54 protein-coding genes and 1 tRNA gene (1 of these 55 cut by a window edge) are annotated in these 57,097 nt (G+C 58.3%); 37 read left to right on the top strand and 18 right to left on the bottom strand.

Translation table 11 applies throughout. From position 1 onward, the window contains the following. From WGC32_RS07780 to WGC32_RS07765, 4 genes are all read right to left on the bottom strand, one after another. A protein-coding gene (locus tag WGC32_RS07780) for a hypothetical protein (RefSeq protein ID WP_342681289.1) crosses the window boundary here: on the bottom strand, positions 1-367 show its 5' portion. Its footprint begins 185 nt before the window's first position; 367 of the gene's 552 nt are visible here — the first part of the coding sequence; its start codon is at positions 365-367; the stop codon falls past the left edge of the window. A 151-nt stretch (positions 368-518) separates the two neighbouring features. After that, complete coding sequence (gene srtB, locus WGC32_RS07775; protein ID WP_342681288.1) at positions 519-3,050, bottom strand: class B sortase; 2,532 nt, start codon at positions 3,048-3,050, stop codon at positions 519-521. Between the two features lie 44 nt (positions 3,051-3,094). Beyond that, positions 3,095-4,267: a tRNA uracil 4-sulfurtransferase ThiI gene (gene thiI, locus WGC32_RS07770; RefSeq protein WP_191509361.1), complete on the bottom strand. Its 1,173-nt coding sequence runs from the start codon at positions 4,265-4,267 to the stop codon at positions 3,095-3,097. Beyond that, positions 4,264-5,418 carry a cysteine desulfurase family protein gene (locus WGC32_RS07765; protein WP_342681287.1) on the bottom strand — a complete coding sequence of 385 codons (1,155 nt, stop codon included), beginning with the start codon at positions 5,416-5,418 and terminating at the stop codon, positions 4,264-4,266. The genes thiI and WGC32_RS07765 overlap by 4 nt, the downstream gene beginning before the upstream one ends. A gap of 169 nt (positions 5,419-5,587) precedes the next feature. Between WGC32_RS07765 and ypeB the strand changes: the two genes are divergently transcribed. The 3 genes from ypeB to WGC32_RS07750 all read left to right on the top strand — a co-directional run bounded on the left by ypeB (position 5,588) and on the right by WGC32_RS07750 (position 8,286). Then, positions 5,588-6,928, top strand: a complete 1,341-nt coding sequence (gene ypeB, locus WGC32_RS07760; RefSeq protein WP_342681286.1) for a germination protein YpeB — start codon at positions 5,588-5,590, stop codon at positions 6,926-6,928. A gap of 126 nt (positions 6,929-7,054) precedes the next feature. Next, positions 7,055-8,083 (top strand): SPFH domain-containing protein, encoded by a 1,029-nt coding sequence (locus WGC32_RS07755; RefSeq protein WP_342681285.1) that lies wholly within the window; start codon positions 7,055-7,057, stop codon positions 8,081-8,083. Between the two features lie 2 nt (positions 8,084-8,085). After that, a complete protein-coding gene (locus WGC32_RS07750; RefSeq protein WP_191481305.1) occupies positions 8,086-8,286 on the top strand; it encodes a PTS ascorbate transporter subunit IIC in 201 nt (66 codons plus the stop codon). A gap of 49 nt (positions 8,287-8,335) precedes the next feature. Here WGC32_RS07750 and WGC32_RS07745 read toward each other — a convergent pair whose 3' ends face one another. From WGC32_RS07745 to WGC32_RS07710, 8 genes are all read right to left on the bottom strand, one after another. Continuing rightward, positions 8,336-9,010 carry an LUD domain-containing protein gene (locus WGC32_RS07745; protein ID WP_191509365.1) on the bottom strand — a complete coding sequence of 225 codons (675 nt, stop codon included), beginning with the start codon at positions 9,008-9,010 and terminating at the stop codon, positions 8,336-8,338. 147 nt (positions 9,011-9,157) lie between these two features. Then, positions 9,158-10,066 carry an ornithine carbamoyltransferase gene (gene argF, locus WGC32_RS07740; protein WP_191509366.1) on the bottom strand — a complete coding sequence of 303 codons (909 nt, stop codon included), beginning with the start codon at positions 10,064-10,066 and terminating at the stop codon, positions 9,158-9,160. Positions 10,067-10,086: 20 nt separating this feature from the next. Then, positions 10,087-11,271 (bottom strand): aspartate aminotransferase family protein, encoded by a 1,185-nt coding sequence (locus tag WGC32_RS07735; RefSeq protein ID WP_342681284.1) that lies wholly within the window; start codon positions 11,269-11,271, stop codon positions 10,087-10,089. Positions 11,272-11,347: 76 nt separating this feature from the next. Further along, a complete protein-coding gene (gene argB, locus WGC32_RS07730; protein WP_191481466.1) occupies positions 11,348-12,205 on the bottom strand; it encodes an acetylglutamate kinase in 858 nt (285 codons plus the stop codon). Between the two features lie 75 nt (positions 12,206-12,280). Continuing rightward, positions 12,281-13,501 (bottom strand): bifunctional glutamate N-acetyltransferase/amino-acid acetyltransferase ArgJ, encoded by a 1,221-nt coding sequence (gene argJ, locus WGC32_RS07725; protein WP_462933628.1) that lies wholly within the window; start codon positions 13,499-13,501, stop codon positions 12,281-12,283. A gap of 245 nt (positions 13,502-13,746) precedes the next feature. After that, positions 13,747-14,781, bottom strand: a complete 1,035-nt coding sequence (gene argC / locus WGC32_RS07720) for an N-acetyl-gamma-glutamyl-phosphate reductase (protein ID WP_342681282.1) — start codon at positions 14,779-14,781, stop codon at positions 13,747-13,749. Between the two features lie 35 nt (positions 14,782-14,816). Then, positions 14,817-16,187 (bottom strand): argininosuccinate lyase, encoded by a 1,371-nt coding sequence (argH, locus tag WGC32_RS07715; protein ID WP_191509368.1) that lies wholly within the window; start codon positions 16,185-16,187, stop codon positions 14,817-14,819. A 99-nt stretch (positions 16,188-16,286) separates the two neighbouring features. Further along, on the bottom strand, positions 16,287-17,510 hold the full coding sequence (locus WGC32_RS07710; protein WP_191509369.1) for an argininosuccinate synthase: 1,224 nt from the start codon (positions 17,508-17,510) through the stop codon (positions 16,287-16,289). A 384-nt stretch (positions 17,511-17,894) separates the two neighbouring features. Here WGC32_RS07710 and WGC32_RS07705 point away from each other — a divergent pair, with 384 nt between their 5' ends. The 21 genes from WGC32_RS07705 (at position 17,895) to WGC32_RS07605 (ending at position 31,714) form a co-directional block, all read left to right on the top strand. After that, positions 17,895-18,800, top strand: coding sequence for an LCP family glycopolymer transferase (locus WGC32_RS07705; protein ID WP_342681281.1), 906 nt, complete (start codon positions 17,895-17,897; stop codon positions 18,798-18,800). Positions 18,801-18,935: 135 nt separating this feature from the next. Then, the gene (locus WGC32_RS07700) at positions 18,936-19,274 is read left to right on the top strand and encodes a hypothetical protein (protein ID WP_342681280.1); all 339 of its coding nucleotides are present in this window, start codon (positions 18,936-18,938) and stop codon (positions 19,272-19,274) included. A 14-nt stretch (positions 19,275-19,288) separates the two neighbouring features. After that, positions 19,289-20,542: a PBSX family phage terminase large subunit gene (locus WGC32_RS07695; protein WP_342681279.1), complete on the top strand. Its 1,254-nt coding sequence runs from the start codon at positions 19,289-19,291 to the stop codon at positions 20,540-20,542. A gap of 34 nt (positions 20,543-20,576) precedes the next feature. Then, on the top strand, positions 20,577-21,725 hold the full coding sequence (locus WGC32_RS07690; protein WP_342681278.1) for a phage portal protein: 1,149 nt from the start codon (positions 20,577-20,579) through the stop codon (positions 21,723-21,725). Between the two features lie 13 nt (positions 21,726-21,738). Continuing rightward, entirely contained in the window at positions 21,739-22,707 is a 969-nt protein-coding gene (locus WGC32_RS07685; RefSeq protein WP_342681277.1) for a hypothetical protein, read from the top strand. 12 nt (positions 22,708-22,719) lie between these two features. Further along, a complete protein-coding gene (locus WGC32_RS07680; protein ID WP_342681276.1) occupies positions 22,720-23,055 on the top strand; it encodes a hypothetical protein in 336 nt (111 codons plus the stop codon). Positions 23,056-23,088: 33 nt separating this feature from the next. Then, positions 23,089-24,105: a phage major capsid protein gene (locus WGC32_RS07675; RefSeq protein ID WP_342681275.1), complete on the top strand. Its 1,017-nt coding sequence runs from the start codon at positions 23,089-23,091 to the stop codon at positions 24,103-24,105. Positions 24,106-24,204: 99 nt separating this feature from the next. Then, positions 24,205-24,567: a hypothetical protein gene (locus tag WGC32_RS07670; protein ID WP_191509376.1), complete on the top strand. Its 363-nt coding sequence runs from the start codon at positions 24,205-24,207 to the stop codon at positions 24,565-24,567. Positions 24,568-24,576: 9 nt separating this feature from the next. Beyond that, positions 24,577-24,897, top strand: a complete 321-nt coding sequence (locus WGC32_RS07665) for a hypothetical protein (RefSeq protein ID WP_342681274.1) — start codon at positions 24,577-24,579, stop codon at positions 24,895-24,897. Next, a complete protein-coding gene (locus tag WGC32_RS07660) occupies positions 24,898-25,395 on the top strand; it encodes a hypothetical protein (protein WP_342681273.1) in 498 nt (165 codons plus the stop codon). It abuts the gene before it with no gap. After that, complete coding sequence (locus WGC32_RS07655; RefSeq protein WP_342681272.1) at positions 25,392-26,459, top strand: phage tail sheath subtilisin-like domain-containing protein; 1,068 nt, start codon at positions 25,392-25,394, stop codon at positions 26,457-26,459. The genes WGC32_RS07660 and WGC32_RS07655 overlap by 4 nt, the downstream gene beginning before the upstream one ends. Positions 26,460-26,469: 10 nt before the next feature. Then, complete coding sequence (locus WGC32_RS07650) at positions 26,470-26,850, top strand: hypothetical protein (protein WP_342681271.1); 381 nt, start codon at positions 26,470-26,472, stop codon at positions 26,848-26,850. Continuing rightward, the gene (locus tag WGC32_RS07645; RefSeq protein WP_342681270.1) at positions 26,850-27,158 is read left to right on the top strand and encodes a hypothetical protein; all 309 of its coding nucleotides are present in this window, start codon (positions 26,850-26,852) and stop codon (positions 27,156-27,158) included. The genes WGC32_RS07650 and WGC32_RS07645 overlap by 1 nt, the downstream gene beginning before the upstream one ends. Next, a complete protein-coding gene (locus tag WGC32_RS07640) occupies positions 27,145-27,456 on the top strand; it encodes a hypothetical protein (RefSeq protein WP_342681269.1) in 312 nt (103 codons plus the stop codon). Before WGC32_RS07645 ends, WGC32_RS07640 begins: the two co-directional genes overlap by 14 nt. Before the next feature lie 23 nt (positions 27,457-27,479). Then, positions 27,480-27,875, top strand: coding sequence for a hypothetical protein (locus tag WGC32_RS07635; RefSeq protein WP_342681268.1), 396 nt, complete (start codon positions 27,480-27,482; stop codon positions 27,873-27,875). After that, positions 27,872-28,873, top strand: a complete 1,002-nt coding sequence (locus tag WGC32_RS07630) for a hypothetical protein (protein WP_342681267.1) — start codon at positions 27,872-27,874, stop codon at positions 28,871-28,873. Before WGC32_RS07635 ends, WGC32_RS07630 begins: the two co-directional genes overlap by 4 nt. Next, the gene (locus tag WGC32_RS07625; protein ID WP_191481283.1) at positions 28,842-29,207 is read left to right on the top strand and encodes a hypothetical protein; all 366 of its coding nucleotides are present in this window, start codon (positions 28,842-28,844) and stop codon (positions 29,205-29,207) included. The genes WGC32_RS07630 and WGC32_RS07625 overlap by 32 nt, the downstream gene beginning before the upstream one ends. 26 nt (positions 29,208-29,233) lie before the next feature. Continuing rightward, positions 29,234-29,587: a hypothetical protein gene (locus tag WGC32_RS07620; protein WP_342681266.1), complete on the top strand. Its 354-nt coding sequence runs from the start codon at positions 29,234-29,236 to the stop codon at positions 29,585-29,587. Further along, on the top strand, positions 29,577-30,659 hold the full coding sequence (locus tag WGC32_RS07615) for a baseplate J/gp47 family protein (RefSeq protein WP_342681265.1): 1,083 nt from the start codon (positions 29,577-29,579) through the stop codon (positions 30,657-30,659). Before WGC32_RS07620 ends, WGC32_RS07615 begins: the two co-directional genes overlap by 11 nt. Further along, positions 30,656-31,225: a hypothetical protein gene (locus WGC32_RS07610; protein WP_342681264.1), complete on the top strand. Its 570-nt coding sequence runs from the start codon at positions 30,656-30,658 to the stop codon at positions 31,223-31,225. The genes WGC32_RS07615 and WGC32_RS07610 overlap by 4 nt, the downstream gene beginning before the upstream one ends. Before the next feature lie 12 nt (positions 31,226-31,237). Next, on the top strand, positions 31,238-31,714 hold the full coding sequence (locus WGC32_RS07605) for a hypothetical protein (protein ID WP_342681263.1): 477 nt from the start codon (positions 31,238-31,240) through the stop codon (positions 31,712-31,714). Positions 31,715-31,888: 174 nt separating this feature from the next. On the opposite strand, the gene WGC32_RS07600 is transcribed toward WGC32_RS07605, so the two are convergent. Next, positions 31,889-31,965, bottom strand: a tRNA-Arg gene (locus WGC32_RS07600). Between the two features lie 69 nt (positions 31,966-32,034). Beyond that, positions 32,035-33,003 carry a cysteine synthase A gene (gene cysK / locus WGC32_RS07595; RefSeq protein WP_342681262.1) on the bottom strand — a complete coding sequence of 323 codons (969 nt, stop codon included), beginning with the start codon at positions 33,001-33,003 and terminating at the stop codon, positions 32,035-32,037. 159 nt (positions 33,004-33,162) lie between these two features. Here cysK and WGC32_RS07590 point away from each other — a divergent pair, with 159 nt between their 5' ends. The 6 genes from WGC32_RS07590 to WGC32_RS07565 all read left to right on the top strand — a co-directional run bounded on the left by WGC32_RS07590 (position 33,163) and on the right by WGC32_RS07565 (position 42,033). After that, positions 33,163-33,315, top strand: coding sequence for a hypothetical protein (locus tag WGC32_RS07590; RefSeq protein WP_342681261.1), 153 nt, complete (start codon positions 33,163-33,165; stop codon positions 33,313-33,315). Beyond that, positions 33,291-34,781 (top strand): L-aspartate oxidase, encoded by a 1,491-nt coding sequence (locus WGC32_RS07585; RefSeq protein WP_342681260.1) that lies wholly within the window; start codon positions 33,291-33,293, stop codon positions 34,779-34,781. The genes WGC32_RS07590 and WGC32_RS07585 overlap by 25 nt, the downstream gene beginning before the upstream one ends. After that, positions 34,778-35,614: a carboxylating nicotinate-nucleotide diphosphorylase gene (gene nadC, locus WGC32_RS07580; protein WP_191510304.1), complete on the top strand. Its 837-nt coding sequence runs from the start codon at positions 34,778-34,780 to the stop codon at positions 35,612-35,614. The genes WGC32_RS07585 and nadC overlap by 4 nt, the downstream gene beginning before the upstream one ends. Before the next feature lie 293 nt (positions 35,615-35,907). Continuing rightward, on the top strand, positions 35,908-37,119 hold the full coding sequence (locus WGC32_RS07575; RefSeq protein WP_342681259.1) for a LuxR C-terminal-related transcriptional regulator: 1,212 nt from the start codon (positions 35,908-35,910) through the stop codon (positions 37,117-37,119). A 421-nt stretch (positions 37,120-37,540) separates the two neighbouring features. Next, positions 37,541-37,879, top strand: a complete 339-nt coding sequence (locus WGC32_RS07570; protein WP_342681258.1) for a hypothetical protein — start codon at positions 37,541-37,543, stop codon at positions 37,877-37,879. Beyond that, the gene (locus WGC32_RS07565; protein WP_342681257.1) at positions 37,876-42,033 is read left to right on the top strand and encodes a hypothetical protein; all 4,158 of its coding nucleotides are present in this window, start codon (positions 37,876-37,878) and stop codon (positions 42,031-42,033) included. The genes WGC32_RS07570 and WGC32_RS07565 overlap by 4 nt, the downstream gene beginning before the upstream one ends. Before the next feature lie 329 nt (positions 42,034-42,362). Here WGC32_RS07565 and WGC32_RS07560 read toward each other — a convergent pair whose 3' ends face one another. Next, complete coding sequence (locus WGC32_RS07560; protein ID WP_191481271.1) at positions 42,363-42,863, bottom strand: flavin reductase; 501 nt, start codon at positions 42,861-42,863, stop codon at positions 42,363-42,365. A 585-nt stretch (positions 42,864-43,448) separates the two neighbouring features. Between WGC32_RS07560 and WGC32_RS07555 the strand changes: the two genes are divergently transcribed. Then, the gene (locus tag WGC32_RS07555; RefSeq protein ID WP_462933626.1) at positions 43,449-45,713 is read left to right on the top strand and encodes a vitamin B12-dependent ribonucleotide reductase; all 2,265 of its coding nucleotides are present in this window, start codon (positions 43,449-43,451) and stop codon (positions 45,711-45,713) included. Between the two features lie 191 nt (positions 45,714-45,904). Here WGC32_RS07555 and hflX read toward each other — a convergent pair whose 3' ends face one another. Then, positions 45,905-47,143, bottom strand: a complete 1,239-nt coding sequence (gene hflX, locus WGC32_RS07550) for a GTPase HflX (RefSeq protein WP_342681256.1) — start codon at positions 47,141-47,143, stop codon at positions 45,905-45,907. A 169-nt stretch (positions 47,144-47,312) separates the two neighbouring features. Here hflX and metF point away from each other — a divergent pair, with 169 nt between their 5' ends. The 4 genes from metF (at position 47,313) to WGC32_RS07530 (ending at position 54,050) form a co-directional block, all read left to right on the top strand. Further along, positions 47,313-48,197 (top strand): methylenetetrahydrofolate reductase [NAD(P)H], encoded by an 885-nt coding sequence (gene metF, locus WGC32_RS07545; protein ID WP_342681255.1) that lies wholly within the window; start codon positions 47,313-47,315, stop codon positions 48,195-48,197. Positions 48,198-48,200: 3 nt separating this feature from the next. Next, positions 48,201-48,854 (top strand): methionine synthase, encoded by a 654-nt coding sequence (locus WGC32_RS07540; protein ID WP_342681254.1) that lies wholly within the window; start codon positions 48,201-48,203, stop codon positions 48,852-48,854. A gap of 761 nt (positions 48,855-49,615) precedes the next feature. Further along, positions 49,616-51,982, top strand: a complete 2,367-nt coding sequence (locus WGC32_RS07535) for a homocysteine S-methyltransferase family protein (RefSeq protein WP_342681253.1) — start codon at positions 49,616-49,618, stop codon at positions 51,980-51,982. 733 nt (positions 51,983-52,715) lie between these two features. Then, positions 52,716-54,050, top strand: a complete 1,335-nt coding sequence (locus WGC32_RS07530) for an MATE family efflux transporter (protein WP_342681252.1) — start codon at positions 52,716-52,718, stop codon at positions 54,048-54,050. A gap of 33 nt (positions 54,051-54,083) precedes the next feature. On the opposite strand, the gene WGC32_RS07525 is transcribed toward WGC32_RS07530, so the two are convergent. Beyond that, positions 54,084-55,388: a patatin-like phospholipase family protein gene (locus WGC32_RS07525; RefSeq protein WP_342681251.1), complete on the bottom strand. Its 1,305-nt coding sequence runs from the start codon at positions 55,386-55,388 to the stop codon at positions 54,084-54,086. A gap of 340 nt (positions 55,389-55,728) precedes the next feature. Between WGC32_RS07525 and WGC32_RS07520 the strand changes: the two genes are divergently transcribed. Both WGC32_RS07520 and WGC32_RS07515 read left to right on the top strand, forming a co-directional pair. After that, complete coding sequence (locus tag WGC32_RS07520) at positions 55,729-55,959, top strand: hypothetical protein (protein WP_191481262.1); 231 nt, start codon at positions 55,729-55,731, stop codon at positions 55,957-55,959. Further along, on the top strand, positions 55,937-56,242 hold the full coding sequence (locus WGC32_RS07515; RefSeq protein WP_342681250.1) for a sigma-70 family RNA polymerase sigma factor: 306 nt from the start codon (positions 55,937-55,939) through the stop codon (positions 56,240-56,242). The genes WGC32_RS07520 and WGC32_RS07515 overlap by 23 nt, the downstream gene beginning before the upstream one ends. 175 nt (positions 56,243-56,417) lie before the next feature. Here WGC32_RS07515 and WGC32_RS07510 read toward each other — a convergent pair whose 3' ends face one another. After that, on the bottom strand, positions 56,418-56,831 hold the full coding sequence (locus WGC32_RS07510) for a hypothetical protein (protein WP_191510464.1): 414 nt from the start codon (positions 56,829-56,831) through the stop codon (positions 56,418-56,420). Positions 56,832-57,097: the final 266 nt, after the last annotated feature.

The following is a 57,097-nucleotide window of genomic DNA, read 5'->3' as shown; positions in this document are numbered from 1 at the left end:
CCGCTTCTCCCAACTCCATCACCCGGTCCCCGGCCCGAAGGAGGCTGTTGTAACCCCACAGCCCTACACCGGTCAATGCGGCGTCTGGAAGTTCCTCCTGAAGGAGGGATCCTTTCTCCCACTCTACATCTTCCAGAGGGATCTGGCCCAGTACATCCGAAAAGGCCAGGGATCCGCCTGGGGGCGCTACATATTGGTTGATCTCATCCGACGTCAGACTGGGAAGCAAAGAAAAAACTGCGATGACCGCAGCAATAGCCGCCACAATCAAACCCAAAAGGGAGAAGAGGATGATCTTTCCCCAGGGCCGCTTTTTCGGCGGCTTGCTCTTTCCAAAGTCAATGACCGTTACGTTATGCCGCTGCATTTCATCCCCGCCTTTTACGGTGAATTGGGGCATCTTCTGCGCCGAGACGCCCTTTTCTGGATTCCTTGTTATTATATCATAGATGGAGGAAGAAAATCTTCCTATTTTGCAAAGATAAAAGGAAGCCCCGCTTTTATAAGCGGGGCTTCCTTTACCCAATGGTGGGCGGTTCCTCTGATTCAGGCAGGGACTCCGTCTCCTCTGACGATGTATCTGGGGGAGGCGTCTGAGGCGGCGTGGTCGTTGTAGTAGTTTCAGGTGGTGTCGTTGTTGTTGTGGTCGTCGTCTCAGGCGGGGGTGTTGTTGTGGTTGTAGTTGTTGTCTGAGGCGGCGGGGTAGTTGTGGTAGTTTGAGGAGGATTGGTCTGCTCCGGCGCGCGGGTGGTCTGCGGCAGGGTGGTGGTGGGAGGCGCCTCGGTGGTGCCGATGACCATATTCACAGCGCCCTCTGGCTTGGTGCCGCCGTAGAGCTCATACCACACGTCGGGGTAGAGAGGCTGGGGATTGACTGTCGCCTGGGAGACATCCACCGTGGGATCCTCTCCCTCCCGGACCCGGCGGGCTACTACCACAAAACGGGCCTCATTAAACTCGTAGGTACAGGTGGAAAGGGTCAGGAGGGTATCGCTGGTGTTCACATCCACACCGGTGTTGATAATGGTGCGCAGGCTCAGCTGGTTGAGGAACTGGGCCATATTCTCCTCACTGGTGGCGTTGATAAAGTTGTGGTAATCAAATACCGGTCCGTGCTCCGGCAGGGTGTTGGTGACAAAGATGGAGATGATCTTATACTGTCCTTCCCGGTAAACCGAGTCATAGTTGATGACAGGATGCTGCTTATAGTATTCCAGATCCCGGTAGTTGATCAGTTCTCCGAACATCTGGCCGTCCTTCATGTTGTGGCCGAAGATGATGGTGTTGGTGCTGGGGGCTTTCTGATCCACCCGCTCATCCACGAAGGGGACGCCGTGCTGGTTGCTGGCTCCGGTAAAGTCCCGGCGCAGGTAGTATTCCCCGTCGTCCTTCTCGGTCTGCATCACAGGGTAGTCCACAATGGTGCCGTCAATGGAAAGCCATCCGGCGATATCCGGATTCTGTTCATAGAGAGCCGCGAACTCCGCCAAATAATCATCGGGATAGCCGTCGGGGACCTCACCGGTGCCCAGCAGTTGGCTCAGGTTCTCGTTGAGCTGTTTATTGTGATAGGATTCATAGAAGTAGCTGCCGATATAGATGGCCGACGCCGCGAAGACAATGACCGACAGCAGCAAAATGATCTTACGGATTTTATCTCTCATGGTATCCCCTTTCTGCGGGAGGAAGGTGGCGGCCAGCCGCTTATACCAGGGCTTTTTCACCCCGGGGGCGGAAGAAGCTTTACTGCCCTGCTCCAGCACCCGGACCTTGCCGGCCAAGGCCGATGCCACAGGGGTACCGGTCTTCTTCAGCTCCTCACCGTCCAGCAGATACTCCTGGCCCAAGGCCATGGCCGCTGTAGCGGCGGCGCTTTTAATGACAGGCGCGTTTTTCCGATGGTTGGCGGCGCTCGTTTGCTTAACCCAGACGTTTTCCCCATCGGAAACCGCCACATAGGTCATGCCGGGCAGACTTTCCCCGCCGCCGCCTTCAGCACAGACGGCAGCCAGTCCCAGATGGGCTTCCCCCGCTTCTCTGGCGCCAATGGCCATGGCCGCGGCAGCCTGGGGACTGTATTCGCCGTATTTTTTCAGTATCTTCTCCGGGATGCCCAGCACCTGGTGCCGGGCCCGGTCGGAATTGGCCATAATGCCAAAACCATAGACGGCAGCGGCCCCTGCCACTCCAGAAAGGCGGCGTTTGAGCATGCCGCCGGTGCCCAGCTCAGCGGTGGCCACCGTCATCTGCTCTTTATGCAGGCGTCTGACAAAGGCTTCCTCCATGGAAGCCGCGTCGATGCCGCAGACATAAGGCTCCAATCTGGCAACGATGGATTTTACCACCGGCACCGCCATGGATTGGGCTTCCCCCATGGTGGAGGCCGCGGCAGTCACCCGGATAAAGGGCTGCCCCTCTTTTTCATAGACGCAGACTGCTGGGTTCTGACGGGCGGCCAGTTCCCCCAATTGTTTGGCTGCGCCTTCCCCATCCAGGTTCATCAGGGCGATGGTCCTGGATGCCACCTGGGCCTGGCTTCTTCTGGCCAGGAAGGGGAAAACCTCATGGATGAGCATGGGCAGATATTCCCCCGGCGTACCGGGCAGCATAATGACGCTTTGATGGCCTTTGACCATGGCAAAACCCGGCGTCATCCCAATAGTATTGGGGAACACCGTAGCTCCTCTGGGAATCATAGCCAGCTTCTTATAGGATGGGGGCATCATAGCGCCCCGCTGTTCGCATTTGTCCTCCAGGATCCGCAGTTGGGTGGAATCCAGCTCCAGCTGCATTCCCAGCCCCCGGCAGACAATCTCCCGGGCAAAGTCATCCTCACCCGGTCCGATTTTCCCGGTGATGATGATGACGTCGCTTTTGGGCAGGGCCGTTGTGAGCAGCGATACCAGCTTCTGCTGGCTCCCCGCCGCGCTGGCCTGTCCCTGCACATGGATCCCGATGGTTTCCAGCTCCTTGAGCAGATTTTTCGCCTGGCTTCCCGCCAGGCTGCCCAGCAGCTGTTCCTCACCGGCACCGATGAGATATGCGGTCATCAACTTCCGCCTCCTTCGATATACGTAATGTTATATAAATGCAATTATATGCTAATTGTAATCTGTTCCATCCCCGCTACCGCCTCGTCAATGAGAGCCTGTTCCTCCAGCGCCTCTTCTTCGTGGAGGATGGAGGCCAGCTTGGGACGGGTACGGGGATGCTTGGGGGTAAATACAGTACAGCAATCCTCATAGGGAAGGATGGAGGTCTCAAAGGTGTCGATCTTTCTGGCGATGGTGACGATCTCATCCTTATCCATGCCGATGAGGGGGCGCAGCACCGGCAGCTGGGTAGCCACATCGGTGCAGGCAATGGCCGGGATAGTCTGACTTGCTACCTGGCCTACGCTTTCCCCGGTGATGAGGGCCTCGCAGCCGTAGCGTTCCGCCGCGATCTGGGCGATCTTCATCATATACCGGCGCATAATGACGGTAAAGTATTCCTCGGCGCATTTGTCCCGGATTTCCTCTTGAATATGGGTAAAGGGGACCACCAGGGTGGTGATTCTCCCCGAGTAAGCACACATCTTTTTCACCAGGTCCAGCACCTTGTGCCGGGCCATATCGCTGGTGTAGGGAGGGCTGACAAAGTGGATGGCCGTCAGCTCCAGCCCCCGGCGGGCCATCATATAGCCGGCCACAGGGGAGTCGATGCCGCCGGAGATCAGCAGCATTCCTTTTCCCGCCGAGCCAATGGGCATGCCGCCGGCGCCGGGCAGCTGTTCCCCCCGGACATAAGCCGCGTAGTCCCGGACCTCCACCGTCACCGTCAGGTCGGGATGGTGGACATCCACCCGGAGATGGGGGAATTTTTCCAGCAGATAGCCTCCCAGTTCCGCGCAGATTTCCGGCGACTTCATGGGAAAGCTCTTATCGGAGCGCTTGGCTTCCACCTTAAAGGTTTCGATTTCCTCCAGCTGGTCGGCCAGATACTCCGCCGCCGTCTCCTGGATTTTGGAAAAATCCTTTTCCACCACTGCAGCCCGGGCAATCCCCGCAAAGCCGAACACCTTGGAGAGGCGGTCGAAAGCGCCGTCGATATCGGCGTCGGGGCTCACCGGCTCGCAGTACATGGTGGACTGGGATTTGTAGATTTTAAACTCTCCCAAATCCCGGACCCTGCGGCGGCAGGTCTTCATGAGCATGGATTCAAATACCGATTTATTCAGCCCTTTCAGGGCAATCTCCCCGTATTTGAGGAGGATGATTTCATTCATATGTGTACAGTTCCTTTCTTTCCCTGCCGGAAACGGGGGATGAGGGAGGTCAACGTTTCCACCAGCATCTCCACCTCTTCCATGGTGCTTTCATAGGTGAAGCTGATCCGCAGGGCGCTGTCTGCCCGGCTCCGTTCCATCCCCATGGCGGAGAGGACATGGCTGGGCTCCCCCTTGGCACAGGCCGAGCCGGAGGATACATAGATGCCCTGCTCCTCCAGGGCATGGAGCATGATCTCAGACCGAATGCCCAAAACCGATAGGTTGAGGATATAGGGCGAGGCGTCTGCCGGGGAGTTGAGCACCACCCCATCCAGGGCGGCAAGCCGCTCCCGCAGGACCCGGTTAAGCTCCGCCACCTTCTCCTGGGAGGGGAGCATCTTTTGGGCCGATTCCTGAGCCGCCGCCGCGAAGGCGGCGATCATGGGCACCCCTTCGGTGCCGGGGCGCAGCTTCTTCTCCTGCGCGCCGCCGTAGAGGAGGGGCTGGATCCGCACCCCTTTTTTCACATAAAGGGCGCCCACCCCTTTGGGCCCGTGGATTTTGTGGGCGCTCACCGACATAAGGTCCACCCCCAAGCGGGAAACTTTGAAGGGGATCTTGCAAAACGCCTGGACCCCATCACAGTGAAAGAGCACCTCTTTATTCTTCCGGCGGATCAGCCGTCCGATTTTGGGAATATCCAACACAGTGCCCAGCTCGTTGTTCACCAGCATAGTGCTGACCAGGATGGTGTTTTCATCCACGGCCTGGGCAATTTTTTCCGCCGGCAGGGTGCCGTCCGGCTCCGGCGGGACAAAGATCACCTCAAAGCCCTCTGTTTCCAGCTTCCCGGCCGCGGCGATCACCGAGGAATGCTCAAAGGCGGTGGTGACAATCCGGTTGCCCCGCCGCTTTTTGGCCCGGGCGGCGCCGAAAAGGGCCAGGTTATTGCTTTCGGTGGCGCCGGAGGTAAAGGTCACTTCCTCCCGGTCGCAGCCCAGCACACCGGCGACCGTTTCCCGGCACTGCTGCAAAAGCAAAAATGCGTCGATCCCCCGCCGGTGCAGGGAAGAGGGATTGCCCCAAACTTCCTCCATGGCGCGCTTTGCCGCCGCCACCGCTGACGGGGATACCGCCGTTGTCGCCCCATTGTCCAGATAGCATTCCATAAAAAAATAATTCCCACCTATCCCGCTTTTTTTGCCAAAAAAGCGTGTCGTAAACAAAGACATTATACACCAGATGCCCCCCAAGTTCAAACAAACCCGCCTCATTTTACATATTTGTAATAAAAAAGGAAAATATAGTGATAAATCCGTGACGGGAAGGAAGTCTTTCATGAAAAAACGTACCATGATCCGCATCATCAGCTATCTCACCGCCCTGTTTTTGGTGCTGGGCATCAGCGCCTTTCGGGGCAATTACCATGCCATACAATATCAGAACGCTCTGGAGAGCAGCTACCGGAAATCCCTGGATGAGCTGACCAGCCTGATGGGCAACATCCAGAACACCCTCCTCAAGGGCACTTATGTGGGAACGCCGGCCCAGCTCTCCATGATCTCCGCCCAGCTCTGGAAGGACGCGGCCTCCGCCAAATCCTGCCTTTCCAGCCTGCCGGTGGGGGAGCTTCATCTGGAAAACACCTACCGCTTCCTCTCCCAGGTCGGTGACTTTTCCATGGCCCTTTCCAAGAAGTCTATGGAGGGGCAGGATCTCAGTTTAGATGAACGGGAGAGCTTCGAGAGCATGATCGACTACGCCCAGACCCTGGGCAATGACCTTCTCAGCCTGGACGACTATATCAACACCAGCGGCACCGCCCTGGGAGAGCTGGCCGACTACTCCGACCAAGAGGATACCGACGATCCCGGCGTCGCCACCCTAGGCTCCGGCTTTGAGGAGATGGAGGAGGGCTTCACCAGCTATCCCAAACTGATCTATGACGGCCCCTTCTCCGACCATCTCACCGACCGGACACCGGTGATGACCCAGGGACAGAGCACCGTTACCCGGGCCGCCGCCCTGAAAAAAGCGGCCGCAGCGGCCATGGTGGATCCGGAGGCCCTTTCCGACGCGCCGGATGAAAACTCCAAAATGCCCCTCTACTGCTTCTCTGGGGAAAACATCAATGTAGGCGTCACCAAGCAGGGTGGGTATCTCTGCTATATGAGCGTAAGCCGCGACGTAGGCGATCCAGAAAAGTCGGTGGATAACGCCTTCACCATCGCCTGGGAATATCTGGAGAAGGTGGGGATGGGCTCCATGAAGGACAGCTATTACGAGGTGGCAAACGGCATCTGTACCATGAATTTCGCCTATGAGCAGGACGGCGTCATCTGTTATCCCGACCTGGTCAAGGTGGGGGTGGCGCTGGATACCGGCAGCGTGGTCTTTTTTGACGCCAGAGGGTATCTGATGAACCACCAGGAGCGGGAGTTTTCCGCCCCCATGCTGACAGATACTACGGCAAGGGAAATCCTCAGCCCCTCCCTTACCGTCCAGTCCCAGAATATGGCCGTCATCCCCACCAGCGGCATGAATGAGGCTTATTGCTATGAATTTCTCTGCGAGGGCAGGGAAGGGCAGAAGGTCCTGGTCTATATCAACGCCCGGACCGGTGCGGAGGAACAGGTGCTGATCCTCATCGAATCGGATAACGGGGTGCTGACCGTATAATAAAATTAAGAAGCAACAGAGCGGGCCGGAAACATCATTTCCGGCCCGTGATTTTTTTGAAAAGGCATTGACAATTTTATATCTTGATGATATTATTTTGATATCAAATCTAGGAGGGATTTTACAATGCAGGAAAAGGTTCTCAACAATAAGAAAAATGGTATGGCCTTTCTCTTTCTCTTTTTGCTCTTATATTTAGCAGCCATCGGCGGGGTCATCTTCAGCGCCTTCGGCCTTTCGGAGGTAGTTGTCTCCCCCTGGACTGTGGTTTTGTTCGTAATCAGCCTGGTGTGGCTGACGCTGGGCTGGATCCCCTTCTGCGGGCTGAAGGTCCTCAAACCTCAGGAGGCACTGGTTCTGACCCTGTTCGGCAGGTATATCGGCACCCTGAAAAATGACGGGTTCTATTTTGTCAACCCCTTCTGTTCCAGCTTTAACCCGGCGGCCACCACCAAGCTCAGCCAGAGCGGCGATGTGGACGCAGGGGGGAAAAAGCCCATTGTAGTGGCTTCCACCGCCTCTGCCTCTGTGGAGCTGCCCAGCAAAAAAATCTCCCTAAAGGTTATGACCCTTAATAATTCCCGGCAGAAGATCAACGACTGCCTGGGCAATCCGGTGGAAATCGGCATCGCCGTCATGTGGCGGGTGGTGGATACCGCCAAAGCGGTGTTTAACGTGGACAATTATAAGGAATATCTCTCTTTGCAGTGCGACAGCGCCCTGCGCAACGTGGTGCGGATCTATCCCTATGACGTGGCCCCCAATGTGGACACCACCGGGGACGGCATGGCAGACGAGGGAAGCCTGCGGGGTTCCAGCGAGGTGGTCGCCGCCCGGATCCGGGACGAAATCCAGGCCCGGGTAGGGGACGCCGGCCTGGAAATCATCGAGGCACGGATCACCTATCTGGCCTACGCTCCCGAAATCGCGGCGGTTATGCTCCAGCGGCAGCAGGCTTCCGCCATCATTGACGCGAGAAAGATGATTGTAGACGGCGCTGTGGGGATGGTGGAAATGGCTTTGGAGCGGCTAAGCGAAAACAACACCATCACCTTGGATGAAGAACGGAAGGCCGCCATGGTTTCCAACCTGTTGGTGGTCCTCTGCGGCAACCATGACGCCCAGCCGGTGGTCAACTCCGGCAGCCTATATTAATCATGGCTGACAACCAGAAAAAGCAGGTGCCGCTCCGCCTCTCTGCCAAGCTTTATGACGCCATCGCCGCCTGGGCGGCCGACGATTTCCGGTCGGTCAACGGACAGATCGAGTATCTCTTAACCGAGTGTGTCCGCCAGCGGAAGAAAAACGGCAAATATGTACCGGAAGAACTGGATCCGCCTTTGGACCTGGACATCTAAAAAACCGGGGAAGGAATATTCCTTCCCCGGTTTTTTCTCGGCCTTTGCATTAATAGCCCAGGTCCTCTCCCACCAGGATGACCTTAATCCGGTTTTTCTGTTTCTGATAGGCCTGGACGAGATAGGAGCTGCAGATCCTGGCCGGGCTCTGACATCCGTCGGTCATGGACGAATGCTCTTTGCCGAGGCTGACACAGCGGCCCTTCTCCCGGCAGTAGGTCTCGCAGGGGATCCGCTGGCAGTTGGCGGGACATGCGATGGCTTTCACCCGGTTAATGGCTTCATCCAGGTTGCAAACCACCTTGTTATAGCCCACCACCAGGATCACCGACTTGGGACCAAAGGCCAGGGCGGCCACCCGGTTGGCGTTGCCGTCTACATTATAAAGCTCTCCGGCCTCGGTGACGGCGTTGGAGGAACAGAGATAGGTATCCGCAAAAAAGGCTTTGCGGGTGACTTCTTCCTTCTCCTCCGGGCTCAGGTCTGGATCAGACCGGTCTAAGAAGGTATATTTTCCGCTTTTGAGCAAATCGATAATCCCGCACTCTTTGAGGGACATGGAACCGCCGGTGGCGACAGTTTCCCCCTCCCGAAGCATGGACTGCACCAGCTGCAGGGCTTCTTCCCCTGAAGGGACATAGAATGCCTGCATGTTATTTTTCTCCAGGTTGGAACAGACAATGGCCATGCGCTTTTCCATGGCGGCTCTGGCGTTTTGATCCATACGAACACGCTCCTTTTGATGATATGTCTGCCGCAGGCCTCAGGCGTTGCGGCATAAATTCCTACTTTTAGCATAGACCGGGAAAATCCCCTTGTCAATCAAAACCAAAAAATCCACGGGATTTTGTGGCTCCCGTGGATTTTTCTTTTATTTTTTCAGCAGTTTGACCAGCACCGCTTTCTGGGCATGAAGGCGGTTTTCCGCCTCGTCAAAGATTTCATCCGCGTGCTTTTCAAAGGTTTCCTCGGTGATTTCCTCCCCGCGATGGGCGGGCAGGCAGTGCTGAACCATGCAGTCCGCCTTTGCCACCGACAGGAGCTTTTCGTTGACCTGATAGCCTTCAAACACCTTCCGGCGCTCCGCGGCTTCACCCTCCTGGCCCATGGAGGCCCAAACGTCGGTGAAGATAACGTCGGCGTCCCGGGCGGCGGTGAAGATATCCTCGGTGAGGGTAAACGCATCTCCATAATCCTTGGCAAAATCCAGGACAACCGGATCGGGACGATAGGCCGCGGGGGTAGCTACCGCCACCTCCATCCCCATCTTCAGGCCGCCGACGATGAGGGAGTTGGCCATGTTGTTTCCATCCCCGATGTAGCACATGCGAAGCCCCTCCAGCAGGCTTTTGTGCTCCCGGATGGTCATCAGATCCGCCAGCACCTGGCAGGGATGGCAGAAGTCGGTCAGCCCGTTGATGATGGGGATAGAACCGTACTTCGCCAGATCCTCCACCTCTTTTTGGGCAAAGGTGCGGATCATAATGGCATCCAGATATCGGGAGAGAACCCGGGCTGTATCCTGCACCGGCTCGCCCCGGCCAATCTGCAGATCGGAGGAGGAGAGCATGAGGGCGTGGCCGCCCAGCTGGTACATACCGGTTTCAAAGGAAACGCGGGTGCGGGTGGAGGCTTTTTGGAAGATCATGCCCAGGGTCATGCCCTTCAGCGGCATATTCTTGATGCCGTGTTTGGTCTCATACTTGAGCTGATCCGCCAGGTTGAGGAGATCTGTGATCTCTTCCTTGCTGAGATCCAGAAGCTTGAGCAGATGGTTCATGGGTCAAACCTGCCTTTCTATCATTGATTATGAGCGGAAAGGACCTTTTCCAGAATATCCAGGCCCTTGTTGATCTCTTCATCGGAAATGGTCAGGGGAGGAAGCATCCTCACCTTGGCTTTGGCCGTCAGCAGCATCAGCCCCGCTTCCAGGGCCTCCTTGACAATCTGCCCCGAGGTCAGCCCCTCCTTCAGGGAGACCCCCAGCATCAGGCCGCGGCCGGTGACGCCGGTGACACAGGGCATTTTCCGCACCCGGTCGGTGATGTAGATGCCCTTCTGCCGCACCTCGTCCAAAAACGCCTCGTCTATCCGCTTTAGTATCTCTACCGCGCCGGCGCAGGCCACTGGGTTGCCGCCAAAAGTGCTGCCATGGTCGGAGTAATGAAGGGTATCCGCCACCTTGCCGCCCAAAAGCACGGCGCCGATGGGCAATCCGCCGCCCAGGCCTTTGGCCAGGGTGACAATATCCGGCTGGATGCCGAAATATTCATAGGAGAACAGTTTCCCAGTGCGGCCGATGCCGGTCTGGACCTCGTCTACAATCAGGAGGATATCCCGCTCTTTGCAGAAGGAAGCCAGCTCCTTGACATAGCTTTCCTGCAGGGGGACCACGCCGCCTTCTCCTTGGATCATCTCCGCCATCACCGCCACGGTGGCGTCGTCGGCTTTGTTCTTCAGATCCTCCATATCCCCGGCAATGGCATAGTCAAAGCCTTGGGGAAAGGGGCCGAAATTTTTGTGGAAACCCTCCTGGCCGGTGGCGGTCAGGGTGGTGATGGTCCGGCCATGGAAGGAGTTGACCAGGGTGATGATCTTGTTGCGGCGGCCCTCGTAGCGGTCTACGCCGTACTTCCTCGCCACCTTGATGGCGCCCTCATTGGCTTCGGCGCCGGAATTGGCGAAGAACACCTTTTCCATGCCGGAGCGCTGGCAGAGGATCTGGCCTACCTGGGTATCCGGCTGGGTGTAATAAAGGTTGGAGGTGTGCTGGAGCTTGGAAAGCTGCTCTGTCACCGCCTTTACCCATCCGTCGTCACAAAAGCCCAGGGAATTGACCCCGATGCCCGCGGTAAAATCAATGTACTCCTTGCCGTCCATATCATAGCAGGTAGCGCCTTTGCCATGATCCAGCACCGCGTCAAAACGGTTGTAAATCGGCGCAAGGTACTGCTTGTCGGCAGCTTTGACCGTATCTCCCTTCAATGGGAAAACCTCCTTTATCCCAGCATCTTCTGGAATGTTTATTACTTAAAGTATATAAAACTATAAAATATACAAATTAGATAAACATGGTGCCAATGCCTTCGTCGGAAAGCATCTCGATGAGGATGGAATGGGGGATGCGCCCATCGATGATAAAGGTGCGCTTTACCCCCCGGCGGACAGCCTCCACACAGCACTGGACTTTCGGGATCATGCCGCCTTGGATAATCCCCTGGCTGACCAGGTAAGGCACCTCGCTGACCTGAACCACCGGGATCAGGGTATCGTCGTCCTCCTTATCCCGGAGCAGGCCCCGGATGTCGGTCATGAGCATCAGGTTTTCCGCATGCAGCTCAGAGGCGATACGGGCCGCAGCGGTATCCGCGTTGATGTTGTAGACCTGGCCCTCTTCATCGCATCCCACCGTGGCGATCACCGGCGTATATCCGGCATCCAAACAATCCAAGATGGTCGAGGTGTTGACCTTCTCCACATCCCCTACAAAGCCTAGGTCTACATCCCCCTCATGCTTTTTGGCGGTGAGCATACCGCCGTCAATCCCACACAGACCAATGGCTTTTCCACCTGCTTTCCCCATGAGGGAAACTAGGTTCTTGTTGACCTTGCCGGCCAGGACCATCTGGACAATATCCGCCGTCTCGGCGTCGGTGTAGCGCAGGCCTCCTACAAATTTGCTCTCCTTGCCCATGGCTTTCAGGGTGGCGCTGATCTCCGGACCTCCTCCATGGACCAGAACCACCTTGATTCCTACCTGGGAGAGGAGTACAATGTCGCTCATCACTGCCTGTTTCAGTTCTTCATCAATCATGGCGTTGCCGCCGTATTTGATGACAACCACCTTATTGTCGTATTTTTGCAGATAGGGCAGGGCCTGTACCAGCACATGTGCCTTATCCGAATTGGAAAGCTTCATCTTTTTCGTCTCCATACTTTTTTATGTATTCTCCTCAGCCCAACTTAGCTGGGTTGGCTTACCGCCGGAAGGCGGTTAGGTGCGGTAGTCCCCGTTGATCTTGACATAGTCGTAGGTCAGGTCACAGCCATAGGCGGTGGCCTCCTCCTCGCCGTCAAAGAGCTCGATGAGGATGGTGATCTCTTTCTGGGAAAGGATGACCTTGGCCTCCTCCTCGGAAAACTCCACCCCGGCGGCGTTTTCGCAGACCAGGATGGATCCAGCGCAGGAGGACAGGGTAACCCGGGTCTTATCAATATTGAAGTTGGCGTCGGTGTAACCAATGGCGCAGAGCACCCGGCCCCAGTTGGCGTCAGACCCGAACATGGCCGCCTTAAACAGGCTGGAGGTAATCACGCTCTTGGCAATCTTCCGGGCGGTATCCTTGGTGGGGGCTCCCTGGACGGTGCAGATCAGGGCTTTGCTGGCGCCTTCTCCATCGGCGGCCACCTCTTTGGCCAGATGGCGGCAAACCTCCAGCAGGGCTTCGGTAAAGGTTTCGAAAAACAGTCCTTCCCCGTCGATCATGACGTTGCCTGCCTGGCCGCTGGCCATTATGGACACCATATCGTTGGTGGAGGTATCCCCATCCACGCTGACCATATTGAAGGTATCCGTCACGCAAAGGGACAGGGCTTTTTTCAGCATATCCGGGTCAATGCTCACATCGGTGGTGAGAAAGCAGAGCATGGTGGCCATGTTGGGATGGATCATCCCAGAACCTTTGGCCATGCCGGCGATGCGGCACTCCTTGCCGCCCAGCTCAAAGGAAACGGCAATCTCTTTGCGGCAGGTGTCGGTGGTCAGAATGGCCTCCGCCGCATCGGCGCTCCCTTCTTTGGAAAGGGTCTGGGCCAGCTCATGGGCATGGCTCTGGATAGGCGCAATGGGCAGCACCTGGCCGATGACACCGGTGGAAGCTACGATCACGTTTTCCGGCGTAATAGAAAGCTCTTTCGCGATGATGTCGCACATCATCTGGGCCTTTTCCTCTCCGTCGGCGTTGCAGGTGTTGGCGTTGCCGCTGTTGCAGATGACCGCCTGGGCAAGCCCGTCGGCAATATTCTTTCGGGTCACCAGAATCGGCGCTCCCTTGACCTTATTCTGGGTGTAGACCGCGGCGGCAGAGCATAAGCTGTCGCTGTAAATGAGGGCCAGATCCCGTTTTTCCTTATTCTTGCGGATGCCGCAGTGAATACCGGAGGCGGTAAAGCCCCGGGGCGCGCAGATGCCGCCTTCAATTTTAATCAGTTCCATATCCATTCTATCATTCCTTCCAGGCGTCCGCCGCAGGGCGGCAACCGCCGTTAATTATCCATCTATTCGCAGCCACCTGCCGGTGGAGGATGTCGCGGACGGCAAGTTGCCGTGGCCAAGTCGCGTTGTGGCTCTATCTAAAACAAAAACGCGTGTGCCGCGGCAGTATTGCAAATGTAACCTAGGGTGCGTCATGCCCGCCGCTAGGCGTGCCCCGGGAGGGAGGGGCCGCGGCAGGGCAGCTATTAGAAGCACAGGGGCGCCATATGCAGGCCCATATCCTCGGGCAGTCCCAAAGCCAGATTCATGTTCTGGATGGCCTGGCCCGCCGCCCCCTTGACCATATTGTCAATGGTGGAGACGATAATGAGCCGGCCGGTGCGGGGATCCGCGTGAACCGAAATATCGCAGTAGTTGGAGCCCCGGACATTTTTCAGGTTGGCCACAGCTCCCTCCTTCATCACCCGGACAAAGGTCTCCCCCTGGTAGGTGTGGGCGTAGAGTTCATGAAGCTCCTTGGGGGACAGTGGCGTCTTCATCTTGGCATAGATGGTGGAGACAATGCCCCGGTTTAGAGGGATCAGATGGGGGACAAAGGTGACATAGACATCCCGGCCCACAATCTGGGAGATGGTCTGTTCAATCTCCGGGGTATGGCGGTGGGACGCAATCTTATAGGGAGAAAAAGCCTCGTTGCAGTCGGGGTAATGGCTGGTCTGGGACAAGCCCCGGCCCGCCCCGGTGACGCCGGACTTGGAGTCGATGACAATGGTATCCGGGTCGATGATCCCAGCTTTCAGGGCGGGGAAAAGGCCCAAGGCGATAGAGGTGGGATAGCAGCCTGGGTTTCCGATAATCTTGGCGCCTTTTACCTTCTCCCGATGGAGCTCGGGAATGGAGTAAACCGCCAGCTTGTGCAGTTCTGGGTCTTTATAATCCAGCTTATACCACTCTTTATAATCCTCCGGGTCACAGAGGCGGAAATCCGCGCCCAGGTCGATGAGCAATTTATCCTGGTCTACGCATTTGCGGCCGATTTCCTCGGAAACGCCGTGGGGTACGCTGGCGAAAACCACCTCGCAGGCGTCGATGACCTCGTCGGTGGTCAGCAGCTTCTGAGGACAGATGCCGGCAAGGGAGGGGTAGATGTCGTCGATCTCCTGGCCCTCGAAGCTCACCGATCCCAGAGCCTGGATATGGACCTGGGGATGTCCATGGAGGATGCGGATCAGCTCCACTCCGGCATAGCCGGTGGCGCCGATAATTCCTACGTCGATCATGGGGGACACTTCCTTCTTTCTATGGATACCGGAGGCTATTTTAACAGCTCCCGGGTCATGTCAATTTGGTTTTGCACGCTCTGAGGCGCCGGACCTCCGGGCACCTTCCGGTCAAAGGCGCATTTTTCCAGGTTGATGGCGGTGTAGATATCCTCCTCAAAGAGGCCGGACATCTCTTGGTAGGCGGAAAGCTCCAGGGTCTCCAGAGTCTTGCCCTCGTCGATACAGCGGGCTACCAGGGTGCCGGTAATCTTGTAGGCATCCCGGAAGGCCATGCCCTTTTTCACCAGGTAATCGGCACAGTCGGTGGCGTTGATGAAGCCCTTGGCCGCCGCCTGGCGCATATTCTCTTTGAGCACCGTCATGGTCCTAAGCATAGGGATAAAGGTGGTCAGGCAAAGATCCACCGTATCCAGCGCGTCGAAGATGGCCTCCTTATCCTCCTGCATGTCTTTATTATAAGCCAAAGGCAGCCCCTTCATCATGGTCAGCAGGGTCATCAGATCCCCGTAGACCCGGCCGGTCTTCCCCCGGACAAGCTCGGTGATATCCGGATTCTTTTTCTGGGGCATAATGGAGGAGCCGGTGGCATAGGCGTCGTCCAGTTCAATAAACTTAAACTCCCAGGAGCACCAGAGGATAATCTCCTCGGAGAAACGGGAGAGATGCATCATGATGATGGAAAGATCAGAGGCCAGCTCAATACAGAAATCCCGGTCGGAAACCCCGTCCAGGCTGTTGGCGGTGATCTTGTCAAATCCCAAAGCCCGGCGCACCATGTCCCGGTTGATGGGATAGGTGGTGGCCGCCAGGGCGCCGGAGCCCAAAGGCATGGAGCTTGTCAGCTTTCTCCAGTTTTTCAGCCGGTCCAGATCCCGCAGGAACATCTGGGCATAGGCCATCAGGTGGTGGCCGAAGGTGATGGGCTGGGCCCGCTGCAGATGGGTGTAGCCGGGCATAACCGTCTCCTTATGCTCCTCGGCCAGGTCGCAGAGGACGCCGACGAGCTCTTTGAGAAGCGCTTCCAGCTCCCCGGCGTGATCCAGCAGGTACATCCGCAGATCCAGGGCCACCTGGTCGTTGCGGCTGCGGGCGGTATGCAGGCGCTTGCCTGTCTCCCCCAGCCGGCGGGTCAGTTCCGCCTCCACAAACATGTGGATGTCCTCGGCCTCCGGGTCAAAAGGCAGCTCACCGCTGTCAATATCCGCCTTGATCTCCTCCAGACACCGGCAGATGGCGTCAGCTTCCTTTTCCTCGATGATCCCCGTGGCCCCCAGCATGGTGGCGTGGGCGATGCTGCCCCGGATGTCCTGGGCATACATACGGCTGTCAAAGGAGATGGAGGAATTAAAATCATTGACCTTGCTATCCACTTCTTTTTTAAACCTTCCGGCCCAAAGCTTCATGAATTTCTCCCCTTTCCGCAGTCCATACCGCGGTGTGAAATAACAGTTAGGCCGGCGGATGCCAGCCTAACCCGGTAAAATGTTGAAAATGTAGCTGTCTTATTTGTTCTGCTCCCGCTGCTCATCCAACAGGGCCTTGACCTTGATGGGCAGGCCGAACAGGTTGATGAAGCCGGCGGAATCGTTCTGATCGTAAACGTCGTCCTCGCCAAAGCTGGCAAACTCCTCGGAGTAGAGGGTGTAGGGGCTGGTGACGCCGGCGTTGATGATGTTGCCTTTGTAGAGTTTCAGCTTCACATCGCCGGTCACCGTCTCTTGGGTGGCGTCCACAAAGGCGGAGAGAGCTTCCCGCAGGGGGGTGAACCACTGGCCGTTGTATACGATATCCGCGAATTTCAGGGCTACCTGCTGTTTGTAGTGCTGGGTTTCTTTATCCAGGCAGATGGTCTCCAGCACCTCGTGGGCGTGGTAGAGGATGGTGCCGCCGGGGGTCTCATAAACGCCCCGGGACTTCATGCCCACCAGACGGTTTTCCACAATGTCGGCCAGGCCGATGCCGTTTTCCCCGCCCAGCTTGTTGAGCTTCTTGACCAGGGTGGGGCCGTCCATCTCCACCCCGTCAATGGCGGTGGGGATACCCTTCTCGAAGTGGATGGTCACATAGGTGGCCTTATCCGGCGCCTTTTCAGGGGAGACGCCCATCTCGAGGATCTCGTCGTATTTCGGCTCGTTGGCAGGATCCTCCAGATCCAGTCCCTCGTGGGAGAGGTGCCACAGGTTTTTATCCTTGGAGTAGTTGGTCTCCCTGGTGATCTTCAGGGGGATGTTGTGGGCGATGGCGTAATCGATCTCATCATCCCGGGACTTAAACTCCCAAGTCCTCCAGGGAGCGATGATGGGCATGTTGGGGGCGAAAGCCTTGATAGCCAGCTCAAACCGAACCTGGTCATTGCCCTTGCCGGTGCAGCCGTGGGCAATGGCGTCGCAGCCCTCTTTTTTGGCGATTTCCACCAGCCGTTTGCCGATGAGGGGACGGGCAAAGGATGTGCCCAGCAGATATTTGTTTTCATAGACAGCGCCCGCTTTCAGGGTGGGGAAGATATAGTCCTCCACAAACTCCTTCTGCAGATCCTCAATATAGAGTTTGGAAGCGCCGGTGGCGATGGCTTTTTCCTCCAGGCCATCCAGCTCCGCCTCCTGGCCTACATCGGCGGCCATGGCGATAACCTCGCAGCCGTCATAATGCTCTTTGAGCCAGGGAATAATAATGGAGGTATCCAGTCCTCCGGAATACGCAAGCAGTACTTTTTTAAACTTTGCCATGTGAATGTCCCCTTACTTTGTAAAATAAAAGCCCTCGGGCTTGATTTATCAGACGGTGTACCGTCGTTTTCTATCTGTCATTATACACCTGTAAAGAGAAAAAACAAGAGTTTTATGCATATTTATTCAGTCAATCTGAGATTTTGTTGCTTTCACCAGTTTGCAAAACGAAATGGGTTTTTCCCTGGTGAATTTCCACAATTCCCTTGTAGTTCTGTTCCTATTTTATCTAATCCGACATATTTTCCCTTGGGAAATGCTAGCGCAGATATTCACATTTTATGCATATGTTGTATATTCATACATCCTTGCCGAGCTCTTCCGGCAGTATGATTGGGGAAAATCTGTTTATCCTAAGTAACAGAAGGTCCAAGGGGGGATGGTATGCAACAGAAAACGCCGAAAAAACATGAGGTCAAAAGCTTTCTTCTGGCCTTTGGCGCCGCCTTTTGGGTGTTGGCGGTCATCGCCACCGCCGTTGTCATGATAGTGGGGCGGAAGAACGGCCTTATCCAGGAGGAAATCTCCAAGCCCCAGGTGGAGGACAGCTACATCCCCTCCGATGAGGACGATTTGACCCTCCTTCTCTCCTTCCACGAGGATCCGTCGGCGGAGGACTCCCTGGCCTCCTATCACCTCCTCCACTTTGACGCCGCCACCGCCCGGACCCTGGTCATCCCCCTGCCCTATCAAACCGCTTTGGATACAAGCCAGGGGACGGACACCTTGGACGGCATCTGGAAGGAGGGCCGGGGGGAGATGGCCGCCGCCGCTGTAGGGGAACATCTCCAGGTCCCGGTGGACGCCTATATGGACATGGACCTTGCGGGGCTGGAGGAGTTTATCTCCCGGTGCGGAACCGTCAAGTATGAGATCGCCCAATCGGCCAGCTTCACCCGGGGGGAGCGGAAGGTCTCCCTTTCCCAGGGCAAGCAGCTGATGGATGGGCAGAAGATCGTGGATCTGGGCTACTACCTGCGCACCACCCAGGGAGAGATGGCCCGCAACGACTTTTTGGCCCAGATGGTGGGGCTGTTTGTGGAGCTTCGTATCGCGCCGCTCTATTTAGAGGACGCCGACGCCCTCTTCCAAAACCTGCTGGAGTGCTTTTCCACCAATCTTTCCGCCCAGGAGTTTGTCAGCCGCTCCAGCTTTTTCCGCAGCCTATTTTCCAAAGACGGCCGGACGACGGCGGTTTCTCTGGGAGGACGCTATTACAGCAACCGGACCGGTTTTATCATCAACGGCACGGCGGTGCAGACCTTGCGGGGCATGTTGGGGGCGGGGTGATCCCAGCGCCATGCCGGACAACAATGCAAAGAAAATTTTCTAAGAGGTTGTGCCTTTGGGTGCAACCTCTTTTCTTTTGGCGGGAAGATCGTAAGCACAAGGAAAGGAGGCTTCATTCTGGCTGGATATAACAGGATGCCGGCAAAACGCAGCCGGCCCAAAACGGTGGAAGAGGGACTGCGGAAGCTGGCCATGGGGCCGGTCAACGACAGCGTCAAGCTGGTGACCCAGCCCCTTGACCAGCCGATCCCCATTGAGGGGCTGGACCTATTCCATATCAAAGAGATCAAAACCAACAAAGAGGGGATGGAGATCAAATTCTACGACCGGCTGGAAGCCCTCAAATGCCTAGACGCTCTTCAGCAGCGGCGGGAGGAACTCCAGGAGGGCCGGCAGATTTTGGCGGCCCTGACCCAGGACAGCGGCGGCATCCGGGAGGACGATCCCGGCAGTCCATCGCCGGGCGGCCTTTGACCGGGGCGAAAGCCATGGTGACATCCTTTTCACAAAAGCAGAAGGCTGTGCTTCGGTGGTGGACTGAGGCCAGCCCTTACCGGGACTATGACGCCATCATCTGCGACGGCGCCGTCCGGTCGGGAAAGACCCTGTCCATGGGCCTTTCCTTCTTCGTCTGGGCCATGCTGGGCTTTGACAAAAGCGCTTTTGCCCTGTGCGGGAAAACGTTGGGGTGCATCCGGAGGAACCTTTTAACCCCTCTGCTGCCCACCCTGAAGGCTCTGGGCTTTTCTGTCCACCTGGCCCTTTCCAAAAATGAGCTGACCCTCTCCCACGGAGGCAGGCAGAACCGCTTCTATCTCTTTGGGGGAGGCGATGAGGGCGCCGCCGCCCGGATCCAGGGCGTCACCCTGTCGGGGGCGCTGTTTGACGAGGTGGCGCTGCTGCCCCGCTCCTTTGTGGAGCAGGCCCTGGCCCGGTGCTCGGTCAGCGGTTCCAAATTCTGGTTTAACTGCAATCCCGAGCATCCGGGCCACTGGTTTTACACCCAGTGGATCAAAAAGCGGCGGGAGAAGCGGGCTTTGTACCTGCATTTCACCATGGAGGATAACCCATCCCTGACCCCGGAGATCATCCGGCGGTACCAAAAGCTCTATTCCGGCGCCTTTTATGAGCGGTTTGTCCTGGGCCGGTGGAGCGCTGTCACCGGGGCGGTGTATCCCATGTTCTCCCCCTCGGCCCATGTGGCTTCCCGGCTGCCGGGCCGGTTTGAACGGTACCTGCTCTCCTGCGACTACGGCATTGTCAACCCCTGCTCCGCCGGGCTGTGGGGCCTCTCCGCCGGGGTCTGGTACCGGATGCGGGAGTACTACTATGACGCCAAGGCCCAAAACGCCCCCTACCGCACCGACGAGGAACACTACCGGGCCATCGAAGCCCTCTGCGGCGGGCTTCCTGTGGAGGAGATCGTCCTGGACCCGTCAGCCAAAAGCCTGATGGAAACCATTAAAAGCCATGGACGCTTCCGCCCCATCCCGGCGGACAACGGGGTGCTGCCCGGCATCCGGGCGGTGACGGCGGCCCTGGAGCAGGGGAAAATCCTCATCGGGGAGGGCTGCAGGGACGCCATCCGGGAGTTTTCCCTCTACCGGTGGGACGAAAGCGGAAAGAAAGACCAGGTGGTCAAGGCCTTTGACCACGCCATGGACGATATCCGCTATTTTGTCATGTACGCGGTGGAGCGGCCCTCCCAGGGCTTCTTCGCCCTGGCCGCGGAACGGCCTTGAGCATCCATTTCACATGAATTTTGGAGGTGGTCATTTGCGTTTCCCTTTTAAACGGCGGCCCGTCCCTCCGGCCGCGGCCCAGGCGGTGCAAACCGCTCCGGCGCCAGGGCTTTTCTGGGAGGGGCAGGGGCTCATGGGGCTGGAACACCAGTGCCAGCTCTATGACCGGCTGCGCCAGTCGGTCCCCATCATCGACGCGGCCCTGTGCAAAATTGTCCGGCTGACCATGGGGGAAATCTCCCTGACCCTGTCGGACAAAAAAGCGGAGAAGGAACTTTCCCGCTTTTTGCGGCAGGTGCCGGTGGCAGGCGGGGGCGAGGGCATTACAGAATTCCTCTCCCGGTACCTGGACAGTCTTCTGTGCTACGGCAACGCGGCGGGGGAGGTGATCTTCGACCACAAACGGGGGGAGATCACCGGCCTTTATAACGCCGCCCTTTCCGACATCGAGGTGCGCCCTGGGGACAGCCCCATGGAAAGGCGCATCTTCTCCCGGCATGGCGGTTTTGACCTGCGCCCGGTGCCCTATCCGCAGCTGGTCCTCTTTACCCCCTTGTCTCCCAAGCCGGGGCAGGTGGTGGGCCGCTCCCTCCTCGCCAGCCTGCCCTTTGTCTCCTCGGTGCTGCTCAAAATCTATGAGGCCACCCGCCAGAACTTCGAGCGGGTGGGCAATGTCCGCTTTGCCGTAACCTACCGCCCCGGCGAGGGGGCCATGGACCGGGCCTATGCCCAGGAGATGGCGGAAAACATCGCCGCCCAGTGGCGCAATGCCCTAAGCCAAAGCGACGGGAAGGTCAGGGACTTTGTCTGCGTGGGGGATGTGGACATCAAGGTCATCGGCGCGGACAACCAGATTCTGGATATCCAGGTGCCCGCCCGGCAGATGGCCGAACAGATCGTGGCAAAGCTGGGGATCCCTCCCTTCCTGCTGGGGCTGCAGTGGTCCACCACCGAGCGGATGAGCGCCCAGCAGGCGGACATCCTGACCAGCGAGCTGGACTCCTACCGGATGCTCTTAAACGGCGTCATCCGCAGGATTGCCGGCATCTGGCTTTTGTCCCGGGGCATCCGGGAGGAGCCGGAGATCACCTGGGAGGAAATCAACCTCCAGGACCAGGTGGAAGCCGCCCGGGCCCGGCTCTATGACGCCCAGGCGAAAAATCTGACGGGTCAGGCCCGTTAAAGGAGGTGAATCTATGGAAAAAAGCAAAAATTCTACCCCTTCCCCGAAGGGGAACGTCAGCGAGGATGTGATGGAGAAGATCAGCGCCTACAGCCTGCGGCCTCTCTCCCCGGAGGAGGTCTATGTCTTTTCGGTGATCCTCTGCGACAACGACATCGACCGGGATTACGAGCGCTTTGACCGGGCGGGGCTGGAAAAGCTGGCCCAGCTGTTTCTGGGCAAAACCGGCATCTTTGACCACAACCCCAAAAGCCAGAACCAGACCGCCCGGATCTTTGACTGCCGGGTGATGGAGGATCCCAGCCGGGTCTGTTCAGACGGCACAGCCTACCACTATCTCAAAGCCAGCGCCTACATCGTCCGCTCCCAGCAGAACGAGCCTCTCATCCTGGACATCGACGCCGGCATCAAGAAGGAGGTCAGCATCGGGTGCAGTGTGGAGAAAAGCATCTGCTCCATCTGCGGCGCCGATGCCAAAAAATCCCCCTGCGCCCACCGGAAGGGGAAGACCTACGACGGGAAGCTGTGCTACCACATCCTGGCAGGCCCCACCGACGCCTATGAGTGGTCCTTTGTGGCCGTTCCCGCCCAGCGCAGGGCCGGCGTCACCAAGGGCTACCGCCAAGAGGCGGGGAACTGCCTGGAGCATCTTCTCAAAAGCCTGTCTTTCGGCCGGGAGGTCACCCTCTCCCCCGAGCAGTCGGGAGCGCTGGGGGACTATCTTGACCAGCTAAGGACAGGGGCCAAGCTGGGCTGGCAGTACCTAGAGGATCTCAAAAAACGGGTGCGCTCCCTGGCCCTTGTCTGCGAAGAGGCGGGGGAGGCCGCCGCCTTTTCCTCCCTGGTGGAGAAGATGGACCTAGAGGAACTCAAGGCCTTCGAAAAATCCTTCGAGACGCGCCTTTCCGGCGGCCCGGCCCCCCAGCTTGCCCCGGAACGAAACCCCAGCCAACCCTCCCCCAACGGGGAATTTAAAATTTAGGAGGAATGCACCATGACAGTATCTTTTAAGGGAATCGGCCAGACTGCCGCCACCTTCACCGTAAGCGGGACGCTGGCCTCCGGCGACGTGGTCGCCATGAGCGGCAACGGCCAGGTGAAAAAGGCAGACGCCGGCGACGACATCGCCGGGGTTTGCCAGAGTATCCGCCACGGCCTTGCCACCGTCATTGTGGCCGGCCACGCCCAGATGACCGCGTCCGGCTCTGTCACCGTTGGAATCGCCTCCCTAGAGGCTGACACCGGCGGCAAGGTCAAAGCCGCCGCCGAGGGAGGCCGCCAGGTGCTGGTGGTCGCCGTTCAAAATAACATCCTGGACGTCATTCTGTAGTCTACCCATTCAGCGAAAGGAGAGTGCCAATCCATGCAGACCTATGAAAATATCCCCCTGGACCGCTCCATGTATGCCGCCGCCTCCAAAAGCTTTTCCCGGATTTTGGAGGAGATGGACCCTACCGCCCATTACCAGGGCACCGAGCTTGGCTCCCTAGACGCCTATCAGCGGCAGCTCAAGCGGTTTGACATCAAGGTGTCCGGGGAAAACTCGGACACGGTGGACAAGTTCTTCGCCGATCCCGCCGGGGCAGCCCTCTTCCCGGAGTACATCGTCCGGGCGGTGCGCCAGGGCATGGACGAGGGGAATATCCTCTCCTCCATTGTGGCCACCAAGACGGTCATCGACACCATGGACTACCGGGGCGTCACCTCGGAAAACGAGGGCAATTCCGCCAAGGAGGTGGGGGAGGGCGCCCAGATCCCCCAGACCGTCTTAAAGCTAAAGGACAACCTCATCCGGCTGGTCAAGCGGGGCCGGATGCTGGTTTCCTCCTATGAGGCGGTCCGCCATCAGAAGCTGGATCTATTCACCATCGCCCTGCGCCAGATGGGCTCCACCATGGCAAGGGCCCAGCTTGCCGACGCCATCGGTGTGCTGATGGACGGCGACGGCAACAAAAATCCCGCCAAGACGCTGGAAACCGCGGCGGCGGATACGGTCACCTACACCGACCTGGTGAACCTTTGGAAGGAATTTGAGGAATATCAGATGAACACCCTGCTGGTCTCCCCCGACGTCATGGCAAAGCTTTTGGTGCTGGACGAGTTTAAGGACACCGGCGCCGGGGATCTCTTTAATGCCACCGGTATGCTGCGCACCCCCATGGGCGCCATGCTCTATAAGACCAGCTGTGTTCCCGAGGACACCATCATCGCCTTTGACCGCCGCTATGCCCTGGAAATGGTCTGCGCTTCTCAGGTGCAGATCGACTACGACAAGGTCATGGACCGCCAGCTGGACCGGGCTGCTATCACCGCCATTGTGGGCTTTGGCAAGCTCTTCCCCGACGCGGTCAGGGTCATGACCGTCAAAAAGGGTTCCTAGCCCATGCAGGGATAAAAATCCGCGCCTTTTTCCGCGGCGGGAACCCTCCCGCCGCCCGCCGGCGCGGGAGCCAGGTCCTCATGAGAAAGGAGATGTCCTTTGGAAATCGGTAAAATCGTAGAAAACTTCGCCCTCTTCGCAGGGCTCTCTGTCAGCGACGCCATGCAGTGGCTCCCCCTCTGCCGCTGGGCCAAGGAATCGGTGGAACAGTCCCTGCGTCCCGGCGTCGATCTCCAGAAAAATAAAGAACGGCTTTCCCTGGTGGCGGCTGCCCTGGCCCTGCGGGCCTACGACGGGGGGCTTTCCGGCTCCAGCGATCTGCGCAGCATGTCGGTGGGGGATGTGAAGGTGGAAAACGCCGCCTCCGGTTCCGCCGCTTCCCAGAAAATCTGGGAGGAGATGTGGGGCCTTTGCCGGGATCTGCTCCAGCACCCCCAGGGCGGGGTCTGGATGAGCTGTTAGGAGGGCCCTATGAAGATACAAAGACAATTTCGGTGGTTTCTCTCCCACTACGGCACCCAGATGGAGGTGGAGGGCCACACCTTCAAAGGGGTGCTCCTCCCCGCTTTTAAGACTACCATGGGCCACCGGGAACGGGGGGACTTTATCCCCGCCGGGCAGAGCCCTTTGGAGGAGTATCTCTATATGGGGGACCCCCAGCGGGAGCTGCCGGTGGACAGCCTGCTTTCCTGCGGGGGCCGTCAGTTTGTGGTGCGATCCAGCATGACGGTCCTCTTTGAGGACGCGCCCCTCTACACCCGGGCCATCCTCGCCCCAGTGGAGGTGAGCTAGATGGCTGTCATCGCCGCTTTCGACCGTCTCTACCGGCTCAAAGAAGAGGTCCGGGATCTCATTGCCCAGGCCGGCATCCCCCAGACAGACATCCTCTGTGAGTTTCCCCCCAAGGGGCGGGCCTATCCCCTGAGACGCCCCTGCATCTGCGTGGGGCTTTCCTCCATCCAGATGGGAGCCGGCGCTCTGGGCGGCTTTGTAGGCGCCCAGAAGGAGGGGGCGGAGCTTTTTGGAAAACGCCTGGAAGTGGAGTTTCGCTTTGACATCTACCTGCCCAAAGGGTGGGAAGAGGACTGCCACTCCTATTTCTGCACCCTCTGCGATATTCTCACCGGCCAGCTGCCGGACATGGAAAAGATGTGGTGCGGGGAGATGTCCTCCACCGCCCAGAACGACGGCTTCACCCTGCCCTGCTATGCCCGGCTTTCCGCCCTGGCCTGCCAGGGGGAGGAGGAAGCCGCCCTGACCCAAATCATCCTGAGGAGGAAGGAACTATGAGTGTTTCTCCAACATCCCAGACCGCAAATGAGCGGCCGGGGGTGACATCCAGCTATGTGGTGTGGTCCCTCTACCAGGGCAATGAAAACGCCCTGCCGGTGGGCCTTATCGGGCCGGCCGCCCAGAACAATGACGGGACGGCCTATGAAATCTCCTCCATGGGAGGGATGGAGGATACCTTCGGAAAGGGGAGCGGCAGCCTCCTTGCCGGGGCGGGTATCCTCTTTGAAAACGGCGTCACCAGCCTGACGGTGGCCGCCGTCCCGGCAGAGGGGGCGGAGGATGACGACTACAAGGCCGCCATCGTCGCCCTCTGTCAAAAATCCGCGCCCCGGATCATCGTCTGCGACAGCACCTCCCAAACGGTGCTCACAGCCCTGAGGGATCAAATCGCCGCGGACAGCGCCGCCCAGATGGAGCGGGTGGCCATCTGCCCGGCCCCCCAGCCGGACACAGCCCTGACCCTGGCCGCCGCCCTGAACAGCGAACGGATGATGCTCTGCGCCGGGGCAGGGGTGGCGGGGGAACAATCCAGCCCCTTCTTCACCGCCTGCGCCATGGCGGGATTATACGCCACCGCCGCCGACCCCTCGGCCAACCTTTCAGGCAGCGCCATGACCGGTATCGCCGGCCTAGCGGAGGAACTCTCCGAAGCCGACATCCAGCGGCTGCTGGCCGGCGGCGTCACCCCCTTTGAAACGGTGGGTGGGGCGGTGGAGTGTATAAAGCCCGTCTCCACCCGCACCACCACCGACGGGGTCCCCGACCGGACCTGGCACTCCATGGGCACCATCATGACCATCGACTATGTCACGATCCGCCTGCGGCAGATGCTGAAAATCCGGATGAAGGGGGCCAAGAACAATCTGGCCACCCGGGAGTCCATCCGCAGCCAGGTGGCTTTGGAGCTTGCCACCCTCTGTCAAAACGGCATTCTGGATGACTACGGGCCGCCTCAGGTCTTCAAATCGGAAAGCGATCCCGGCGTCTGCCAGGTGGAGCTTTCCTTCAAGGTTTCCGGCGCCATGGACCGGATCCATGTGGCGGCCTACATTACCATTTAGGAGGGAAGTTATGATTGTCTCTTTTCCCACCAGCCGGGATATCTCCATCGAGATCAACGGCAAGCGTTTGGCCGTGGCCCAGTCCTACAAGGTCAAGGCCTCCAAGGAGAGCCGCTATATCGAAAGCTTTGGCCAGGAGGAACCGGTGGGCACCGTAGGGGGCCGCAACCGCTATCTCATCGAGCTCAGCCGGGTCTATGTCACCGACACGGCCCTTTCCGACGGCATCGATTTTTACACCCTTTCTGACTTTAACGTGGTCATCGCCAAGCCGGACAAGCGGATCATCTTCTCCGGCTGCGAGTGGTCCGACATTGTGGAGGGCTCCTCGGTAGGGGAAGTGGTGCTGGAGTCTGTGGCCATCCTGGCCTCCAAAAGGATGGAAGTGTAATGGAAGAAATCACACTCAGGGGGAATCCCTATGAAATCAGGCCCATCAGCGCCTATGACGCGGTGCGGGGGGCGGCTCTCGCCCAGAAATCCGCCAAAGCACTGAAAAAAATCTGGCCGGAGGACCTAACCCGCCTTTGCGACGGGGGATGCATCGCCGTCCTCTGTCTCTACCGGCAGGGGCGCCGGGCCTTTCACAGCCCCCTTTCCGCCCTGCGAAGCCTCAGCGTCGAGGAAATCTGCCTGGTGGAGAAAGCCTATCTCTCCTTAATGGCAGAGGGAAAGGAGGGGGAGCATGGCCTACTTTGAGCGGCTTATCTCCATGGCGGCCTCCGCCCCCCAAATCCCGGAAAGCCTGCTGGAGCCGGCGGCGGAGAAGCCTCCTCATCCTCCCCGGGAAAGGGGGCTGCCAAACCGGGCTCCGGCGGATTTTTCCCTCAAAAAGGCGGAGGGACGGATGGAGGTTTCCATCAAGGAGCCGCCGCCCCTCACCATCTCCGCTTCGCCGGTATCCCGCATGATCCCGGACCGGCGGAGTCTGGCGGAGGAAATCTCCGACGAAATTATGCTGGACGCCCGGCGTTACGGCGTCCCTCTGGAGGAATAACATGGCGTCAAGGAGGAATCCCATTGGAATTGATGCAATTTAAAAGCTATACCTGGCCTTACAACCCGGTGAAAATCGAAATCACCCTGGGCCGGGACCTGCGCACCCGTCAGGCCCGGGGCTTTGGCACCATCATCAGCGACTGGGGCCAGACCGGGGCCAAAATCCAGGGGGAGGGGGAGTTTTTCGGGGAAAATTGCAGGGCCCAGTTCGAAAGCCTGCGCAAGGTCTTTCTCACCGAGGGCTCGGGGAAGCTGATCGTCCCCTCCTTTACCCCGGTCTATGCCTACTTTGAAAGCCTGAAGGTGCTGGGGGAAGGCCCCCTTCACACCCTGCGCTACGCCTTCTCCTTTGTAGAGGATATGGAGCGGAAGATCTCCGGCGGCAACAGCCTTTCCATGGGCGGGGTGCTCTCATGAGGGCCGCCCTGTACACGGCGGAGGGCAGGCTCATCCGTCCCCGGCAGATCTTCGCCTTCTCTCTGGACGAGGGCCTTTTTGTCCCTGCCGCCGCCTTGGACCTTACCGTCTCCGACCTGATCTATGAGCCGGTGACGGATATCCTTATCTACGACGGGGACGCCCTCCTCTTTGACGGCTTTGCCGACCGGCAGCAGGCCATAGAAAACAGCCAGGGCGCCTTTACCCGGCTGCGGGCCAGAAGCCGGGGGGCCCTGCTTTTGGACAACGAGGCCCGGCCCCAGACCTATCAGCGCACCACGGCGGAGGATATCTTCCGGCGGCATCTCGCGCCTCACGGCTTTACAGAGATCCGGGGCCACCGCCAGGCACTTTCCAGCTTTGTGGTGGGCAAGGGGATGAGCGAGTGGGAGGTGCTGACCTCCTTTCTGGACAAGACCACCGGCGCCTATCCCCGGATCCTCCCCGGGGGGATCATCGACATCGAAACCTATCTGAAATCCCAGCGCCGGGTTCATCTCTCCAACACCCGGCCGGGAGCTGTCCGCTACACCGGCTATGAGGTGCGCTATGACCGGATGGCCCCCATCTCCCAGGTGCTCATCGCCGATGAAAACGGCCTTTACTCCACCTGCGTCCGAAACCCGGTGGCGGAGAAATCCGGCATCTCCCGGCGGCGGTATCTCACCACCCCCAAGGAGTACGCCGACGCCCCGGTGCGAAACGCCAAGCTGCGGATCCGCAGTTCCATGGAGGAGTATTTCTCGGTCTTGGTGGACGCCGCCACCCCTTCCGCCATCGGGCTTTTGGATCTATGTATCTTTGAGCCCATGAAGGACTACGACGGGGAGCTCATCGCCACCCGGCGGACCATCTCCCTGACCTCCGGGGGCTGGCAGACCAGGGCGGTGCTCCAGGACAAGCGCCATCTGGAAATGGACCTCACAGAAGAAAAGGAGGAAAGCTATGTGGCTGTCACGACGCCCAGCATCCCCTAAAGGGGCATCCGCCGGCCGGGTCACCCTCCCGGGAGGGGCCGGCTTTGGGGGAGGAGGCGGGGCAGAGCTGCGGGAGGCCCCTGTCTACGGCCCCTATGGATACCGCTTTGAGGCGCCGGAGGGCAGCGGGGTGCTCCTTTTGGACACAGCGGAGGGCCAGGTCCTCTGCGGCGTCCGCACGCCCCCGGCCGGGGGGCTTCTGCCGGGGGAGGTGGAAATCTCGGTGCCGTCAGGGGCCAGAATCAAGCTTTGCCAGGACGGCACCATCTGGCTCAACGGCGCCCATATTACCAAAGGCGGCCAATTTGTCCCCGGCTCCGGCAGCGGGGACTGACCGCCCTTTAGAAAGGAGGCGCGCCCATGGAAATGCGCATCCAAAACGGGGACTTTGTCCCCGACCATCGGGGCATCCCCCAGGCGGTGGACGGGGTGGAGGAAACCATCAACCGGGTCTTTTTCTGCCTGTGCGCCCGTCGGGGCGGCTTTGCCCCTCTCCCCGGCCTGGGCAGCCGGCTGCGGGAAATTTCCGGCAGCGGGGAAAATCGGGACCTCACCGCCGCCGTCATGGTCCGGGAGGCTTTAGAAAGCCTGGACGGCGTCCAGGTGGGGGAGGTCTCCACCGTCCGCCAGGGGGAGAGCCTCACCATTTCCATCAGGCTGCAGCTTGCGGTGGGAGAATATGAAATCGAGGTAGGTGTGCCCTATGGCCAATGAGTTTGCCCCACGCTCCTATGCGGAGCTCTTAGATGAAATGACCGATGGCTTCCAGGCCATCAGCGGCTACAGCCCCAAAGAGGCGGGGGACTTATACGTCCGCCTGTGCCTGTTGGCCCAGGAGCTTTCCGCCCTCCATGAGAAGCTGGACTTCGCCGGGCGGATGCTCTTCCCCGACACGGCCCAGGGGGAATATCTGGACCGCCACGCCCAAACCCGGGGCCTTGTCCGGAAGGAGGCGGTCCCCGCCGCGGGAGTCCTCCGGTTTTCCCGGGATACCGCCGCCGCCTATGACATCTCCATCCCCCAGGGCACCCTCTGCTGCACCAGCGGGGAGGAGCCGGTCCGCTTTGCCACCACGGCCGGCGGCGCCCTTGAGGCGGGCCAGACCCAGGTGGATATTCCGGCCCAGGCGGTGGACGGGGGACGGATGGGCAACGTGGCGGCGGGGGCGGTTACCGTCCTGGTGACCCCGCCCCAGGGCATCGCCCAGGTGGAAAATCCAGCCCCCTTTGCCGGCGGCGCCGATGAGGAGGACGACGAAACCCTCCGGGAGCGGCTGCTGGCCGCCTACGCTTCGGTGGCAAACGGCACCAACGCCGCCTATTACTATAACCTGGCCATGTCCTTCCCCTTTGTCCGGTCGGCCCACGTCATCCCCAGAAAGCGGGGCCGGGGCACGGTGGATATCATGGTGGATGTAGGTTCCTCCGACACCGGGCGGCTTTCGGAAATCTCCGATGCCGTGGCGTCCCAGCGGGAGATCGGGGTGGACGCGGCGGTCTCCCAGGCCGAGGCAAAATCTGTCAGCGTCTCGGTCTCCCTCACCGCCGCCTCCGGCTTTATCCCGGAGCAGGTGGAGGAAGCCGCCCAGGCCGCCTTGGAGGATTTCGGGGGACGGCTGGGAGTATCCCAGCCGCTGAAACTTATCGATTTGTATACTTGCCTTATTCATATACAAGGAGTAGATAATTTTCAGGTGACAGCGCCGGATTCCGACGTTATCCCCACCGAAACCCAGGTGATCCGGCCCACCTTTAGGGTGACGGCGAAAGGCGGGGAGGACCTATGAACAGCCTAACATCCATGAAAGACGCCCTGCGGCCCCTAGGGCTCTACAATCTTGGGGAGGGCAGCTTCATCTCCCGGGAGCTTTCCTGTTACGCCCAGTTTTTGGATGAGGTAAGGGAAGCCATAGACAGCCTTCTCACCGAGGGCTTTCTCCAGACCGCCGGCGAGGAGGGCATCGCCCGGATGGAGGCTCTGGCAGGGGCCCGCCAGCCGGAGGAGATGGAGCTGGAGAAACGGCGGGAGATGCTTCTCTACCGCTTTGCCCACCGGCCCGACGATTTTAACCGGGAAGGGATGCTCCGGGGGCTGGCGGCTCTGGGACTTACCGCCCAGATCACCGAAAATTTCGGGGCGGAGCAGCTCATCCTCAGCGATGACACCGCCTTTTCCGACCCGGCACAGTATCTGCGGATACGGCGGGAGTCCCTGGACCTTCTGCCCGCCCATCTGGAAGTGCTCTTTAACCTGGGCACCCTGACCTGGACGGTGTTCCAGGGCAAGGACTTTACCTGGAACCAGTGGAACAGTCGAAACCTTAACTGGATGGAATTTGAAATATTCTCGTAAGGGGGAATTTTTGTGGCCAGCACCAACAAAACCGAGCATCTCTCCCTCAACCAATGGGTGCTCACCGACAAGCCGAGGATGGACGACTTTAACAGCGACAACCAGAAGCTGGATCAGGCCGTGGGGGAGCATACCGCCGACACCACCCTTCACATCACATCCTCGGAGCGGAACAAATGGAACGGCGCCCCCAAACTGGCTGTGGGCACCTATGTGGGAAATAACGCCCTGACCCGGACCATTTCGGTGGGCTTTACCCCAAAGTTCTGCGCTGTCTTTGCCCAGGACGAAATGCCGGTGGATCCGGTCAACGAAGACGGCATCGGAGAGGTCTTCGCCGCCTTTGCCTGCACCGGCACTGGCTCCCTGGGGCTCAGGGTGGCAAGCGGCGGCTTTACCGTCACCCATCACCAATCCACCCCGTTGGACAGCCGCTTCCTCCGGCTCAACTTCTCCGGCAAGACCTATGGATATGTGGCCATGGGCTAAAAATAAGCATAAAAAAGGACCGGCCAGCCAAGTTCTTGATCAAACAAAAAACCCGCCGCAAACGAAAGATGGTTTGCGGCGGGTTTTTGCAATGTAAAGCATATAAGGTTCTGATCTAAAACACAAAATAAAAAATTGAGCCTGGAACGCCATAAACGTCCAGGCTCAATCCTGTGGCGCGCCAAGAGGGACTCGAACCCCCGACCTTTTGGTTCGTAGCCAAACACTCTATCCAGCTGAGCTATTGGCGCACCTGATCACCCAAAACAGATTCTACCTTTTGAGTGCCTAAATATAATACCACATTTGACACAGCCGTGTCAAGGCATGAGGAAAAATTCTCCGCCGGGAGAGGAAGGGTCATCAAAGACAGGGGTGGAAAGATAGCGGTCGCCGGTATCGGGCAGCAGGGCTACAATGGTCTTGCCTTTGTGCTCCGGCAGCCGGGCCAGAGCGTAGGCGGCGTGAAGGGCGGCGCCGGAGGAAATGCCCACCAGGATGCCCTCGGTGCGGGCCAGCTCCCGGGCGGCGGCAAAGGCCTCCTCGTTCCCCACAGGGATCACCTGGTCATAGATGCCCCGCCGCAGCACATCCGGCACAAAGCCGGCGCCGATGCCCTGAATTTTGTGAGGCCCCGGCTTGCCGCCTGAAAGGACAGGGGAATCCGCCGGCTCCACCGCCACCACCTGAACCGTCCGCTTGCGGCTTTTGAGGAATTCCCCCACCCCGGTGATGGTGCCGCCGGTGCCCACACCGGCCACAAAGATATCCACCGCGCCGTCGGTGTCCCGCCAGATCTCCGGGCCGGTGGTGCTCCGATGGGCCGCCGAGTTGGCCGGGTTCTCAAACTGGCTGGGGATAAAGGCGTTGTCGGTTTGGGAGGCGATCTCCTTGGCCTTTTCAATGGCCCCCCGCATCCCCTTGGCCCCGTCGGTAAGGACCAGCCGGGCCCCGTAGGCGGCCAGAAGCCGGCGCCGCTCCAGGCTCATGGTCTCGGGCATGGTCAGGATCACCTGGTATCCCCTGGCTGCCGCCACACTGGCCAGGCCGATGCCGGTGTTGCCGCTGGTGGGCTCGATGATGACGGAGCCCTCCTTGAGCAGGCCCTTTTCCTCCGCGTCGGTAATCATGGCATAGGCAATCCGGTCCTTGACGCTGCCGGCGGGGTTAAAATATTCCAGCTTCGCCAGCACATGGGCGCCGAGACCCAGCTTTTTTTCTGTTTTTATCAGCTCTAATAGCGGCGTGTTGCCGATGAGCTCTTCCAAAGATCTGTAGATATTGGCCATCTGATACGCCTCCATTCTAATCCCTAGTATTTTAGTATGATTTAGATTATAGCATCCCCGGCGCCCTTTGTCAAGGGAGGCGGGAATCCATGGTTTCCCTGGAAGGATGCCCGGAAAAGGGGCCCTTTATACAGCCGCGCCGTCGGAGGGGACCGCGCCATGAAAACCGGGGCGGAATTTGCCGGGCCTGGGGATGACGGGATGAAAAAAGGGGTGCGGGTGGTAAAACTTTGTGATACAATAAAACAGATACCAAGCCGAAAGATGACGGCGGAGGGGAGCGGACTATGGAACAAAATTACGATGTGGTGATTGTGGGAACCGGGGTGGCCGGCCTATATGGGGCGTTGCAGCTGGATGAAAGGCTGAAGGTGCTGCTCATCTGCAAAAGGGAGATCACTTTAAGCAATTCCTCCCTGGCCCAGGGAGGGGTGGCGGCGGTGACCCGGCCCGACTATGACGACGTAAGCTATCACATCCAGGATACATTGGTTGCCGGAGGGCACAAAAACAACCTGGCCGCTGTGGAAAAACTGTGCAATGAAGGCCCCAATGAGGTCCGGCATCTCATGGAGCTGGGGGTGGAATTTGACACCGACGAACAGGGGCAGACCCACCTGACCCTGGAAGGCGGCCATTCCAAGCCCCGGGTCCTCCATCACAAGGATTCCACCGGCCGGGAAATGGTGAACAAATTAATACATAACGTAAAAAACAGATCAAATATTACAATTTGGGAGCATTCCATTGTGGTGGGCCTGGAAAAACGGGGGGATGGTTTCGCCATCGACGCCCTGTATGACGACGAGCACCACGACAACGAGCACTGCTATATTGCCGCCCGGTATGTCATCCTCTGCACCGGAGGCATCGGCCGGGTCTACCGATATACCACCAATTCCGCCATCGCCACCGGGGACGGCATTACCCTGGCCTACCAAATGGGGGCCAGGATCAAGAACCTGAGCTTTGTCCAGTTCCACCCCACCGCCTTTGCCGGCAATGTCCGGGAGCAGTTCCTCATCTCGGAGGCGGTGCGGGGAGAGGGCGCCCATCTCATCAACTGCCACGGAGAGCAGTTTATGACCCGGTATGATCCACGGGGAGAGCTGGCCCCCCGGGATGTGGTAAGCCGGGGGATCATCGCCGAGCAGAGCCGGGTGGGCAGCGACAAATTCTACCTGGATATCTCCTACAAAGACCCGAAATTTGTCAAGGAACGGTTCCCCATGATCTATGGGGCCCTGCTGGTGGAGGGCTATGACCTGACCCGGGACTGGATCCCCGTCTACCCCTGCCAGCACTACCTGATGGGAGGCATTGACGTGGATCTGCGCTCCGCCACCACGGTGGACAGGCTCTACGCCTGCGGGGAGTGCTCCCACACCGGCGTCCACGGCGCCAACCGGCTGGCCAGCAACTCCCTTTTAGAGGCGCTGGTCTTCTCCCACGCGGCGGCGGAGGACATCAACCGCCGCAGCAGAATAGAGCCCGCCACCTTCCCCGACCCCGCCTTCCCTGCCGACCGCAGGCTCAACCGGATCCCCAAGGGGGTGCGCACCGAGATCCGCTCTATTATGCAGGAGGCTGATTTTGTGGTGCCCAACCCGGAGCGGGCGGCCCAAGGCCTCTCCCGGATTTTGGACATCCGGCGGATGCTGCTGGAGGGGGGCTATATGGTCAACCACGATTACTTTGAGGCCCTGAGCCTTGCCACCATCGCCTGCCTGGTGCTGCAGGACGTGGCGGAGAAATACGAGAAGGAGGAAGAAAGATGAACCTGCCCCAATTTTATATTGACGATCTGATCAAAACCGCCCTGAAAGAGGACATCAACTATATCGACGTGACCACCGATTACCTGCTGGACCCGGAAGCAGTCACCCAGGCCTATTTTGTTTCCAAGGATGACGGGATCCTCTGCGGCATCCAGGTGGCCATGCGGGTTTTCACCCTGCTGGACCCGGAGGTGAAGTTCCAGCTGTATAAAAAGGATGGAGACCCGGTCAAAAAAGGAGACCGGATCCTGGATATGGAGGGGCACACCGTAGCCCTGCTCAAGGGGGAGCGGACCGCCCTGAACCTGGTCCAGCACATGTCGGGCGTCGCCACCGCCACCCACCGGTGCGTGGAGCTGGTGGAGGGGACAAACGCCTCCATCGCCGACACCCGCAAGACCCTGCCGGGCCTGCGGCCCATCCAGAAGTACGCCGTCACCTGCGGCGGCGGAAGAAACCACCGGTACAACCTATCCGACGCCGCCATGCTCAAGGATAACCATATCGACGCCTACGGCTCCATCACCGCCGCCATCACCGCCCTGCGGAAGAAGGCGGGCCATATGCTCTCCATCGAGGTGGAGGTCCGCAATTTTGAGGAGCTACAGGAAGCCCTGGACGCCGGGGCCAACATCATCATGCTGGACAATATGGACTGTTCCGACATGGCCCAGGCGGTGGAGATGACAGGGGGACGGGCCAAGCTGGAGGCCTCCGGCAACATCACCCTGGAGAATATCCGCCAGGTGGCCGAAACCGGGGTGGATATCATCTCCCTGGGGGCGCTGACCCACTCGGTGAAGTGCTTCGACATCTCGATGAAAATAAAATAGAAAAAAGCGCTACAGAGCACCCTTCATGGAGAAGGGTGCTCTGTAGGCCTGTTATAACAACGAGTTCTTTCTTATTTTTGATGTTCCCCATTCATAAGGCGCGCAGTCGTCATCCTAGTTGATGATCTAGAATGATCACTTAACAAACATACTAGCAGGCGAGCTCCAAACCATACGCGCAGTAGGAAAAAGCCTTGAAAATCTACGGATATTCGTATATAATTGTGAACGATAGAATTATAGATGCGAAATTGTCCTCCCAGAGGCATTACCCTTTAAAAGGCGGTGGCGGAATGAAAAGTTATATCTCTATCCAGGAAGCAGCGGAAAAATGGGGTGTGTCTGAACGAAGGATCAACCAATACTGCGCCGAGGGCCGCATTCCCGGCGCCCAGAGGTTTGGAAAGTCATGGGCGATTCCGGATGATGCGGAGAAGCCCGGCGATCCCCGCCGGACACGTCAGCAAACAAAATCCGCTCCGGAAGAGATGGCTCCCGGCGGTCCGCTGGATCACACCAATCTAATGCCGCTGATGAATACGGCTTTTGCTCCGGGCCATTGCCGGGAAGCTGCGGAAGGGATGGCTGCAGGCCCTCAGCGTGATATCGCCCTTGCCGAGTATCACTATTTCAGCGGCCAACCGGAGGCGGCGGCAAAAGAGGCTGAGCCCTATCTCACCAGTTCCGACATGGGAGCGCGGCTCTCCGCTTGTCTGCTCTACGCTTACGCCAATCTCTCCATTGGAGAGATACCGAGGGCTAGATTTGCTCTGGGGGAGCTGAACACCTTCCTTGCCGCCGCAGGGGAGCAGTCGCCCCAGTTCCGGGCTGCGTCGGCTTTTATCGCGTCGACTGGGGCGGTGTTGCTCCATCTGCCACTGCCGGAGGAAATGCCGGAGGTTGAGAGCTTTCTGCCGCTGCTGCCGCCGGGGCTTCGGGCCTTTGCGCTGTATGTACAGGCCCATTATCTCTATTTGAAAGAGGAATATGCCCGCAGCGCTGGCATTGTGGAGGCCACCCTTGCCATGGGCGCGGCAAACTACCCCATCCCCGCCATCTACCTGCATCTGGTGGCGGTAATGGACTATATGAGCCTCAAACAGCCGGATCGGGCTGAGATCCATCTTCTGACGGCATGGGAGATTGCCCGGCCCGATGATCTCATCGAAGGCTTTGGGGAACATCACGGCCTGTTGGGCGCCATGCTGGAGGCGGCCATTAAGCCAAAATGGCCCAAGGATTTTAAGAGGATCATCGACATCACCTATCGTTTCTCTTCCGGATGGCGTAGAGTTCATAATCCAATCACTGGGCACGACGTAGCGGATGATCTGACCACCACCGAATTTTCCATGGCCATGTTGGCCGCCAGGGGCTGGACCAACCAGGAAATCGCGGAACACCTGAATGTGTCGGCAAATACGGTGAAAAGGCATATCTCTGAGGCGATGAGGAAGTTAAATGTAGAAACAAGGAAGGAACTAAAACAATATATGCTGCGATAGAAAGATGCCCACGGGAGACCGTGGGCATCACCCATTTTAGAGGTCAAAACGGGTAATAGAAATCGAAATTGCCTTTCGGTATAATAAAGGCATAATCATGGAGTTAACCAGGCATACGGCGGCCGGTATTGCCGCAAAGAGAAAGGAAAGCAATGAAAGCTTATAAAAACGCTCTTAGGAGATGGCATTCATTCCCTACAAAGAGGCAAACAGAAAGCCTATCATTTTCCCCTGCGCGCAATGTCATAACGCCATGTAAAAGGACACGTCTCGCCCACGGTTCATCCGCGGCTGAAGCGCGTCCTTTTTCCACCGCAACGAATCCGTCAGTGAGGGAGAGGGGGTGTTCGCTGCGTGCGCATCCATGGACCCCGCACAGCGCTCTGCCCGCGCCATAGAGAAAAGAAGGGGGCTGAGGGAAATGGAGAAGGCCAAACGATACGAGATCGAGGGTAGGATTCTGGATATTCCCGTGCATTGGGATGAACGCTCCCAACAATATCTGGAGGATTACAGTAGTCTCATCGAAAATCCGGTATACACGCCGGAGGGGCGTCCCATCCTGCTGACCATTGAGGACGCCTGCAGGTACAGCGAGCCGGTGGAGGACGAGCCGCGGTGCATCGACTGCGGCTCCTGCGTCTATTTCCGTCAGCCTCGGGGTTCCCTGCTGGGGGTATGCCACAACGAAAAGACGCGCTCCGACGCCGGGCCGGCGCAGTTAGAAACCAATGTGAAGAAGGAGGAAGAGAAACCATGAAAAAACGATTGACGGCGACACTGCTTTGCCTGTGCATGATATTTACACTGATGCCGGCGACAGTATTCGCGGCGGGCGGAGATGGCGCTCAGAGGAAGATGCTGCAACCAGGCACCGCCGGCCTATTGGTCGGGGACAAGGTGTATTACGGCACGGAACAAGGAACGTGGCAGGTGGTATCGACAAACGGCAACGGCGGTACCTACAGCGACGGCACAAACACTGTGGACGCCCAAAATGTGCCGTTCTTACTTTCTGACACGGGAATATTTACAACGGAATTCGGTAACGACGATAACTATCAAGGCAGTACGCTGCAAGAGCAATTGCAGAGCGCCGCGAAAAACACAGAATATTTCAGCCCCCTTGAGCAGGAGGCCATTCTGGAGACAACAAAAGATGGCGCCTCCATAGAATTAGGCTGGGTTAGCTATTCTGACGATGGCCTGAACGGCGACACGATGTTTGCCCTCTCGGCAAATGAGTTCGAAGAATACTTAGGCTATACAGGCGATGGCTGGTCAGACGGGCTAGAGGTGGGTGATTGGTGGATGCGCTCAGCTTGTGATGTTGGCTCTTCCCTAAGGGCGGCCGGCGTCGTCGACAGCTCAGACCGTCCGGTATTTTCCATTGTCTCCGACGATCATATCTGGGCCCGGCCGGCTTTAAACCTGAATCCAAACTCGGTTCTCTTTATAACCAATGTAATTAAGTTCACCTACGAGGGTCAAGATATTTACAATGACTATGGAAAATTTCAGCCTTCTATCTCATCGTCCTTAGAGGAGGTCGACGCCTATTCTCAAGGCGATAATGGGCCTAAAATGTGGAGGCTGACCCTTCTGGACAGCGGGCGTAACTTCAGCGCAGATGTGGGAATCGCTAACGGCACCAGGCTCACCGTGGAATACACCGGTGCGAGCGTCGGCGAAAACGAATATATCTCCGCCGTCATCATCGACAAGGACGGCAACATCTCACATTACGGCAGGCTGATGCATGTGACGTCTGAGGAGCAGGCAAACGGCACGGTGGAAGTCACCCTACCGGATGGCTTTAACAGCGAAACCGATACGCTCTATCTGTTCTCGGAGCAGTATAACTTCCGCGGGAGATACGGTGTTACCCCCAACCTCGAGTCGGATTATGCAAGCGCCCTTCAAGAGGTAGAGATTACAAACACCCTCTCCATGCAAATGGGGGCGGACAGTATAGTGGCCGGCTACTCGGTCTATTACGGCGCGGATAGCAGAGAATGGCAGGTGTTGTCAACAAACGGCAACGGCGGCACATATAGTGATGGCATGAACACGGTAGACGCCGATAACGCGATGTTTTTGCTTTCTAAAACCGGAATGTTTAAAACGCCCCTCGGTACCAACAATAACTACCAAGGCAGTACGCTGCAAGGGCAATTGCAGGACGCCGCGAAAAGCGCAGAATATTTCAGCCCCCTTGAGCAGGAGGCTATTCTGGAGTCAACAAAAAACGAAGAGGGCTCCGTCACATTTGGCAATTATACTTATTTTCCCAGTAACCTTTATGGCGACACGCTGTTCTCCCTCTCGGCAAATGAGCTTCGTGATTACCTGGGGTATACAAGCAATCGCGACACTTGGACATCTGTGATGGAGGGAAATGGTCAAAGCTTCTATGACCTCATTTGGTGGCTGCGGTCGTCCTGCACATTTCAGGACGTTCAATGGAGCGGCACTGTCAATTACTACGGTTCGCCCGATTATGAAAGGTCTTCTGACCTTTTCTGGGCACGTCCCGCTTTTAACCTGAATCTAGGTTCTGTCCTCTTCGCATCCGCCGCCGAAAACGGAAAAGCTTCCGGCGATGTAGGCGCTGACGCCCTGACGGAGGTTGCAAGGATCGCCAGCATCGCAGAGTGGAAGCTGACCCTTTTGGACAGCCGGCGCGGCTTCAGCGTGGACAATACAACCATAGACGGCAGCACCATCACCATAAGCTACAAAGACGCGAGCGTCGGGGAGCATGAGTATGTCTCCGCTGTCATCATGGACGAGAAGAACAACATCACATATTACGGCAGGCTGGTGAATGTGACGTCTGAAGAACAGGCAAGCGGCACAGTGGAAATCACCCTGCCGGCCAGCTTCGACAGCAAAACCGATTCACTCTATCTGTTCTCAGAGCAGTATAACGGCGACTACAAAACAGACTATGCCAGTGAATTGCAACTGGTTGCATTGACGACAACCCAACCCCCCTTGTCTCCAGAAATAACGCCAAGCGCTACATTTACCGCAACAAGCGATAAGGGCGGTACGCTGTCGGATGTGGATACCTCCATGAAATACAGCGTGGACGGCGGCAGGACATGGAATAATATTACCGGCACAACCATGGAGATCACCGGCGTAACAGCGACGAATGATGTAAAGGTATATAAGCCTGGCAATAACACGACCACCTCTGACTCTGAAGTGCAGACCATTGATGTGACCCAAGCGGCACCGCCTACAGGGGTTGACAAGGTGGACTGCACCACCACCCAGCAGAACGATGGACAGATCACCGGCGTTGATCCCACGATGGAATATAAGCTGTCCACTGATTCCGGCTGGACAGAGATTACGGGGAATACCGTAACAGGACTTACCAATGGTACTTATCAAGTCCGTGTAAAGGCGGATGGGACGGTTCTCGCTTCCACCGCCGCAACTGTCACGGTCGGCGCGCATACCTGTACGGCCCAGGGCGGCTGGCAGTATGACGGAACCAGCCATTGGAAGCTCTGCACCTGCGGCGCTAACGTAGAAGAAGCCGTCCACTCCGGCGGAGAAGCCACCTGTAAGGCCGCGGCGGTCTGTACGGTCTGCGGTCAGCCCTACGGCGAGAAAGACCCCGATCACCACACCGGCACCGAAGCTTGGCTGACCACAGCCACTACCCATACCAAAGTATACAACTGTTGTCAGGCGGTTATTGAAGTGGAAACCAACCACACATGGGAAAATGGCACATGCACCGTTTGCCAATATGGCTGCCAGCACAAGGGCGGGACAGCCACCTGTTCCCAGCTTGCAAAGTGCGAAATCTGCGGAAGCCTTTACGGAAACTATGACCTGGATAATCACAAGGCATCAGAAACATGGACCCAGGAAAACGATAAGCACTATCACATCTGCGAATATGGCTGCGGCACCCACCTTGATGAAGCGGCCTGCTCCGGCGGAGAAGCCACCTGCACAGAGAAAGCGGTCTGCGATATCTGCCGGCAAGCCTATGGTTCTGTAGATCCTGACAATCATTCCGGCAAGGTCGTATGGGAGCAGACCGCGACCACCCATTCCAGTGTATACGATTGCTGCGGGGCAGAGGCGGTTGCAGAGGAAGCCCATGAATGGGAAAACGGTGTGTGCAGCGAATGCGGATATGAATGCCGGCACTCCGGCGGAGAAGCTACCTGCGCAGAGAAAGCGGTCTGCCATATCTGCGGCGATGAATATGGGGATGTAAACGCCTCCAACCACACAAATCTTGTGAAAACGGAGGCGAAACCGGCAACCCATTTGACGGAGGGTAACACAGAATACTGGTATTGCGACGGCTGCGATAAGTATTTCAGTGATGAAGCAGGCACGAACGAAATTGCTCTGGAAGATACCGTTATTCCGAAGCTGACAGAGCATACTGCCGATGGTACCGGCTGGCACAGGGATGAGGAGAGCCATTGGCATACCTGTGAGTGCGGCGAGGTCATAGACAAAGCAGCCCATAGCTATAAATGGGTAATAGACAAGGAAGCAACCGCTACAGAAGCAGGCCTCAAGCATGAGGAATGTAGCGTCTGTGGCTATGCGAAAGCCGCGGTGGAAATCCCCGCTACAGGGACGGCAACCGATCCGTCTGACGAAAACGAAAAGCCCTCTATAGGAGCACCGACAGATCCCAACACTTCAACTGGCAACAACCAGACTGGCACTTCGGCCGGCGATAACCACTCCGGCGTTTCGGCCGGCAATAACCAGACTGGCGCTTCGGCCGGCGATAACCAGTCCGGCGATAAGACCTCCCCACAGACGGGCGATGAAAGGGATCTGGCGCTGTGGATTTTCTCTCTTGCGATTTCCGGATGCGCCATTATGGGAAGCGTCATCTATCATAAACGGAAAAAGTGCTAAGGTTTTTGTTGGGGAAAACACCTATAAAAGGATGTAACCAAAGCGTCATTCAAATCTAATTTTACACGGCGGGGAGGGCTGCCACTTCCAAAGGGAGGGGCCGGCCCTCCCCGCTTATTTGGACGGATCGGTTTGAAAACGGTCACAGGCGGCGCGGGAAGAAAATCACCTGAACAAGCAGGAACCGGCGTGACCTAACACGCCGGTTCCTGCCGAAACTCTTTTTGCTTGCTTATGGAACGCCGTTTCCTACCGAAGCCTTTGTCCTTGGCGCTACCAAAGGATAGCTTCTACAGGAGGCCCACCCGCGACGGTCCTTTTTCTTTGGGTTATTTCACCAGGATCTTTTTGATCCGGCCCACATACATGGTGTGGTAGTCCTTGTCCGGGTAGTATCTTTCGTCATAGCCCTCTGCGGTGAAATACTGGGGCGCCAGCTCCTGGGCGTAGAGCTTTTCGCAAAGGATCACCAGCCGGGCCTCTTTGAAGTAAGGGGTGTCCCCCTCATAGTCCAGGGTGAAGCCGCAGGCGGCGATTTTGTCCATATCCCGGCCCGACTTGGTGCCGCAGAGGTTGAGGGCCTCCCGGTAGGAGGAATCCATGACGCAGAGGGAAAACTCCTTTTCCCCATCCACAAACTCTTTGGTATAGCGCTGGGGGCGGATATAGATGGTGCAGACGTCCTGATTCCAAAGGACTCCTACGCCGCCCCAGCTGGCGGTCATGGTGTTGCATTTTTCCCGGTTGCCGGCGGTGATGAGGAGCCAGTCTTTGCCGATGAGGGTAAATGGGTTGTCTTGGAGCTCCTGGGGAGCGATTTCACGAAACATCCGGTTGCCTCCTTCTCTTGTTTTTCACCAATCAGTATACGTCTTTCACAGCCTTCTTGCAACCGGCGTGGAAAATTTGTGCCTATCCTACAAAAAGCGCCCAAAACCCGAGGCAAAAACTTGACAGGGCGTTTCACTGCCCCATGGAGCAAAAAAACAAGAGGCTTTTTGTGAGATTTTTCCCTTGTTTTTTTAGAAACCATACAACTGAAAATTCGTAAAATTTCCACAATCATTTTGAAAAGCACTCACTGCGAGGATTTGCCAAAAAAAATTTAGGGTATTCTGAAAAAAACGTCAAGGGGGCGTTGAAAATTCTGTGGAAAATGTGGAAAGTTTCTGCAAAATCAAAGGGGCGAAAAGTTTTTTGAAGAATTTTTGTTCATACCCCTTTTATTTTCACTTGTTTGGTGAAACCATCAAAAAATGAGATCAAAAATTTATGCATATCACAAAATCACCGAAAAAGGTGTGGCCGTATTGCATCTATAGTTTCAGAGTGATACAATATGTGGTATCCGATGTGATAAAAATCCAAGATGATGTACATTTAAATACACACCTGAGAAAGCGGAGGAATGGAAGATGCAGATGAATCAAAACGGCAGGACGGTGCTGGAGCGCCGTTACCTGGTCAAAGATGAACATGGTGAAAATATCGAGACGGTGGAAGGGCTCTTCCGCCGGGTGGCGGACGCCATTGCGGAGGCGGACCGGGATTTTGACCCCAAGGCGGATGTAGAGGGGCTCTCCGACCGGTTTTATGACATGATGACCAACCTGGAGTTTCTCCCCAACTCCCCCACCCTCATGAACGCCGGGCGGCCTTTGGGCCAGCTTTCGGCCTGTTTCGTGCTGCCCATTGAGGACTCTATGGAGGCGATTTTTGAGACGGTGAAAAACGCCGCCCTCATCCACAAGTCCGGCGGCGGCACCGGATTTTCCTTCTCCCGGCTGCGGCCGGCCGGGTCCACCGTCAAGACCACCGGCGGCGTGGCCAGCGGACCGGTGAGCTTTATGCGGGTCTTTAACATGGCCACCGAGGCGGTCAAGCAGGGCGGCACCCGCCGGGGCGCCAACATGGGCATCCTCCGGGTGGATCATCCCGATATCCTGGACTTTATCGACTGCAAGAAAAACAACGCCGACATCACCAACTTCAACATTTCGGTGGGCATCACCGAGGACTTTATGAAGGCGGTGGAGCAGGACGCCGACTACGACCTGATCGATCCCCACACCAAAGAGGTGGTGGGACATCTTTCCGCCAAAGCGGTCTTTGACAAGATCGTAGAGGCCGCCTGGAGAAACGGGGAGCCGGGCATCATCTTCTTAGACCGGCTCAACCGGGACAACGTAGTCCCCAGCCAGGGGGAGATCGAGAGCACCAACCCCTGCGGGGAGCAGCCCCTGCTGCCCTATGAGTCCTGCAACCTGGGCTCCATCAACCTGTGCAATATGCTCAAAGAAACCTCCGGCGGCTGGGAAATCGACGAGGAGAAGCTGGCAAAGACGGTAAAGCTGGCTGTCCACTTCCTGGATAACGTCATCGAGGTCAACAAATACCCCCTGGATCTCATCGACAAGGTGACCAAAGAGACCCGGAAGATCGGCCTGGGGGTCATGGGCTTTGCCGATATGCTGGCCCGGTTGGGAGTGGCCTACAACTCTGAGGAGGGCGTGGCCCTAGGCGAAAAAATCATGGACTTTATCACCGCCCACGCCCGGGCCGCCAGCGAGGAGCTGGCCAAAGAGAGAGGGGCCTTCCCCCTCTTCGCCGAGAGCATTTATAAAGACGGGGCGCCTCTGCGCAACGCCACCTGCACCACCATCGCCCCCACCGGCACCCTCTCCATCATCGCCGGATGTTCCTCCGGGGTGGAGCCGGTCTTTGCCTATGTGTTCATCCGCAACGTCATGGATAACACCGAGATGATCGAGGTCAACCCCATCCTTCGGGAGACCTTGGAAAAACGGGGGCTTTACAGCGACCAGCTCATGCGGAAGATCGCGGCCCAGGGGACCCTCCAGCACATCGACGAGATTCCCCAGGACATCAAGGACGTCTTTGTCTGCTCCCATGACATTTCCCCCACCTATCACGTGAAGATGCAGGCGGCTTTCCAGCGCCACACCGACAACGCTGTCTCCAAAACCGTCAACTTCACCCACGACGCCACCATTGAGGACGTCCGGGAGGTCTATATGTTGGCTTACCGGCTCCAGTGCAAGGGCGTCACCATCTACCGGGACGGCAGCCGGGACAGCCAGGTCCTCAACATCGGTTCGGTGAAGAAGGAGGGGGACGCCAAAGCTCCCGAAGCCGCCGGGCTCCAGCTGCCTCAGACCAAGATCCTGCCCCGTCCCCGGCCGGAAATCACCTCCGGCATGACCGAGCGGATGCGGATCGGCTGCGGCAACCTGTATGTCACCGTCAACTACGATGAAAACGGCATCTGCGAGGTCTTCACCTCCACCGGCAAGGCGGGAGGCTGCCCCTCCCAGTCGGAGGCCACGGCAAGGCTTGTCTCCATCGCCCTGCGCTCCGGCATTGACCTGGATGAGATCATCGACCAGCTGCGGGGCATCCGCTGCCCCTCCACCATCCGCCGTCAGGACGTCAACTGCACCTCCTGCCCGGACGCCATCGCCAAGGTCATCAAGAAGGTGGCGGACTTCCAGAGCCTTCACAAAAACGAGGCCATCCCCTTCGTTGCGGAGGACGCCCAAAAGCGTCCCGCGCCCACCCATCCCGGCGCCATGAAGTACTGCCCTGAATGCGGCGCCGAAATGGAGCATGAGGGCGGCTGCGTCTCCTGCCGCAGCTGCGGTTATTCCAAATGCAACTAGCGGCGAGCCGCCGGGGGAAGTCGCGCTGTGGCGCTGTGCGCAACAAGAACGCGTGAGACGCGACAATGTCGCAAACGAGACTCAGTGCGCGTCATCCTCGCCGGCAGGCGCGCGTCTTGCCCGCCGCTAGGCGTGCCCCGCTAGGGCCGCGCCAGAATAAAAGGACAGCCGCTTTATAAGCGGCTGTCCTTTTATTCTATGAAACCTTCCACCTCGTGGAGCATCTTCATGTCCACCAGCGCATCCACCAGGATGCCGTGGGGAGTGTATTCCTCAGCGTAGACCACCGAGGAATCCTTCAGGCGGGAGTAGATGGCGGCCTTGTCAAAGGGAATCATCAGCTTGAGCCGGAGATGGGTGGGCGGCAGAGCCTTTTCAATGGCCTCCAAGAGCTTTTCCAGGCCAAAGCCTGTCTTGGCGGAGATAAAGACGCATCCCTTTTCCAGGACCAGGGGCATCTGGGAAAGCTTGTCGCATTTGTTGAGGACGGTGACCACCGGCTTGTCCCCGGCTCCCAGCTCCTGGAGGACCTGACGGGTGGTTTCGATCTGAGCCAGGGTCTCCTCGCTGGAGATATCGCAGACATTGAGGATGAGGTCTGCTTCCACCGCCTCCTCCAGGGTGGAGTGGAAAGCCTCCACCAGATGATGGGGCAGCCGGCGGATAAGCCCCACCGTGTCCACCAGCATAACGCTGCGGCCGTCGGGAAGCTTCAAAGCCCGGGCGGTGGGATCCAGGGTGGCGAAGAGCTTGTCCTCGGCCAGGACCCCGGCGTCGGTGAGGGTGTTGAGGAGGGTGGATTTCCCCACGTTGGTGTAGCCCACAATGGCCACGGTGATGACGCCGTCCTTTTTCCTCCGGCGGCGCAGCAGCTCCCGATGACGCCCCACCTCCTCCAGCTGCTCCTCCAGGGACTGGATGCGGCGGCGGATGTGGCGGCGGTCCGATTCCAGCTTGGATTCGCCGGGGCCCCGGGTGCCGATGCCGCCGCCCAGCCGGGACAGGCTCTGTCCCAGCCCCATGAGCCGGGGCAGAAGATACTTCTGCTGGGCCAGCTCCACCTGGAGTTTTCCCTCTTTAGAGCGGGCCCGCTGGGCGAAGATGTCCAGGATTAGGGTGGTGCGGTCGATGACGGCCAGATCGGTTTCCCGCTCGATGTTCCGCTGCTGGACCGCCGTTAGCTCATGGTCGAAGATCAGCAGGTTTACGTCGTTTGCCTGGCAGAACTCCTTGATCTCCTCCAGGCGGCCGGAGCCCACGCAGGTGGAAGGATCCAGGCTCTCCCGGCGCTGGATTACCTTGCCGGCCACCTGAGCCCCGGCGGTGTAGGAAAGCTCCTCCAATTCGTCGATGGAAACCTGGGCGTCAAATTCCCCGGTATCCACGCAGACAAGGAGGGCGATTTGCTTTTGTTCCTTATTTTCGTACATAGATACTCCCCGGCCGGCCGGGACAGGCCCGGCAGCCTTTTTGTAATTTCTACTTCCTATTATACCCGCCGGGACAGAGATGGCAACCGGTTTACATTTGGCGGCGGGGATGTTATACTTTACCTAACTGAATTACCGGGAAATTCCAAAGGAAAGAGAGGGGAAACCCATGAAGATATCCCAGCTATTCCAGCAGAAGAAGGCGGTCTTCTCCCTGGAGGTGTTTCCGCCCAAGAAAAACGGCACCATTGACGCCATCTACCGCACCCTGGACAGCGTCCGGGACTTAAAGCCGGACTATGTCAGCGTGACCTATGGGGCGGGAGGCAACCCGGCGGATGATTCCACCTGCCGGATCGCCCGGGCCATCAAGGAGGATTACGGCCTGATCCCGCTGGCCCATCTGACCTGCCTTAATTCGGATAAGGCGCAGATTTATGCCACCCTGGACGAGCTGGAACAGGCGGGGATTGAGAATGTCCTGGCCCTGCGGGGGGACAAAAATCCCGACCGGCCCCCCAAGGGGGAATTTAAGTACGCTTCGGAGCTCATCCGCACCATCCAGGAGCGGGGCGGCTTTGACGTTGCGGCGGCCTGTTATCCGGAGGGGCATCCGGACAGCCCCACCCTGGAGGCGGATATCCGCCATCTGAAGGAAAAGGTGGACGCCGGCGCCAGCCATCTGGTCACCCAGCTGTTTTTTGACAACGAGGATTATTACAACTTCCTTTACAAGCTGCGGGAGGCGGGGATCCAGACGCCGGTGCAGGCGGGCATTATGCCGGTGACCAACAAAAGCCAGATCGAGCGGATGGTCTCCCTGTGCGGCGCCAGCATCCCCAAGCGGCTGGTGCGGATCCTCAGCCGGTACGGCCACAACCCCGCCGCCATGATGGACGCGGGCATTGCCTACGCCACCGAACAGATCATCGACCTGCTCTCCAACGGGGCCCACGGCATCCACCTCTATACCATGAACAATCCCGAGGTGGCCCGGCGGATCAGCGGCAGCATCGGCAGCATCGTCCACTGCATCAACGAGCAGGAGGACTAATCCATGGAGTTTGCCATCGACCGCCGGGAGGTGCTGCGGTATCTCGGCTGCGGCACTACAGAGCCGGATGAGGCCACCGCCGCCCTGGTGGAGGAATGCGTCTCCCAGGTGCGGCTGCTTGCCACCCCCCGGTATCTGTGGCGGGAGTTTCCCATCCGTATGGGGGAGGGGGTGGAGCTTGCAGGCACCAGCTTCTCCCTGGAAGGGGAGGACATCCGGCGGCATCTGACCGGCTGCAAAAGCTGCGTCCTGCTGGCCGCCACCATCGGCTCCGGCATTGAGCAGGCCCTGCGCCGGGCCCAGGTGACCGACATGGCCCGGGCCGTGGTTCTGGACGCCTGCGCCACCGCCGCCATCGAGGGGGTCTGCGACCAGGTGCAGGAGGAGATTGCCAAGGACGCCCAGGCCCGGGGCAAGGGGATTACCTGGCGGTTTTCCCCAGGCTATGGGGATATGCCCATCACCCAGCAGCAGGGGTTCACCGCCCTGCTGGATACCCATCGAAAAATCGGCCTGGCCGCCACCGGGGACAATATCTTAACCCCTCGGAAATCGGTGACCGCTGTCATCGGCATCACCGACCTTCCCGGCCAAAAGAAAAAGAAGAGCTGCGCCGACTGCCCCCTGCGCCATTCCTGCGCCTTCCACCGGCCCTAGCGGGGCACGCCTAGCGGCGGGCAAGACGCGGCCCTTGGTTTTGTCTGCGACACTGCCGCGACACCCGCGACTATGTTGCGATTGAAACATCAGCGCGATTTGGCTGCGGGCACTGCCCGCCCGCAGCACACGCGTTTTTGTTTTTCATTGCGTCGCAGCGCGACATCCTCCGGCGGCAGCCGGCGCGCCTATTGTTTAGTTGAAACCACCGCCGCGTCTCACGCGGACCTGCGGTCGGCAAACTGCGCCCTAGGCTTTATATGCGACACCGCCCGCGATGCCCGCAGCCGAGTTGCGATTGACACCACAGCGCGACATCCCCCACCGGTAGGTGGGTGGCGGCCCCTCATGCCGGGGCGGGCACATCCTTTTCTCTCAAGAAAAGGATGCAAAAGTGATCCAAGGGGCGTTCCCCTTGGATATCCCCCTGATGAGGCTCGCTGCTTTCCCGGCAGTATGGGCGGCCCCTTCCGGGGCGGGATGACGCGCTCACGGCCTAGCCAAAACCACTGCCGCGGGTTACGCGAATAGATCACTGTCAGCGCCCATCCGTGACACCCTCCAGCGGCAGCTGGCCCCGGGATGTTCCCAAAAATCGTCGGCTGCCGCCGAAACCGCCCACACTCCTGCGGTAGCCGGCGCGCCCTTGGTTTTATTTGCGACATCGTTCGCGATGCCCGCAACTTTGTTTCGATTGACACATAAGCGCGATATCCCCCACCGGCAGGTGGGCGTGAAACAAAAGATAAAGGAGAACACAGATGACCATCAAAGAAATGCTATCCTCGGGCTTCATCATCCTGGACGGAGCCATGGGCACCCAGATGCAGCAGCGGGGCCTGCCGGTAGGGGAGCGGCCAGAGACGCTGTCCCTCACCCATCCGGAAATTGTGGCCGGCATCCACAAAGACTATATCCAAAGCGGATCCATGGTGGTGTATACCAATACCTTTGGCGCCAACGACCACAAGCTTTCGGGCACCGGCTTCTCCTGTGAGGAGGTCGTCACCGCCTCGGTGGCGGCGGCCAAGGCGGCCTGCCGGGGCACCGGCTGCAAGGTGGGGCTGGATATGGGCCCCATCGGGGAGCTGCTGGCCCCGGGAGGCAGCCTGTCCTTTGAGGAAGCCTACAGCCTCTTTGCCAAACAGGCGGTGGCTGGAGAAAAGGCCGGGGCGGATCTGGTGGCCATCGAGACCATGACCGATCTCATGGAGGTAAAGGCGGCGGTGCTGGCGGTTAAGGAGAACACCTCCCTGCCCGTCTTTGTCACCATGACCTTTGAAAAAAACCGGCGCACCTTTGCCGGATGCAGCATCCCCTGTATGGCCCTGACCCTGGAAGGGCTGGGGGTGGACGCCATGGGCGTCAACTGTTCTTTAGGGCCGGGGGAAATCCTCCCCATCATGGAGGAACTGGCCCAGTGGACCACCCTGCCCCTGATTGTCAAGCCCAACGCCGGCCTGCCCAACCTGGAAACCAGCAGCTATGATATTGATCCGGATATGTTTGCCCGGCAGATGGCTCCCTTTGTGGACTTAGGGGTTACGGTGCTGGGCGGCTGCTGCGGCACCTCCCCGGCCTATATCAGAAAATTAAAAGAAATGCTGGCGGGGAAAAAACCGGTTCCCAGAGCCATCCGCCGCCGCAGCGCCGTCTGCTCCGGCACCCGGGCGGTGGAGATCGACGGGGTGCGGATCATCGGCGAGCGGATCAATCCCACCGGCAAAAAGCTGATGAAACAGGCCCTGCGGGAGAAAAATATGGATTACCTCCTCTCCCAGGCGGTGAGCCAGGCGGAGGCGGGCGCCCATATCCTGGACGTCAACGTGGGGCTCCCCGAAATTGACGAGCCGGCCATGATGGTCCGGGCGGTCCGGGAGATCCAGTCTGTGGTGGACCTGCCTTTGCAGATTGACTCCTCCGACCCGAAAGCGGTGGAGGCGGCCCTGCGGGTCTATAACGGCAAGCCCATTGTCAATTCGGTCAACGGGGAGGAGGCCTCCCTGGCCGCCATCCTGCCCCTGATCAAAAAATACGGCGCCGCTGTGGTGGGCCTGACCCTGGACGAAAAGGGCATCCCTCCCAAGGCGGAGGACCGCTTTGCCATCGCCCAGAGGATCCTGGCGGCGGCCCAGAGCTACGGCATCCCCAAGGAGGACGTCTACATCGACTGCCTGACCCTCACCGCGTCGGTGCAGCAGAAAGAGGTGGCCGAAACCCTGAAAGCCGTCCGGATGGTCAAGGAACAGCTGGGCCTGCATACGGTGCTGGGGGTTTCCAACATCTCCTTCGGCCTCCCCGACCGGGAGCTGATCAACCACAGCTTTCTGCTGCTGGCCCTCTCCCACGGGCTGGATCTGCCCATCATCAACCCCAATGTGGCCAGTATGACCGGGGCGGTAGATGCATATAACGTATTGTATAATATAGATAAAAACTCCGTTTCGTATATAGAAAAGCACAGCGGAGAGGGGGCGCAAGCCGCTCCCGTCCCCGCGCCGGCGGCTGGAGAGACGGATATTACCCACGCCATTATCAAAGGGCTCAAGGAGCCAGCCCGGGCCATCACCCAAGGGCTGTGCGAGAAGATGGAGCCCATGGAAATTGTGAACACCCTCCTGATCCCCGCCCTGGATGAGGTAGGCAACCGGTTTGAGACAGGAAAGATCTTCCTGCCCCAGCTGCTCCAGTCGGCGTCGGCGGCCCAGGCGGCTTTCGAGATCATCAAGGAGCGGATTGCGTCCCAAGGGACCGGAACGGTGCAGAAGGGAAAGATTGTCCTGGCCACCGTCAAGGGGGATATCCATGACATTGGCAAGAATATCGTCAAGGTCATCCTAGAAAACTACGGCTTCCAGGTCATCGACCTGGGCCGGGACGTGCCGGTGGAGACGGTGGTGGAAGCGGTGCAGGAGCACGGCGCCCGGCTGGCAGGCCTTTCCGCCCTGATGACCACCACCCTGCCCAGCATGGAGGCCACCGTCAAGGCCATCCATGAAAGGTGCCCCGGCTGCAAGGTGTTTGTAGGCGGCGCGGTCCTCACCGAAGATTACGCCCTGAAGATGGGGGCGGATTTTTACGCCCGGGACGCCAAGCGTTCGGCGGATATTGCCAAACAGGTGCTGTAAATGCCCCTCCCGGGGCGGGATGACGCGCGCCTGCGGCGGGCAGGTCGCGCCTTGGGTTTTCTCCGAGACACAGTCGCGACACTCGCGACTGTGTCTCGAACGACACCACAGCGCGGCTTCCTCCAGCGGTAGCTGGCGCGCTCTGGGTTTTATTCGAGATTTTGCCGCGGCCCATGAAACTAGGTCATCCATTGCGCCACAGCGCGCTCCTGCGGAGAGCAAGACGCGCCTTTGGGTTTCACTTGCGACATTGTTCGTGACACTCGCGACTGAGTTATCCATTGCGCCACAGCGTGGTTTGGCGGCGGCGACTCGCCGCCCGCGATGCCCGCAATTACGTTACGATTGACACATCAGCGCGATATGTCAGCGGCCCTAGCGGGCGGCATGACGCGGACCTGGGTTTTATTCGCGACATCGTTTGCGACACTCGCGACTGAGTTATCCATTGCGCCACAGCGCGATATCCCCCGGCGGTAGCCGGTGGTTGACAAAGGGGAGATGGGCCGCTATAATAGTGGCAGCAAACCAATACAGAAAAACCGGTCACAGCCGCTGCCGGGTGGCTGTGTGGGCAGGAAAACTGCTGCCGGGAAATATGCGTTCGTATCGTCAGGCCTGTGGATACGGCAGGCCTGGCGTTTTTTTGTCCAAATATGTGCGCAAGCCACGGAACATTTCCGCTTTGTGCATCTGCAGGACAGACAAGTTTGTGAGAAAGGGAAGAAAGCTTATGAGCCATCATCAAATCACCCACGGGAACATTGTGACCACCTTTGCCCGTTATGTCAGCGTGAACATCCTGGGGATGATTGGACTATCCCTCTACGTTCTGGCGGATACCTTCTTTGTGGCCAACGGGGTGGGGAGCACCGGCCTGGTAGCGCTGAACATCGCCATCCCCCTTTTCAGCCTGATCAGCGGCTTGGGGATGCTCATCGGCATGGGCGGCGGTACCCTGTTTTCCATCGCCTATGGCCGGGGGGACACTTCCAGCTTTGACCGGATTTTTACCCAGACCCTGGCGGTGACCGTGGCCATCGGCGCCGTCATCACCCTGGTGGGACTCTGCTTTACCCGGGAAATTGCCCTGCTGTTGGGAGCCACCCCCTCTACCCTGGCCTATGTGGTGGAGTATATCCGGGTCATCCTCACCTTTACCGTGGCCTTTATGCTCAACAATGTGATGCTTTATTTTGTCCGCAATGATTTTGAGCCGGGCCTGGCCATGGCCGCAATGCTGGCCGGCAGCCTGTTTAACATTGTCTTTGACTATATCTTCATCTACCCCATGGATATGGGGATGTTCGGAGCGGCCCTGGCCACCGGATGTTCCCCTGTGGTGGGGCTGTGCATCCTTTCCTTCCACTTCTGGCGGAAGAAGAATCATTTCCGCCTGGCCCGGTGCTCTTTTTCCGGCTCCGAGATCCTGCGCACCTTGAGCACCGGCCTTCCCGCCTTTATCACCGAGTTTTCCTCCGGGGTGGTCATCTTCCTGTTCAATATGGTCATCCTGGGGATCTCCGACGAGCTTTCGGTGGCGGCCTATGGAATTATTGCCAATGTGGCCCTGGTCTGCGTGGCGGTCTTTACCGGCATCGGCCAGGGAATTCAGCTGGTGCTCAGCTTAAACTACGGCAGCGGCCAGCAGGACCGGGTGAAAAAGGTGCTGCTGATGGGCTGTATCACCGCCCTTGTATTCGGAAGCCTGTTCCTCCTGTCCGGCCTGCTGTTCCCTGAAACCATCGCGAATATCTTCAATGGAGAGAATAACCCGGAATTGACCCAGATTACCGTCCAGGGCATCCGCATCTATTTCTTCGCGTTCCTCCTCATGGGGGTCAATATTGTATTTTCCATCTTCTTCTCCGCCGTGGGACGGCCCCGGCCCTCTTTCTGCATTGCCATCCTCCGGGGTATCTTGGCGATGATCCCTTTCCTGGTGATCCTGCCGCCGCTGCTTGGCCTGACCGGCGTCTGGCTGGTCATCCCCCTGGCGGAGCTGACCACCCTGGCGGTGGGAGCTGTGCTCCTTCTGCGAACCCTGAAACAGATGAAGGCAGATTAAAAAAGCGCACCGGAATATCCGGTGCGCTTTTCTTTATGGCCGAGGGCTGCCGGGGAGCTGGCGGCAAAGGAGAAGAAAGACGCCGGCGGCAAACTCCTCTGGATGCTGGCGGGCCAGCCGCCACAGGCTGTGCTGCCGCTCCCCGCGGTCAAAGACCTCCCAAATGCAGTCGGCCATATAGGCGCATAGGGCCGGCCGGCTGATCTTGGATACCCTGGCCGCGGTGGCCAGCAGTGCCTCCCCCTGGGCGGGACGGATGTCGTCGGGAGTGTGGCAGATGTTTTCCCGCCACGCGGCCAGGGCGCTGGCAATAAAGGAATCCCCGTCGTAGAGTGTGCAGGGATCCAGGCCCAGGGCCTCGCCGCCCACCTCGGCGCACCGCGTGAGGAAGCGGCGCAGATGATAGCGCTGGCTTCCCCGCAGGCCCAGGGCCGCCAGCAGCCGCGCCTTGCCCTGGCGCTCCATAGGCAGGCCCCGGTCGGTCACCAGGCCAAAGGAGCACCGCTCACAGCTGGGGGCCAGAGAGGGCAGCAGCAGGGCGGCAATCCGCTCAAGCTGCCCAGGCTGGAAGGAGTACCACAGGCCGGATACCTTGCCAAACAGCCGCAGGGTATCCAGATAGCCCAGCCGGATGTTCCGCCGGGAAACCTCAGGATCAAATTCCAGGAAGGGGCCCAGGTCCCAGTGGCTGCTGACCACCCGGATCCTAGCGTCGGGATAGCGGGCCGGCCGGACAATGCCCAGGGTTTTCAGGTCCACGGCAATGATGTCCCGGGCCCCCTGGCGGTAAGCCAGCTGGATGGGCAGGTTGTTGTAATAGCCTCCATCGATATACTGGCGGCCGTCAATTTCATAGCTTTTCATGGAGGGGAAGGCGGCGGCGCTGGCTAAGACATAGTCTGTAAGCTTCCCCGGCGGGATCTCCTCTTCGGTCAGGACCTCCGGCTTAAAGTCTGGGAACCGGACGGTCACCAGGCCAAAATCCATGGGGCTGCGCCGGATTTTTTCCTCATCCAGCACCCGGTAAGCCAGGTCGTGGAGGGGGGTGGCGTCTATCCCGCCCAACACATTGCCCACCGCGGCCCTGGCTTCCTGGATCAGCCCTTTCCCGGCCTCCTGTTTTCCGCCGATGGCGAGGATGTCGCCGGTGGTCAGACGCTCCCAGAGGGCCAGGGCCCCCTCAAAATCATCCTGAGCCACCATGGCGGCGTTGAGGGCCCCCACCGAGGTGCCCGCCACCGCCTGGATCTGGAAATCCAGCTCCCGCAGGGCCTGCCATACCCCGATTTGATAGGCTCCCCGGGAACCGCCGCCCGCTAAAACCAGCCCTTTTTTCATAGAGGATTCCTCCTTCCCCTGTTCTAAAGACAGGATACCACAACCGCCGTGCATTTTTCATGAAAAAACTGTAACGGCTGGGCTGGGAATTTTATCCTGTGCGTCCGGTCGCTTTAAAAAGAACATAGTTTTCTAGTTTCCATGGCTTATCAGGATAATTCAGAAAATTTTGGAGATAATTTGTGCAAATTGAGTATTGATACAACTCAATATGCATGATACAATGGAATTAAAGAACGAACAAGGAATTTTGGAAGATTACACCAGCGTTGCCTGCCCGCGGGTCATGGGGACAGGCTGTTTGGAACATAACCCACCGGACGATCAAGGGAGGTGCGCCATGAATTTACAGGAGTTGGCAGTTGAATACCGCAGGACAGCGGAGCAGGTAGAAGCCCGGCTGGCCAGGCTCAAGGAAGAGCAGAAGACGGCGCGGGGGGAGGAAAGCCTCCTGCTGGAGGGCCGGGTAGCGGCCCTGTATGCGGAACTGTTGGATCTGCGGAAGATTTCGGCATATCTGACCCATTATTGGGAGAAGGAGGGACGCCATGGGTTCCCGTTGGAGTCTTGACTTTCATCTGTACAACCGGGCCAGCTTGGAGCGGTTTGCCGCTCAGACCGGGGAGGACAACAGCCGTCAGCTGCAAAAGGCCAAGCAGATTCTCCGCCGGGTGATGGAGGAGGAGCTGACCCCCTTGCAGCTGGAGTATATGACCCGGCATTACTTTGGCCGGGAGAGTATGACCCAGATCGCCCGGGAGCGAGGGGTCAACAAATCCAGCGTCAGCCGGGGGATCAAAAACGGCCGGGAGCGGATTTACCGGGTGCTCCGATATCTAGACCTTCGAAATTGACAGAAATAGGGGACACCAGAGGTGATTTATCGAAAAATAGTCACTTCCTGGTTCATATAAGCTTATCCTCATTCCCAGCAGCTAGCTGATTCTCGGAATTTTCTCCTATACCCAAATTAAAAATAGAAAGCCCGGAGCAGATAGCTCCGGGCTTTTTTGTTCTCATCCGCCGCTTTTATTGTTTGTCAAATCCCCCTGCCAGGGTAAAGGAGGCCAGAAAGCCGGCCAGCACATCCATGCCGCCAACGCCGTGGATCCCTATCTCCAGCAGCCCATTCCAGGCAGCGGGCCAGATCAGCCAGAGCCCGTAGGACAAAATCCGCGCAAAGGCCAGCAGAAGCAGGAGGAGGGCTGCCCAGCAGGCGCCGTCCCACCGGAAGGAGCGCAGCTTCTCCCGGAGCCCATCCAGGCAGGCAACCGCTCCCATCCCCAAGGCGGCCAGGGGCGGCAGCGACCATGCCAGGAGGGAAAGCCATGGCTGCCGGTAGCTGTTGTCCCCAGCCTGTGCCGCCAGGGCAAGGAGGCAAAATCCTCCGCCCAGCAGCAGGAGTAGTATGGCTGCTCTCCAAAATCTTCCCTTGCTGATCATAAAATCCCCTCCTCTTTTGAAACTGTCGGCGCTTTTTCTTTTCATCTTCTTTATACCCCAATAGCGCCATCAATACAATAAAATTCCACCAACAAAATTATTACAATTTTTATTTTTATTCCAAAATAAATTATCATTAATAGCAAAGAAGGGCCCGTTGCAAAATGATCCAAAAAAAACGAGCGAGGTTTGGAGCCCGAAAGGGTTTCCAAACCTCGCTCGTTGCTATATTCTTAGTTTGTGAAGACACAGAATAAGCAAGACCA

Origin of the sequence: Zongyangia acetica, from assembly GCF_038739695.1 — a bacterium.
Taxonomy (GTDB): domain Bacteria; phylum Bacillota; class Clostridia; order Oscillospirales; family Ruminococcaceae; genus Zongyangia; species Zongyangia gallinarum.
Note: the sequence above shows the minus strand (reverse complement) of the source record. Positions and strands in the feature narration are given on the sequence as shown.

Excerpts from the sequence above, each read along its gene's own strand:
- cysK (WP_342681262.1), bottom strand. The coding sequence starts at position 33,003 with ATGGCCAATATCTACAGATCTTTGGAAGAGCTCATCGGCAACACGCCG.
- argB (WP_191481466.1), bottom strand. The coding sequence starts at position 12,205 with ATGAAGCTTTCCAATTCGGATAAGGCACATGTGCTGGTACAGGCCCTG.
- WGC32_RS07695 (WP_342681279.1), top strand. The coding sequence starts at position 19,289 with ATGGTGACATCCTTTTCACAAAAGCAGAAGGCTGTGCTTCGGTGGTGG.
- WGC32_RS07515 (WP_342681250.1), top strand. The coding sequence starts at position 55,937 with ATGGGTTCCCGTTGGAGTCTTGACTTTCATCTGTACAACCGGGCCAGC.
- WGC32_RS07625 (WP_191481283.1), top strand. The coding sequence starts at position 28,842 with ATGTGGCTGTCACGACGCCCAGCATCCCCTAAAGGGGCATCCGCCGGC.
- WGC32_RS07570 (WP_342681258.1), top strand. The coding sequence starts at position 37,541 with ATGGAGAAGGCCAAACGATACGAGATCGAGGGTAGGATTCTGGATATT.
- WGC32_RS07565 (WP_342681257.1), top strand. The coding sequence starts at position 37,876 with ATGAAAAAACGATTGACGGCGACACTGCTTTGCCTGTGCATGATATTT.
- argF (WP_191509366.1), bottom strand. The coding sequence starts at position 10,066 with ATGAACCATCTGCTCAAGCTTCTGGATCTCAGCAAGGAAGAGATCACA.
- WGC32_RS07710 (WP_191509369.1), bottom strand. The coding sequence starts at position 17,510 with ATGGCAAAGTTTAAAAAAGTACTGCTTGCGTATTCCGGAGGACTGGAT.
- srtB (WP_342681288.1), bottom strand. The coding sequence starts at position 3,050 with ATGACCGCATATCTCATCGGTGCCGGTGAGGAACAGCTGCTGGGCAGC.
- WGC32_RS07525 (WP_342681251.1), bottom strand. The coding sequence starts at position 55,388 with ATGAAAAAAGGGCTGGTTTTAGCGGGCGGCGGTTCCCGGGGAGCCTAT.
- WGC32_RS07755 (WP_342681285.1), top strand. The coding sequence starts at position 7,055 with ATGCAGGAAAAGGTTCTCAACAATAAGAAAAATGGTATGGCCTTTCTC.
- WGC32_RS07700 (WP_342681280.1), top strand. The coding sequence starts at position 18,936 with ATGCCGGCAAAACGCAGCCGGCCCAAAACGGTGGAAGAGGGACTGCGG.
- WGC32_RS07660 (WP_342681273.1), top strand. The coding sequence starts at position 24,898 with ATGGCTGTCATCGCCGCTTTCGACCGTCTCTACCGGCTCAAAGAAGAG.
- metF (WP_342681255.1), top strand. The coding sequence starts at position 47,313 with ATGAAGATATCCCAGCTATTCCAGCAGAAGAAGGCGGTCTTCTCCCTG.
- WGC32_RS07575 (WP_342681259.1), top strand. The coding sequence starts at position 35,908 with ATGAAAAGTTATATCTCTATCCAGGAAGCAGCGGAAAAATGGGGTGTG.
- WGC32_RS07765 (WP_342681287.1), bottom strand. The coding sequence starts at position 5,418 with ATGGAATGCTATCTGGACAATGGGGCGACAACGGCGGTATCCCCGTCA.
- hflX (WP_342681256.1), bottom strand. The coding sequence starts at position 47,143 with ATGTACGAAAATAAGGAACAAAAGCAAATCGCCCTCCTTGTCTGCGTG.
- WGC32_RS07535 (WP_342681253.1), top strand. The coding sequence starts at position 49,616 with ATGACCATCAAAGAAATGCTATCCTCGGGCTTCATCATCCTGGACGGA.
- WGC32_RS07560 (WP_191481271.1), bottom strand. The coding sequence starts at position 42,863 with ATGTTTCGTGAAATCGCTCCCCAGGAGCTCCAAGACAACCCATTTACC.
- WGC32_RS07590 (WP_342681261.1), top strand. The coding sequence starts at position 33,163 with ATGAAAACCGGGGCGGAATTTGCCGGGCCTGGGGATGACGGGATGAAA.
- WGC32_RS07585 (WP_342681260.1), top strand. The coding sequence starts at position 33,291 with ATGGAACAAAATTACGATGTGGTGATTGTGGGAACCGGGGTGGCCGGC.
- WGC32_RS07555 (WP_462933626.1), top strand. The coding sequence starts at position 43,449 with ATGCAGATGAATCAAAACGGCAGGACGGTGCTGGAGCGCCGTTACCTG.
- WGC32_RS07520 (WP_191481262.1), top strand. The coding sequence starts at position 55,729 with ATGAATTTACAGGAGTTGGCAGTTGAATACCGCAGGACAGCGGAGCAG.
- WGC32_RS07630 (WP_342681267.1), top strand. The coding sequence starts at position 27,872 with ATGAGGGCCGCCCTGTACACGGCGGAGGGCAGGCTCATCCGTCCCCGG.
- WGC32_RS07680 (WP_342681276.1), top strand. The coding sequence starts at position 22,720 with ATGACAGTATCTTTTAAGGGAATCGGCCAGACTGCCGCCACCTTCACC.
- WGC32_RS07615 (WP_342681265.1), top strand. The coding sequence starts at position 29,577 with ATGGCCAATGAGTTTGCCCCACGCTCCTATGCGGAGCTCTTAGATGAA.
- WGC32_RS07675 (WP_342681275.1), top strand. The coding sequence starts at position 23,089 with ATGCAGACCTATGAAAATATCCCCCTGGACCGCTCCATGTATGCCGCC.
- WGC32_RS07650 (WP_342681271.1), top strand. The coding sequence starts at position 26,470 with ATGATTGTCTCTTTTCCCACCAGCCGGGATATCTCCATCGAGATCAAC.
- ypeB (WP_342681286.1), top strand. The coding sequence starts at position 5,588 with ATGAAAAAACGTACCATGATCCGCATCATCAGCTATCTCACCGCCCTG.
- WGC32_RS07530 (WP_342681252.1), top strand. The coding sequence starts at position 52,716 with ATGAGCCATCATCAAATCACCCACGGGAACATTGTGACCACCTTTGCC.
- thiI (WP_191509361.1), bottom strand. The coding sequence starts at position 4,267 with ATGAATGAAATCATCCTCCTCAAATACGGGGAGATTGCCCTGAAAGGG.
- argC (WP_342681282.1), bottom strand. The coding sequence starts at position 14,781 with ATGATCGACGTAGGAATTATCGGCGCCACCGGCTATGCCGGAGTGGAG.
- WGC32_RS07750 (WP_191481305.1), top strand. The coding sequence starts at position 8,086 with ATGGCTGACAACCAGAAAAAGCAGGTGCCGCTCCGCCTCTCTGCCAAG.
- WGC32_RS07685 (WP_342681277.1), top strand. The coding sequence starts at position 21,739 with ATGGAAAAAAGCAAAAATTCTACCCCTTCCCCGAAGGGGAACGTCAGC.
- WGC32_RS07620 (WP_342681266.1), top strand. The coding sequence starts at position 29,234 with ATGGAAATGCGCATCCAAAACGGGGACTTTGTCCCCGACCATCGGGGC.
- WGC32_RS07510 (WP_191510464.1), bottom strand. The coding sequence starts at position 56,831 with ATGATCAGCAAGGGAAGATTTTGGAGAGCAGCCATACTACTCCTGCTG.
- WGC32_RS07655 (WP_342681272.1), top strand. The coding sequence starts at position 25,392 with ATGAGTGTTTCTCCAACATCCCAGACCGCAAATGAGCGGCCGGGGGTG.
- WGC32_RS07745 (WP_191509365.1), bottom strand. The coding sequence starts at position 9,010 with ATGGATCAAAACGCCAGAGCCGCCATGGAAAAGCGCATGGCCATTGTC.
- argJ (WP_462933628.1), bottom strand. The coding sequence starts at position 13,501 with ATGGAACTGATTAAAATTGAAGGCGGCATCTGCGCGCCCCGGGGCTTT.
- WGC32_RS07645 (WP_342681270.1), top strand. The coding sequence starts at position 26,850 with ATGGAAGAAATCACACTCAGGGGGAATCCCTATGAAATCAGGCCCATC.
- WGC32_RS07665 (WP_342681274.1), top strand. The coding sequence starts at position 24,577 with ATGAAGATACAAAGACAATTTCGGTGGTTTCTCTCCCACTACGGCACC.
- WGC32_RS07705 (WP_342681281.1), top strand. The coding sequence starts at position 17,895 with ATGCAACAGAAAACGCCGAAAAAACATGAGGTCAAAAGCTTTCTTCTG.
- argH (WP_191509368.1), bottom strand. The coding sequence starts at position 16,187 with ATGAAGCTTTGGGCCGGAAGGTTTAAAAAAGAAGTGGATAGCAAGGTC.
- WGC32_RS07640 (WP_342681269.1), top strand. The coding sequence starts at position 27,145 with ATGGCCTACTTTGAGCGGCTTATCTCCATGGCGGCCTCCGCCCCCCAA.
- WGC32_RS07610 (WP_342681264.1), top strand. The coding sequence starts at position 30,656 with ATGAACAGCCTAACATCCATGAAAGACGCCCTGCGGCCCCTAGGGCTC.
- nadC (WP_191510304.1), top strand. The coding sequence starts at position 34,778 with ATGAACCTGCCCCAATTTTATATTGACGATCTGATCAAAACCGCCCTG.
- WGC32_RS07540 (WP_342681254.1), top strand. The coding sequence starts at position 48,201 with ATGGAGTTTGCCATCGACCGCCGGGAGGTGCTGCGGTATCTCGGCTGC.